The sequence below is a fragment of the Streptomyces lienomycini genome, from assembly GCF_027947595.1.
GTDB classification, from domain to species: domain Bacteria; phylum Actinomycetota; class Actinomycetes; order Streptomycetales; family Streptomycetaceae; genus Streptomyces; species Streptomyces lienomycini.
In genome coordinates this window covers 7466663-7522459 of sequence record NZ_CP116257.1, presented here as the reverse complement: position 1 = coordinate 7522459, position 55797 = coordinate 7466663, and the positions used below count along the sequence as shown (strand labels likewise).

Annotated in this window: 52 protein-coding genes, 1 tRNA gene and 5 pseudogenes (2 of these 58 only partly in view); 27 read left to right on the top strand and 31 right to left on the bottom strand. The window is 71.6% G+C overall.

Features of this window, described 5'->3' with window-relative positions; all coding sequences use genetic code 11:
• Window positions 1-789: pseudogene (locus BJ961_RS34270) on the bottom strand (tyrosine-type recombinase/integrase); its annotated part reaches 234 nt to the left of the window's first position; the annotation flags it as partial.
• Window positions 790-1042: 253 nt separating this feature from the next.
• Between BJ961_RS34270 and BJ961_RS34265 the strand changes: the two are divergent.
• Window positions 1043-1291 (top strand): hypothetical protein, encoded by a 249-nt coding sequence (locus BJ961_RS34265; protein WP_271416649.1) that lies wholly within the window; start codon window positions 1043-1045, stop codon window positions 1289-1291.
• A gap of 33 nt (window positions 1292-1324) precedes the next feature.
• Here BJ961_RS34265 and BJ961_RS36325 read toward each other — a convergent pair.
• Window positions 1325-1756 (bottom strand): annotated as a pseudogene (locus BJ961_RS36325) (phage terminase small subunit).
• Between the two features lie 129 nt (window positions 1757-1885).
• On the opposite strand from BJ961_RS36325, the pseudogene BJ961_RS34250 reads away from it, so the two are divergent.
• A pseudogene (locus BJ961_RS34250) lies at window positions 1886-2701 on the top strand (IS5 family transposase).
• A gap of 235 nt (window positions 2702-2936) precedes the next feature.
• Window positions 2937-3098, top strand: coding sequence for a GIY-YIG nuclease family protein (locus tag BJ961_RS36100; protein ID WP_333782098.1), 162 nt, complete (start codon window positions 2937-2939; stop codon window positions 3096-3098).
• A 168-nt stretch (window positions 3099-3266) separates the two neighbouring features.
• Here BJ961_RS36100 and BJ961_RS34245 read toward each other — a convergent pair.
• Window positions 3267-3710 (bottom strand): annotated as a pseudogene (locus BJ961_RS34245) (ATP-binding protein).
• Window positions 3711-4039: 329 nt separating this feature from the next.
• Here BJ961_RS34245 and BJ961_RS34240 point away from each other — a divergent pair.
• Entirely contained in the window at window positions 4040-4798 is a 759-nt protein-coding gene (locus BJ961_RS34240; protein ID WP_271416646.1) for a GntR family transcriptional regulator, read from the top strand.
• Between the two features lie 236 nt (window positions 4799-5034).
• On the opposite strand, the gene fmdA is transcribed toward BJ961_RS34240, so the two are convergent.
• From fmdA to BJ961_RS34220, 5 genes are all read right to left on the bottom strand, one after another.
• Window positions 5035-6279 (bottom strand): formamidase, encoded by a 1245-nt coding sequence (gene fmdA / locus BJ961_RS34235; RefSeq protein ID WP_271416645.1) that lies wholly within the window; start codon window positions 6277-6279, stop codon window positions 5035-5037.
• A gap of 21 nt (window positions 6280-6300) precedes the next feature.
• Window positions 6301-6600 carry an FmdB family zinc ribbon protein gene (locus BJ961_RS36265; RefSeq protein ID WP_381332777.1) on the bottom strand — a complete coding sequence of 100 codons (300 nt, stop codon included), beginning with the start codon at window positions 6598-6600 and terminating at the stop codon, window positions 6301-6303.
• Between the two features lie 329 nt (window positions 6601-6929).
• A complete protein-coding gene (locus tag BJ961_RS34230; RefSeq protein WP_271416644.1) occupies window positions 6930-7241 on the bottom strand; it encodes a transcriptional regulator in 312 nt (103 codons plus the stop codon).
• Window positions 7238-7729 carry a hypothetical protein gene (locus BJ961_RS34225; RefSeq protein WP_271416643.1) on the bottom strand — a complete coding sequence of 164 codons (492 nt, stop codon included), beginning with the start codon at window positions 7727-7729 and terminating at the stop codon, window positions 7238-7240. The genes BJ961_RS34230 and BJ961_RS34225 overlap by 4 nt, the downstream gene beginning before the upstream one ends.
• 152 nt (window positions 7730-7881) lie before the next feature.
• A complete protein-coding gene (locus BJ961_RS34220) occupies window positions 7882-8265 on the bottom strand; it encodes a cupin domain-containing protein (RefSeq protein ID WP_271416642.1) in 384 nt (127 codons plus the stop codon).
• Between the two features lie 110 nt (window positions 8266-8375).
• Here BJ961_RS34220 and BJ961_RS34215 point away from each other — a divergent pair, with 110 nt between their 5' ends.
• Window positions 8376-8756 (top strand): VOC family protein, encoded by a 381-nt coding sequence (locus BJ961_RS34215; RefSeq protein WP_271416641.1) that lies wholly within the window; start codon window positions 8376-8378, stop codon window positions 8754-8756.
• Window positions 8757-8943: 187 nt separating this feature from the next.
• Here the strand turns inward: BJ961_RS34215 and BJ961_RS34210 are convergent, their stop codons facing one another.
• The 4 genes from BJ961_RS34210 to phoU form a co-directional block, all read right to left on the bottom strand.
• Window positions 8944-10209 (bottom strand): lanthionine synthetase LanC family protein, encoded by a 1266-nt coding sequence (locus tag BJ961_RS34210; RefSeq protein ID WP_271416640.1) that lies wholly within the window; start codon window positions 10207-10209, stop codon window positions 8944-8946.
• A 74-nt stretch (window positions 10210-10283) separates the two neighbouring features.
• On the bottom strand, window positions 10284-10637 hold the full coding sequence (locus BJ961_RS34205) for an SCO4225 family membrane protein (RefSeq protein ID WP_271416639.1): 354 nt from the start codon (window positions 10635-10637) through the stop codon (window positions 10284-10286).
• Window positions 10638-10816: 179 nt separating this feature from the next.
• The gene (locus BJ961_RS34200) at window positions 10817-10972 is read right to left on the bottom strand and encodes a hypothetical protein (RefSeq protein WP_271416638.1); all 156 of its coding nucleotides are present in this window, start codon (window positions 10970-10972) and stop codon (window positions 10817-10819) included.
• Window positions 10973-11115: 143 nt separating this feature from the next.
• A complete protein-coding gene (gene phoU / locus BJ961_RS34195; protein WP_271416637.1) occupies window positions 11116-11805 on the bottom strand; it encodes a phosphate signaling complex protein PhoU in 690 nt (229 codons plus the stop codon).
• A gap of 248 nt (window positions 11806-12053) precedes the next feature.
• On the opposite strand from phoU, the gene BJ961_RS34190 reads away from it, so the two are divergent.
• On the top strand, window positions 12054-13322 hold the full coding sequence (locus tag BJ961_RS34190) for a sensor histidine kinase (protein ID WP_271416636.1): 1269 nt from the start codon (window positions 12054-12056) through the stop codon (window positions 13320-13322).
• The gene (locus tag BJ961_RS34185; protein ID WP_052842909.1) at window positions 13319-13999 is read left to right on the top strand and encodes a response regulator transcription factor; all 681 of its coding nucleotides are present in this window, start codon (window positions 13319-13321) and stop codon (window positions 13997-13999) included. Before BJ961_RS34190 ends, BJ961_RS34185 begins: the two co-directional genes overlap by 4 nt.
• A 119-nt stretch (window positions 14000-14118) precedes the next feature.
• Here BJ961_RS34185 and BJ961_RS34180 read toward each other — a convergent pair whose 3' ends face one another.
• A complete protein-coding gene (locus tag BJ961_RS34180; protein ID WP_271416635.1) occupies window positions 14119-14850 on the bottom strand; it encodes a copper chaperone PCu(A)C in 732 nt (243 codons plus the stop codon).
• A 654-nt stretch (window positions 14851-15504) separates the two neighbouring features.
• Here BJ961_RS34180 and BJ961_RS34175 point away from each other — a divergent pair.
• The 6 genes from BJ961_RS34175 to BJ961_RS34150 all read left to right on the top strand — a co-directional run bounded on the left by BJ961_RS34175 (window position 15505) and on the right by BJ961_RS34150 (window position 22042).
• Window positions 15505-15987 carry a CarD family transcriptional regulator gene (locus BJ961_RS34175; protein ID WP_003953493.1) on the top strand — a complete coding sequence of 161 codons (483 nt, stop codon included), beginning with the start codon at window positions 15505-15507 and terminating at the stop codon, window positions 15985-15987.
• A 307-nt stretch (window positions 15988-16294) separates the two neighbouring features.
• Window positions 16295-17095, top strand: coding sequence for a 2-C-methyl-D-erythritol 4-phosphate cytidylyltransferase (ispD, locus tag BJ961_RS34170; RefSeq protein ID WP_271416634.1), 801 nt, complete (start codon window positions 16295-16297; stop codon window positions 17093-17095).
• Window positions 17085-17603, top strand: a complete 519-nt coding sequence (ispF, locus tag BJ961_RS34165) for a 2-C-methyl-D-erythritol 2,4-cyclodiphosphate synthase (RefSeq protein WP_271416633.1) — start codon at window positions 17085-17087, stop codon at window positions 17601-17603. The genes ispD and ispF overlap by 11 nt, the downstream gene beginning before the upstream one ends.
• A 121-nt stretch (window positions 17604-17724) precedes the next feature.
• Window positions 17725-19125, top strand: coding sequence for a cysteine--tRNA ligase (cysS, locus tag BJ961_RS34160; RefSeq protein ID WP_271416632.1), 1401 nt, complete (start codon window positions 17725-17727; stop codon window positions 19123-19125).
• A 121-nt stretch (window positions 19126-19246) separates the two neighbouring features.
• Window positions 19247-20191: a 23S rRNA (guanosine(2251)-2'-O)-methyltransferase RlmB gene (gene rlmB / locus BJ961_RS34155; RefSeq protein WP_271416631.1), complete on the top strand. Its 945-nt coding sequence runs from the start codon at window positions 19247-19249 to the stop codon at window positions 20189-20191.
• 117 nt (window positions 20192-20308) lie between these two features.
• Window positions 20309-22042, top strand: a complete 1734-nt coding sequence (locus BJ961_RS34150; RefSeq protein ID WP_271416630.1) for a DoxX family membrane protein — start codon at window positions 20309-20311, stop codon at window positions 22040-22042.
• Window positions 22043-22104: 62 nt separating this feature from the next.
• On the opposite strand, the gene BJ961_RS34145 is transcribed toward BJ961_RS34150, so the two are convergent.
• Both BJ961_RS34145 and BJ961_RS34140 read right to left on the bottom strand, forming a co-directional pair.
• Window positions 22105-22314, bottom strand: coding sequence for a DUF397 domain-containing protein (locus tag BJ961_RS34145; protein ID WP_271416629.1), 210 nt, complete (start codon window positions 22312-22314; stop codon window positions 22105-22107).
• Window positions 22311-22459: pseudogene (locus BJ961_RS34140) on the bottom strand (transcriptional regulator); the annotation flags it as partial. The gene BJ961_RS34145 and the pseudogene BJ961_RS34140, both read right to left, overlap by 4 nt.
• A 107-nt stretch (window positions 22460-22566) precedes the next feature.
• Between BJ961_RS34140 and BJ961_RS34135 the strand changes: the two are divergent.
• The 8 genes from BJ961_RS34135 to BJ961_RS34100 all read left to right on the top strand — a co-directional run bounded on the left by BJ961_RS34135 (window position 22567) and on the right by BJ961_RS34100 (window position 28353).
• On the top strand, window positions 22567-23007 hold the full coding sequence (locus BJ961_RS34135) for a MarR family winged helix-turn-helix transcriptional regulator (RefSeq protein ID WP_271416628.1): 441 nt from the start codon (window positions 22567-22569) through the stop codon (window positions 23005-23007).
• A 101-nt stretch (window positions 23008-23108) separates the two neighbouring features.
• Window positions 23109-23999 carry an NmrA/HSCARG family protein gene (locus BJ961_RS34130; RefSeq protein WP_271416627.1) on the top strand — a complete coding sequence of 297 codons (891 nt, stop codon included), beginning with the start codon at window positions 23109-23111 and terminating at the stop codon, window positions 23997-23999.
• Between the two features lie 212 nt (window positions 24000-24211).
• The gene (locus BJ961_RS34125) at window positions 24212-24616 is read left to right on the top strand and encodes a WXG100 family type VII secretion target (protein ID WP_271416626.1); all 405 of its coding nucleotides are present in this window, start codon (window positions 24212-24214) and stop codon (window positions 24614-24616) included.
• 45 nt (window positions 24617-24661) lie between these two features.
• On the top strand, window positions 24662-24964 hold the full coding sequence (locus BJ961_RS34120; protein WP_271416625.1) for a WXG100 family type VII secretion target: 303 nt from the start codon (window positions 24662-24664) through the stop codon (window positions 24962-24964).
• Window positions 24964-26715 carry an RNase A-like domain-containing protein gene (locus tag BJ961_RS34115; RefSeq protein WP_271416624.1) on the top strand — a complete coding sequence of 584 codons (1752 nt, stop codon included), beginning with the start codon at window positions 24964-24966 and terminating at the stop codon, window positions 26713-26715. The genes BJ961_RS34120 and BJ961_RS34115 overlap by 1 nt, the downstream gene beginning before the upstream one ends.
• Window positions 26716-26725: 10 nt before the next feature.
• Window positions 26726-27334, top strand: a complete 609-nt coding sequence (locus BJ961_RS34110) for a hypothetical protein (RefSeq protein WP_271416623.1) — start codon at window positions 26726-26728, stop codon at window positions 27332-27334.
• Window positions 27335-27345: 11 nt separating this feature from the next.
• Window positions 27346-27651, top strand: a complete 306-nt coding sequence (locus BJ961_RS34105) for an RNase A-like domain-containing protein (RefSeq protein ID WP_271416622.1) — start codon at window positions 27346-27348, stop codon at window positions 27649-27651.
• Between the two features lie 12 nt (window positions 27652-27663).
• Window positions 27664-28353, top strand: a complete 690-nt coding sequence (locus BJ961_RS34100) for a contact-dependent growth inhibition system immunity protein (protein WP_271416621.1) — start codon at window positions 27664-27666, stop codon at window positions 28351-28353.
• Between the two features lie 74 nt (window positions 28354-28427).
• On the opposite strand, the gene BJ961_RS34095 is transcribed toward BJ961_RS34100, so the two are convergent.
• The 3 genes from BJ961_RS34095 to msiK all read right to left on the bottom strand — a co-directional run bounded on the left by BJ961_RS34095 (window position 28428) and on the right by msiK (window position 31053).
• Window positions 28428-29165: a nucleotidyltransferase family protein gene (locus BJ961_RS34095; protein WP_271416620.1), complete on the bottom strand. Its 738-nt coding sequence runs from the start codon at window positions 29163-29165 to the stop codon at window positions 28428-28430.
• A gap of 70 nt (window positions 29166-29235) precedes the next feature.
• A complete protein-coding gene (locus BJ961_RS34090) occupies window positions 29236-29694 on the bottom strand; it encodes a hypothetical protein (protein ID WP_271417257.1) in 459 nt (152 codons plus the stop codon).
• Between the two features lie 222 nt (window positions 29695-29916).
• On the bottom strand, window positions 29917-31053 hold the full coding sequence (msiK, locus tag BJ961_RS34085; RefSeq protein WP_271416619.1) for a diacetylchitobiose ABC transporter ATP-binding protein MsiK: 1137 nt from the start codon (window positions 31051-31053) through the stop codon (window positions 29917-29919).
• A 219-nt stretch (window positions 31054-31272) separates the two neighbouring features.
• Here msiK and BJ961_RS34080 point away from each other — a divergent pair.
• A tRNA-Thr gene (locus BJ961_RS34080) sits at window positions 31273-31349 on the top strand.
• 61 nt (window positions 31350-31410) lie between these two features.
• On the opposite strand, the gene BJ961_RS34075 is transcribed toward BJ961_RS34080, so the two are convergent.
• The 13 genes from BJ961_RS34075 to BJ961_RS34015 form a co-directional block, all read right to left on the bottom strand.
• Window positions 31411-33054 carry an alpha/beta hydrolase gene (locus BJ961_RS34075; protein ID WP_271416618.1) on the bottom strand — a complete coding sequence of 548 codons (1644 nt, stop codon included), beginning with the start codon at window positions 33052-33054 and terminating at the stop codon, window positions 31411-31413.
• A 97-nt stretch (window positions 33055-33151) separates the two neighbouring features.
• A complete protein-coding gene (locus BJ961_RS36095; RefSeq protein ID WP_333782097.1) occupies window positions 33152-34057 on the bottom strand; it encodes an NADase-type glycan-binding domain-containing protein in 906 nt (301 codons plus the stop codon).
• 516 nt (window positions 34058-34573) lie between these two features.
• Complete coding sequence (locus tag BJ961_RS34065) at window positions 34574-35083, bottom strand: phage tail protein (RefSeq protein ID WP_271417256.1); 510 nt, start codon at window positions 35081-35083, stop codon at window positions 34574-34576.
• A gap of 59 nt (window positions 35084-35142) precedes the next feature.
• Window positions 35143-37101, bottom strand: a complete 1959-nt coding sequence (locus tag BJ961_RS34060; protein ID WP_271416617.1) for a putative baseplate assembly protein — start codon at window positions 37099-37101, stop codon at window positions 35143-35145.
• Window positions 37101-37562 carry a GPW/gp25 family protein gene (locus tag BJ961_RS34055; RefSeq protein ID WP_271416616.1) on the bottom strand — a complete coding sequence of 154 codons (462 nt, stop codon included), beginning with the start codon at window positions 37560-37562 and terminating at the stop codon, window positions 37101-37103. Before BJ961_RS34055 ends, BJ961_RS34060 begins: the two co-directional genes overlap by 1 nt.
• Window positions 37563-37629: 67 nt before the next feature.
• Window positions 37630-39540, bottom strand: coding sequence for a VgrG-related protein (locus BJ961_RS34050; RefSeq protein WP_271416615.1), 1911 nt, complete (start codon window positions 39538-39540; stop codon window positions 37630-37632).
• The gene (locus BJ961_RS34045) at window positions 39540-40259 is read right to left on the bottom strand and encodes a CIS tube protein (RefSeq protein ID WP_271416614.1); all 720 of its coding nucleotides are present in this window, start codon (window positions 40257-40259) and stop codon (window positions 39540-39542) included. Before BJ961_RS34045 ends, BJ961_RS34050 begins: the two co-directional genes overlap by 1 nt.
• Window positions 40260-40289: 30 nt before the next feature.
• Window positions 40290-40712, bottom strand: a complete 423-nt coding sequence (locus tag BJ961_RS34040) for a phage tail protein (protein ID WP_271416613.1) — start codon at window positions 40710-40712, stop codon at window positions 40290-40292.
• A 54-nt stretch (window positions 40713-40766) separates the two neighbouring features.
• Window positions 40767-41540 carry a hypothetical protein gene (locus BJ961_RS34035; RefSeq protein WP_271416612.1) on the bottom strand — a complete coding sequence of 258 codons (774 nt, stop codon included), beginning with the start codon at window positions 41538-41540 and terminating at the stop codon, window positions 40767-40769.
• Between the two features lie 3495 nt (window positions 41541-45035).
• Window positions 45036-45194, bottom strand: coding sequence for a DUF6760 family protein (locus tag BJ961_RS34030; protein WP_007450918.1), 159 nt, complete (start codon window positions 45192-45194; stop codon window positions 45036-45038).
• A complete protein-coding gene (locus tag BJ961_RS34025; protein ID WP_271416611.1) occupies window positions 45191-45730 on the bottom strand; it encodes a hypothetical protein in 540 nt (179 codons plus the stop codon). The genes BJ961_RS34030 and BJ961_RS34025 overlap by 4 nt, the downstream gene beginning before the upstream one ends.
• Window positions 45730-46179, bottom strand: coding sequence for a phage tail protein (locus BJ961_RS34020; protein WP_271416610.1), 450 nt, complete (start codon window positions 46177-46179; stop codon window positions 45730-45732). The genes BJ961_RS34025 and BJ961_RS34020 overlap by 1 nt, the downstream gene beginning before the upstream one ends.
• Window positions 46180-46234: 55 nt before the next feature.
• A complete protein-coding gene (locus BJ961_RS34015) occupies window positions 46235-47839 on the bottom strand; it encodes a phage tail sheath subtilisin-like domain-containing protein (RefSeq protein WP_271416609.1) in 1605 nt (534 codons plus the stop codon).
• 401 nt (window positions 47840-48240) lie between these two features.
• On the opposite strand from BJ961_RS34015, the gene BJ961_RS34010 reads away from it, so the two are divergent.
• The 5 genes from BJ961_RS34010 to BJ961_RS33990 form a co-directional block, all read left to right on the top strand.
• The gene (locus tag BJ961_RS34010) at window positions 48241-51162 is read left to right on the top strand and encodes a hypothetical protein (RefSeq protein ID WP_271416608.1); all 2922 of its coding nucleotides are present in this window, start codon (window positions 48241-48243) and stop codon (window positions 51160-51162) included.
• 170 nt (window positions 51163-51332) lie between these two features.
• Window positions 51333-51953, top strand: a complete 621-nt coding sequence (locus BJ961_RS34005) for an eCIS core domain-containing protein (RefSeq protein WP_271416607.1) — start codon at window positions 51333-51335, stop codon at window positions 51951-51953.
• A 93-nt stretch (window positions 51954-52046) separates the two neighbouring features.
• Window positions 52047-53483: a hydrolase gene (locus BJ961_RS34000; RefSeq protein ID WP_271416606.1), complete on the top strand. Its 1437-nt coding sequence runs from the start codon at window positions 52047-52049 to the stop codon at window positions 53481-53483.
• A gap of 74 nt (window positions 53484-53557) precedes the next feature.
• On the top strand, window positions 53558-55003 hold the full coding sequence (locus tag BJ961_RS33995) for an RICIN domain-containing protein (RefSeq protein WP_271416605.1): 1446 nt from the start codon (window positions 53558-53560) through the stop codon (window positions 55001-55003).
• Window positions 55004-55101: 98 nt separating this feature from the next.
• Window positions 55102-55797: the 5' portion of an RICIN domain-containing protein gene (locus tag BJ961_RS33990; RefSeq protein WP_271416604.1), read on the top strand. It continues 765 nt past the right edge of the window; only the first 696 of its 1461 coding nucleotides appear in the window; its start codon is at window positions 55102-55104; the stop codon falls past the right edge of the window.

The window sequence follows — 55797 nt, the reverse complement described above, 5'->3', positions numbered from 1 at the left end:
GCCGTTCTCGCGGGACTCGGCGTGCGGCTGGCCTCGCTCGGGAGTCGGGATGACGCCGGCCGTGACGAGAGCTGCCTTCCACGCCTCCTCGTTGAGCGACGTACGCCAGACGTGCCCGCCGCGCGGCCCGGTGAAGATGAGTCGCTTGGTCACCGGGGGACCGTCGGCGACCTTCCACGGCAAGGTGATCTCGACTGGCGGGAAGCGCTTCATGTGGGCCCGGAGCGCATCAGCGACCGGGCCGGGAAGCGGCACGTCCCGCAGCTTGCCGCCCTTCGGGGGCGCGAACACGGCCTTGCTGCGGCTCAGCTTCAGTTGCTGGACCACGTGGAGCGTGTCCGAGTCGAAGTCGATGGCGTCGACAGCCACGCCCAGAATCTCGCCCTGGCGGAGCCCGCAGCCGCCGCCCAGATCGACCATGGCTTGGTAGCGCTCGGGCATGGCGGCCCGGACGGCGAAGACCCGCTCGGGCGTCCATGGCACGACGCGCTTGTTGTCGACGGTCGGCGGACGGACGGACCGGGCGGCACCCGGGTTCCGAGGAAGGTGACCGTCGTCCACGGCCGCGCTGAGCGCCGCGCGCACGTTGGAGTAGATCGTCCGGGCGTAAGACCCCCGGACGCCGTTCTCCTGCAACTGCCGTATCCAGTCCCGGATGTGCGCCGGCTGGAAGGAGCCGAGCGGACGCGAGCCGAGGTAGGGGAAGGCGTGCAGCCGTAGTTGCGACTCCATCGAGGCTTGGGTGTTCGGGTCGGCGCCCTGCGTGGCGACCCAGCGTTCGGCGTACAGCTCACCCCCTGATCGGCCTGAACGACCTGAACGACCAGGATAGCTACGGATATTCGGCTTGCGGCCTGGTATCGTTTCTACCGTTGGGACAAGTGGCTCGGTCGAGAGGCCCAGATCTGGCGGGGGATGCACATCGAACATGCCCGGACACGTGTTGATCCACGTGGAGGTCGAGAGGTATCGCCTCTCGACAGCGACCGCATCATGCGTCGGTCGGCTGGCTTGATGTGCAGTGCCGCTCAGTCAAGGTTCCTTGACCGACGCTCCGATCGAATCGGAGGAGTACCTCTTGTCTTCACCAGCCCATACGTGCAACCACCGCGTCTACGACGTGCTGCTCGTTGCACTCACGTCGCTAGTGGTCGCCCTCGTGACGGTCACGGCTCTGGTGGTTAACAGTCAGCCCGTGATGACGAGTATGGCACTGGGCGGTAGCATCCTGGCCTTCTCGTTTGCGGCTGGCATGACCGCCCTCTCCTACATCCGGAAGCAGGACGACTGATGAAGCATGGGCGACCCCTAGTCGCCCATGCGCTCAGCCGATGCCCGCATCGCGTTTGTAGTCGGCGATGGCGAGAACGGCGGCAGAGTCCTGCTCGTCCTCGGGCTCGTTCAGCTCGATGTGCACACGGCGCCGGTCGCCCTCGGCGACAAGAAGTCGCTCGAAGGCGGAGTAGATGGTCTGGCGCATCTGCCCACTGCGCTTGCCCGACTTCTTGTAGTGGGACAAGTCCTCGCACAGCGAGAAGGCGAACGCCCAGTCGGAGTTCTGGTAGAAGTCCGCCTGGCCTGAAGTCTTCAGCGGGTCTCACAGCCGGCGGGCGATGGGGTGCCAGTCCCGATCCGCGTTCGGGATCTTGACCGGCCGCATCTCGCCCTTGGTCACCGGCTGCTGGTCGCTGCCCTTGCGCGACCGAGGGGCGCGCGAGGTCTCCTCACCATTCGGGACGGGGCCACGTGCGCCCACCGGTCACCTCCTGTCAGCGTACGGACTTTCACGTGTACACCGACAGCCAGGCCCCCGGGCTCGGGCCATCGTTCTTCACTTAGAGGTCATCTCACGTGGTGATCGCGTGATGCAGCACGATGCGGTCTCGTGATTGATGATCTTTCGCGTCGGCTGGTGCCCGACGGGTTGTGGGAACTGGTCGCGCCGTTGCTGCCGGGGTTCAAGTCCCGTCCGCAGGGCGGGGGTACGGCGCCGGTGGACGAGCGGGCGGTGTTCACCGCAGTGGTGTATGTGCTGACCAGCGGATGTGCCTGGCAGATGCTGCCGGATTCCTTCGGGGTCTCGCTGGCCACGGCGCACCGGCGGTTCACGGTCTGGGCGGAGGTGGGGCAGTGGCGCCGTTGCACCGGGCGGTGCTGGACGAACTCGGGGCCCGGGGGAGGTCGACTGGAGCAGCGCGATCGTGGATGCGGCGAGTGTGCGCGCGAAATGGGGGCTCTCTGACCGGGCCGATCCCAGTGGACCGGGCAAGAAGGGCAGTAAGCTGCACGTTCTGTCCGACGCCCAGGGCGTCCCGCTAGCCGTCGGCATCTCCGGTGCCAACGTCCACGACACCCACGCGCTGCGGCCGCTGGTCAGGGGGATACCCGCAGTCCGCTCCTGGCGTGGCCCTCGTCGCCGCCGACCCGGCAAGCTCCGGGCCGACAAGGCGTACCACTCCGCCGAACATCGCCGCTGGCTGCGCGAGCGGAACATCGCCCCGCGGATCGCGCGGCCCGGGGTGTCGAGTCCAACGAACGCCTTGGACCCCACCGTTGGAAGAACGAGCGCACCATGGCGTGGCTCTTCGGCTACCGCCGCCTCACCGTCCGCTACGAACGCAAGGGTGAACACTTCCTCGCCTTCCGCGGCCTCGCAGCCGCCCTTACCTGCTACAAGAAGCTGGCGAAACTCGCCACATGAGATGACCTCTAAGACGTATCCGCTGCGCTACCCGAGCCGCAAGGTGCCTACAGGGCATGTGTCACTCAGTTCGCCACCGATGGGCTGGGCGACTGCATACGACAACGTGGCTCGAACCGGTGGGGTGCAGCGAGACACACGCGCACCTGGTCGGTCGACGCAACCGCCATCGTGGCTGACGTTCGTCGGCTGAGGCTCATGTGTCAACGGGTCAGCCCCCCTCTCGCGAAGTGCCTTGAGTGGCAGCGAACCGTGGGACCTGGAGTCACAACTCATCTCCCAACTCGACCTGCCGCTGAACCTTGACCAGAATAGCCACAACGCGTTCCACAGTCGCTTGAAGGAGCTACGGGTCCAAGCTCGTCAGCGAGCGCGGGAGTTGCCCATTAGCTCGTAGGCCGCGCAGGCTCTGCCAGACTCCATTTATGGGGCTTTTGCACGAGCCCACCGTCCTGACCAGCACAAACCCAGCAGTAGCCCACGCCAGTCGGCCCCCGTCCTGCGGTTACTCGGCAGGGTGGGGGCCGGCCGGTGTTGAGGACCGGCGCTCGTGTGATCGGTCGTGTCAGGACGGTGGCCAGGCGTTGGCCATCTCGAAGGAGACCACCGTCCCGCAGAAGGGGCTGGGACCGGAGTGCCAGGAGTCGGCGATTGAGTCGACCAGCAGCAGCCCGCGCCCATGCGCGTCGTTGGCGTCGGGGGACCTCAGTCGCACGCTCTCGGGGAGCCCAGGGTTGTGCACCTCGACCCGGAGGGCGGTGGTCTCCACGCGGAACTACTCGACTCGAACAAGCCAGGGTGCTTCCGCCGTGCCGTGGACGACGGCGTTGGTCACCAGCTCCGAGAGCGGCAGGACGCAGTCGTCGACCGAGCAGATCGGCTGGTAGGGGGTGAGGAACTTCCGGAACCAGCGCCTGGCCCGGGGCACGGACTCGGTGACGGGGTTCAAGGTCATCGCGCCGAGGCGCGGGGACTCCTCACACGGATAGCGGTCGATCGCGTAAGCCACCCGTCCTCACTCCTCGCCGTCGATGTCGCGACGGCGGGGATTCCGCTTGCATCTGTGGAGATCCCGTCTGTCCGTGCTGACGAACTTGTGAGTCGACGCTCTCGCCGTTGACACCGCGGCAGCCGAAGGTTCGAAGCCGTACGACGCCATATAGCACCCCTTTCAAGAAGTCATCGCGACATCTCTAGACAGGTACTGTGGTCGACATCTCTAGAGACGTCAAGTCCGTTGTGTCGAACCGCCCTTGAGGAGTCGGAGTCGCTACTCGCAGCGAGCGAACCCCCGACCTGTGGCCTAAGGTGTCTAGAGAAGAAGAGGAGGCTCACGGGATGGTCAACACGGGAGGCGACCGGCGCCCCAAGTACCAGCGGATCGCCGACACGCTGCGCGAAGGGATCCGGTCGGGCGAGTACGGTCCCGGTGATCGGCTCCCGGGGGAGAACGACCTCATGGTCACGCACGGCGTGGCCCGCATGACGGCCCGACAGGCTTTGAGCGTCCTGCGGGACGAAGGTGTCGCCGAGGCACGCAAGGGTGCCGGCGTGTTCGTCCGGGAGTTCCGTCCGCTCCGGCGTCGGGGCGTCCAGCGTCTTGCCCAGCGGCAGTGGGGCAACGGCCGGTCCATCTGGTCGGCCGACATCGAGAACCGTTCACTCGAGGTGGACCGGATCACGGTGGCCGACGAAGCCGCGCCCGACGGCGTCGCCGCGGTCCTGAGCCTGGCCGACGAGGAGACGGTGTGCGTGCGGCGTCGGCGCTTCGTCCTGGACGGCAAGCCCGTACTGCTCGCGACGAGCTACCTGCCCGCGTCCCTGGTCGCCGGTACCGCGATCACGCAGGAGGACACCGGCAAGGGCGGGACGTACGCCCGGCTCGCCGAACTCGGCTGCGAGCCGGTGCACTTCCGTGAGGAGATCCGCTCGCGCATGCCGTCGAAGGACGAGGCGAGCCAGTTGAGCATGTCGGCGGGCACCCCGGTCATCCTCGTCTGCCGCACCGCGTTCACGGACGAGGGCCGCCCCGTCGAGGTCAACGAAATGACCCTGGACGCCGCCTCGTACATCCTGGAGTACGACTTCGACGCGTGACGTCGGGCGAGTCACGCCCCCCTCGCGGATTCAGAGCCCGCGCACGGCGCGCGCGGGAGCGCGCTGCCTTCGTGGCGGGGACGGCGCGTGCAATACGTCTCGGGCCGCACCTCGGAGGCATGGGGCGTGGGGCATGCGGTGTTCGCGGAGAAGCCCCCTGCCTGCGGTGATTCCGCCGGGAAGGGGACTCTTCGCTTCTTCGCTGCTCTGCTGCTTCGAACGCTCCCCGCGAGGGGCTAGCTCGTGCGGGCGCAGCTTCCGCGGTCGGTGTGCTGGGGGCCGTCGGTGGACGGGCGGATGTCGAAGTCGAAGATGGCGGTGGGCAGGTAGAGCGTGGCGCAGGAGTTGGGGATGTCGACCACGCCGCTGAAGCGGCCTTCGATCGGGGCGGCGCCGAGCAGCAGGTAGGCCTGTTCGGGTGAGTAGCCGAACTTGGTCAGGTACTCGATCGCGTTCAGGCAGGCCCGCCGGTAGGCGACATGGGAGTCGAGGTAGCGCTGGCGGCCGTCCTCGTCGACGGAGATGCCGACGAAGGTGAGGAACTCGCTGTACCGCGGCTCGACGTTGCCGGGGTAGAAGACCGGGTTCGTCGTCACCCCGTAGGTCTGCATGCCGCCCTTGATGAGGTCGACGCCGAGATCGAGGTAGCCGCCCATCTCGATGGCGCCGCAGAAGGTGATCTCGCCGTCGCCCTGGCTGAAGTGCAGGTCCCCGACGGAGAGTTTGCCGCCCTCGACGTACACCGGCAGGAAGATCCGGGCGCCGCGGGTGAGGTTCTTGATGTCCTGGTTGCCGCCGTTCTCGCGGGGCGGCGCGGTGCGTGCAGCCTCCCCCGCGGCGCGCTCGAACGCGTCGCCTTCCAGCGTGCCGAGGAGCGCCCGCCGCGGCTCCGGCGGCAGCGCGAGCGGGGGCACTCGGTTCGGGTCGGTCGCGATGAGCTCGGCCTCCCGGGCGTTCCACCGGCCGAGCAGGTCGTGCGACGGGGCGGTGCCGATGATGCCCGGGTGGGTGATGCCGGTGAAGCGCACGCCGGGCAGGTGGCGGGAGGTCGCGATCTGCCCGTGGAAGTCCCAGACCGCCTTGTACGCGTCGGGGAAGTGCTCGGTGAGGAAGCCGCCGCCGTTGGACTTGTCGAAGATGCCCGTGTAGCCCCAGCCCTGGCCGGCGACCGGCCCGGTCTCCTGCGGGACGGGGCCGATGTCGAGGATGTCGACCACCAGCAGGTCACCGGGTTGCGCGCCCTCGACGGCGATCGGACCGCTCAGCGGATGGACCATCGAGAGGTCGAGGTCGCGGATGTCGTTGGCGGAGTCGTCGTTGTGCACCTCGCCGTCGAACCACTCACGGCATTCGAGGCGGAACTCGGCGCCGGGCCGAACGGTCGCCACCGGCGGGATGTCGGGGTGCCAGCGGTTGTGCGGCGGGACTGCCTGGTCGTAGAACGACCGGGACTGGTCGACGCTGAAGAGCACTTCGGGCATCTGTCGTTCCTTGCCTGTGGGTCACGGTTTCGGGAGGCGGGCGTGCAGTGGGTTCGGCGGACGAGCAGGACGAGCGGGACGAGCAGGACCACGGGGTGGTGCGGGCGTGCCGTGCAGCACCGTCGGCTCGTGCGCGCTGGCGTCGGCGGCGTCGCGCGCCCGTCGCAGTGCGGAGCCGGGGGAGGTGAGGGCGGGCGGGGCGTACACACGCGTCGCCGCTGCACCGCACGTGACGCACGTCGGCTCATGGGCCGGGGCGTCGATCGGGCGGACCACCTCGAACACGCCGCAGTGCCCGCACGCGTAGTCGTACCTCGCCATGGGAGAGCCTCCGCGTCGCATGGGGCGGACGGGGGATGCCATGGCGCCGGCCGGACGTCCCCACTGCCGCTGAATCAATTCGTGGTGATTTGAGCATAATGATCAGCTCGGCGGTGGGGATGAACGACTCGGGGCGGAGTAACCCTGTCGGGTACGGCGGCGCGCAGATGGGGGGTCGCGCCGCGCCGTGTTCGGCGGGCCCCACGGGGGACGGCGGCCTTGCCGGTGGCCGCCAAGCCGTGCTGGTCCCGCGCAGGTGCCGCGCAGGTGCCGCCGCCGCGGCCGAGGGCGCCGGGACGCGTCGTCCCGGGTGTTCGGGAACCGAGTGTCTAGTCCGACGGTTCCACGATCGCGCGCAGTGCCGCGAGGTGGCCCCGGTACGCGGCCCGGCCCCGCTTGGTCAGCCGGAGCCAGACCCGCTGGCGGGTGTCGCGGACGGCCTTGCGCTGTTCGACGTAGCCGGCGTCCATCAGGACGGTGACGTGTTTGCTCAACGCGGAGGCGGAGAGGTCGAGTTTCGTCTGGACCAGGCCGAACTCCGCCTCCCCCGCGGCCTCCAGGAGGGCGCAGGCGCGCAGGCGGTGCGGGGCGTGGATCGTGGTGTCGAAGCCCTCCAGGGGGTCGTGCGGGCCGGCGCTCACGCGGCCCTCCGGTGCAGGCGTACGAAGGTGAGGTGGAAGCCGACGGACGCGGCCGCGCCGATCAGGGAGGCCGCGATCAGCCACGCCGGTTGCCCCGTGGCGCGGAAGGCGAGCGGCGCCCCGACCAGCAGCAGGGGGAGGCCGATCAGGAGGGGCAGGGTCGCCCGCTTCGGCAGTACGTCCAGGCGCAGCGCCACGCCGGTCCTGTCGCGCCAGGTCTTCGTCGCGACGGCCAGGAGCGCCGCGTAGGTCGCGGTGATCGTCACCATCACGGCCATCCAGGCGGGGCGCGGCAGCAGCCAGTACCGGTCGGTCACGACGCCTGCGAGGGTGAACGGGAGGACGGCGACGTAGAGCGTCAGGGTGATGAAGAACCACGTCGGCCACGGGGTGGCCGTCAGGGCGGCTGCCGAGGCCCGGACGCGCTCGGTGTCGGCCAGGGCGGCGCGGGCCTGCTCCGGCGTCAGTCGTACCCCGTGAGTTTCCATGGCGGAAAGAGTAGCGGTCTGTTTCCGATGTGGAAAGCCACGGGTTTCCGGTGGGGCAAGTCAACGGTCCGGGGGCGGGCCGGACGGTGCCAGGGTGCGCGCGAGGCGTTCCGGATCGCGGCAGTCGACGGCCAACTCCGTGAGTCTGCTGGTCATTTCTTCCCCGCGCCGTCCTGGCCGACCGCGTACCCGGGAACGGACGGCCACCGCACCGTCAGGACCACGGACTCCTCCTCCGCGTACCAGGAGTGGTCGACGCCCCTGCCCCACACGACGTAGTCGCCCTGCTCGGCCAGGACGACGCTGCGGCCGGGCAGTTCCACGCGGAAGCGCCCGCTGACGAGGACCTGGAGGGCGGTGCGTTCCTCGCCGGTGACCCAGTGGGCGCGCTGGTCGCCCTTCGGGTGAACGCCCCACTTGATCTCCACGTCCTCGCTGTGCCGAGGGTCGGAGGCGTCCTTGAAGTGCCCCAGCAGCCAGCCCCGGTCCAGTGCGGCGTCCTTGCCCGCGTTGCCCACGTACACGCTGTCCGTCATGGCTCAGGAAGCTAGCAGCCCGAAAACCCTTCGCCCCCGCCCACCTCTCCCGGTACGGTCGCCAGCGCGTTTCGCGCCCGTGCTTCCCAAGATGAGAGCAGGTTCCTCCCATGGCATGTCGGATCAGTGAGCTGGTGCTCGGTTGCCGCGACCCCGAGGCGCTGGCGCGGTTCTGGTGCGAGGTGCTGGACTTCGTCGTGCTCGACCGGGAGGGCAACGAGTACTTCGAGATCGGGCCGCGCGAGGGGTTCGGCGGGGCGCAGCCGACGATCATCCTCAGTCGCCGGGACGAGCCGGAGCCCGGGAAGTCCCGGCTGCACATCGACGTCAACGCCACCGACCGGGATCAGGACGCCGAGCTGGAGCGCCTCCTGAGGCTCGGGGCGCGGCCGGCCGACATCGGACAGACCGGCGAGGAGCAGTGGCACGTCCTCGCCGACCCGGAGGGCAATGAGTTCTGCCTGCTCAAGGCCCGTCTCAATCCCCTCTGAGCAGCAGCCGGACCGTCAGGCCGGCTCCACCGGCAGCCACAGTTCCGTCGTCGCCGTGCCGAAGCCGTCCGCCCGGTCCACGACGGAGACGATCGACGGAGACGATCGACGGGGACGGGGGCCTCCTTCGGCATCCACCGTGGCAGGGCGCACACCGGCGGCACCCGGTCGCCGCGGTCCGGTCCGGTCAGGCGGGCGGCGACACCGGCGCCTGGTCCGGCCACGTGAACGCGTACCCGGGGTCGCCCCCGCGGGCCAGACGCACGTAGCGGAGCAGCTCGCGGACGATGCCCGCGTTGCCCATCGCCCAGCCGAGGCGCGGTTCGAGGCCGCCCGGCGTGGACCGGAAGTCGACGTTGGACCAGCGGGCGCCCTCGGCGTCCCGGGTCGCGCGGGCGGTGAGGTCCGCGACGAGGACGTCGGCGAAGTCGTACGCGTCCCGCTGCTCGGCGATCCGGTCGCAGGCCAGGGCGAGGACGCCCGCGGTGCCGCAGCAGCGGCCGTTGTTGTCCCAGAAGCCGGGGCGCAGGCGGCGGGGCACACCGGAGCGGGTGACCGTGTGCCAGCAGCGGTCGGCCAGGGCGGTCCAGGCGGGATCGGACGTGACGTCGCGCAGGGCACGGAAGAGCTGGGCGTCACCGGTCGGGCCGTGGCACCAGCCGTAGCTGACGGGGTCGATCAGGTCGGGCAGGAACTGCGGGGTCGAGTGCCGGACCAGGAAACCGTCGGGGCCCGCCTCGTCACGGGACACGACGTCCGCCACGGCGGCCAGCGCCAGTTCGACCAGGTCCCCGCGGCCGGTGGCCGCGCCGACCCGGGCGAGCCCGAGGGCGATGCCGAGCGTGCCGTGCGAGATGTGGTGCAGCCGGGAGACGACGCCCGTGCGGTGGGGCCAGTGGACGCCCGCCGGGGTCTGCTCCGCCGTACGCAGGTACGGCTCCACGGCGAGGACCGCCAGGTCGGGGTCGCCGGCCAGGAGGGCGCCCAGGCCGATGCCCGCGTTGCCGCCCATCAGCTCGAAGAGCTCGCCCCAGCGGGTGCCGTCGAAGCGGGAGCGGACCAGGCGCAGGGCGCGGTCCGCCGCCTCGCCCGAGGCCGTGTCGCCCAGTTCCGTGTGGACCGTCCGCAGGACCAGGGCCAGCCCGGTGCGGCCGAAGTACAGGGAGTCGTCCTCCGCGTCGTCGACCCGGGCGGCGAGGCCGCGGGCCGCGCGCAGGGCCGTGTCGGCGTAGGAGTCGTCGCCGAAGTGGCGCCACGCCTCCAGAAGCGCGGGGACGACACCGGCCGCGCCGTCGTACAGCATCGGCTGGAGGACGTCCTCCGAAGGCCGGGCCGGCCAGGCGAGTCCGTCCTCGGGGGTTTCCCGCGCCGCCCCGGTCAGCCACCGCAGGCCGTCCACCGCGACGTCCTCGGCCTCGTCGACCGCCACGACCGTGGCTCCTGGTGCCGTCATGGGATCACTCTCGCACCCGCCGGGCCGAACCCGGTAGCGCCCGCCTGCTCAGCCCGCCGACACCGCCCGCCTGCTCAGCCCGCCGGCGTCAGCCGCCGCCCGCGCGGCCTCCGCAGCGTCTGCCACACCGTCCCCAGGGCCAGCGACTGGACCAGCGCCGAGAGCACGATGCCGCCGACGAGGAACCACGTCGGGGTGTCGCCGCCCCAGCCCGCCTCGCCGAGCCAGACCACGAAGCCGAAGGCCGGGAAGGTGAACAGGGCGGGCCAGACCCAGATGAGCGAGGCGTCGGGGCCGGTCGCGAAGAGGGGCCCCGCGGCGGCGACCGCCATCGCGCCGCCCACCAGGGCCAGGTAGACCGCCGAGACGCGGTTGGTGACGGCCAGGCGGGCGAGGGTGCGTACGCGGCTGGTCAGGGTCATCTTCATCGGGGGTCGCGCTCCCGTCGTTCGGCGTCGTCCGGCTTCCTGTTCTCCAGGGTCGGACGGCAGCGGTTCCGGGACCTGAGTACCCGTACTCAACTCGTACGACGTGACACCCAGGGGTGACCGTCAGGCGCGGCCGTACGGCGGCCGGGGGTTCCGGCCGCCGCCGTGCCGCCGGCGTGTCAGCCGCACTGGCAGGGGCTGCCCGACTGGCAGCCGCAGCCGCAGCCCGACCCGCAGCCGCACGCGGCGACCAGCGGGAGGCTGCGGATCTCGGCGGGCTGCTCGGTGGGACGTTCCTGTGCGGGGTCGGGCCTCGTGCTGGGGGAGTCGGCCATGGATCCTCCTGGAAGCGGGTGCCTGGGCCCAGGGTCCCGGGGCCCAGGGGTCCTGAGCCCATTGCACGCCCCGAACCGCCGTCGCATCAACGGCGCACTGGGGCGCGCGCTCGCCCCGATGCGCCGTCGGCACGCCGTCGGGCTCAGGCCCCCTCCACCTTCGTCGTCGGCTGGAGGTCCGCCTGGAGGTCGTCCGCGTGCTCGCCGGTGACCAGGTAGACGACGCGCTTGGCGACCGCGACGGCGTGGTCGGCGTAGCGCTCGTAGTAGCGGCCCAGGAGGGTGACGTCCACCGCGGTCTCGATGCCGTGCTTCCAGCGGTCGTCCATCAGGTGCTGGAAGAGGGTGCGGTGCAGGAGGTCCATCGCGTCGTCGTCCTGCTCCAGCTGGAGCGCCAGGTCGACGTCCTTGGTGATGATCACCTCGGCGGCCTTCGCCATCAGGCGCTGGGCGAGCTGGCCCATCTCCAGGATGGTCGCGTGCAGGTCGTGCGGCACCGCGCGCTCCGGGTAGCGCAGCCGGGCCAGCTTGGCCACGTGCTGGGCCAGGTCGCCCGAACGCTCCAGATCGGCCGACATCCGCAGCGAGGTGACGACGATGCGCAGGTCCGTCGCCACCGGCTGCTGCCGGGCCAGCAGGGTTATCGCCCGGGCCTCCAGCTCGTGCTGGAGGTCGTCGACCCTCTGGTCGGCCTCGATGACGGTCTCGGCCAGCTTCAGGTCGGAGTCGAGGATCGCGGTCGTGGCGCGTCCGATGGCCGACCCGACCAGCCGGGCCATCTCCACCAGACCGTCACCGATCGAATCAAGTTCCTCGTGGTACGCGTCCCGCATCAGGATTCCCTCTCGTACGTCCGTTTTCGGGGGCCCGGAGGACCGGCTCGTACCGGCGCCGCAGCGGCCCCGGACCGGCCCGCGGCCCCTCGCCGTGCCCCACGCTTACACGTTCCGTCCTGTACGCGTCCGTTTCCGGCACCCCAAATGAACCGTCCCTGGCTCCAAGGTGAACTCTGGGCGACGAGTGTTCGAGGTCGCACCCCGATGGCTGGGGCAGGGCTGTTCGCCGTGCCTAACCTGGAGACATGGACGTGAACGCGGCGGTCGCCGCAGTGGCAGCGATCGCCGGAGTACTCACCGGCGTCATCGCCGTGCTGGCGTTCCGCTGGAGCGAGCGCGAGCAGAAGCGCCCCACGCGCACCTCGCTCCACACGGACCCCGTACTGCCGCCCGGGGTCGACACCGTCCTCTCCGTACTGCGCTCCTCCGCCGTCGTCCTCGACGAGGCGGACGCGGTGGTCAAGGCCAGCTCGGCGGCGTACGCCCTCGGCCTGGTCCGGGGCGGCAAGCTCGCCGTCGAGCCCATGCTGCAGATGGCCCGGGACACGCGCCGGGACGGGGAGATAAGGCAGGTCGAGCTGGACCTGCCCAGGCGGGGGACGGGCCGCGGAGAGGCGCTCGCCGTCTCCGCACGCGTCGCGCCCCTCGGGTCGCGGCTGGTGCTGCTGCTGGTCGAGGACCTCACCGAGGCCCGCCGCATCGAGGCGGTACGCCGCGACTTCGTCGCCAACGTCAGCCACGAGCTGAAGACGCCGGTCGGAGCGCTCTCGCTGCTCTCCGAGGCCGTCATGGACGCGGCCGACGACCCGGAGGCCGTGGAGCGGTTCGCCGGGCGGATGCAGATCGAGGCGACCCGGCTCACCAACCTCGTACAGGAACTCATCGACCTCTCCCGGGTCCAGAACGACGACCCCCTCGACGACGCCGAGCCCGTCCGGGTGGACGAGCTGGTCGCCGAGGCCATCGACCGCTGCCGGCACGCGGCCGGCACCAAGCAGATCACCATGGCCGCCGGAGGAACGGCGGATCTGCACGTCCGCGGCAACCGCGGCCAGCTCGCCGCGGCCCTCGGCAACCTCGTCGAGAACGCCGTCAACTACTCGCCGGCCCGCACCCGCGTCGGCATAGCCGCCCGCCACGTCGCCGCCACCGGCGGCGACCTGATCGAGATCGCCGTGACCGACCAGGGCATCGGCATCTCGGAGAAGGACAAGGAGCGCGTCTTCGAGCGCTTCTACCGCGTCGACCCGGCCCGCTCGCGGGCCACCGGCGGAACCGGTCTGGGTCTCGCGATCGTCAAGCACGTGGTCGCCTCGCACGGCGGGGAGGTCACGGTGTGGAGCGCCGAAGGCCAGGGCTCCACGTTCACCCTGCGACTGCCGGAGGCGGGCCGGGCCCGCGACCGCGCACAGCGGCGTGCCGACCGCGCCGGACTCGACGACGAGGCCGAGCGGTCCCCATCCCCCCATACATCCCCTTACGAATCGCTTCCCGCCCCGGAGGTCCTTCCGTGACCCGTGTGCTCGTCGTCGAGGACGAGGAGTCCTTCTCCGACGCCCTGTCGTACATGCTCCGCAAGGAGGGCTTCGAGGTCGCCATCGCGACCACCGGCCCCGACGGACTCGACGAGTTCGAGCGCAACGGCGCCGACCTCGTGCTCCTCGACCTGATGCTGCCCGGCCTGCCGGGCACCGAGGTCTGCCGCCAGCTGCGCGGCCGCTCCAACGTCCCCGTGATCATGGTGACCGCCAAGGACAGCGAGATCGACAAGGTCGTCGGGCTGGAGATAGGGGCCGACGACTACGTCACCAAGCCCTTCTCCTCCCGCGAGCTGGTCGCCCGCATCCGTGCCGTACTGCGCCGCCGCGGCGAGCCGGAGGAGGTCGCCCCCGCCGCGCTGGAGGCCGGGCCCGTCCGCATGGACGTCGACCGGCACGTGGTGACGGTGGGCGGCACCAAGATCGACCTGCCGCTGAAGGAGTTCGACCTGCTGGAGATGCTGCTGCGCAACGCCGGCCGCGTGCTGACCCGCATGCAGCTGATCGACCGGGTGTGGGGCGCCGACTACGTCGGTGACACCAAGACCCTCGACGTCCACGTCAAGCGGCTGCGCGCCAAGATCGAGCCCGACCCGGGCGCCCCGAGGTACCTGGTGACGGTGCGGGGGCTCGGTTACAAGTTCGAGCCGTAGACCGGCCCACGGCCCACCGGCCCCCCGGTGAGCCGCCGGACACGCACGAAGGGCGGGACCTCTCCGAGAGGTCCCGCCCTTCGTGCGTATGTGCGTACCCGCGTACGTCCCTACGGTGCTCAGTTACCGGCTTCGGTGCCCGCTTCGGTGCCGGTGCCCGTCTCCTCGGAGGTGCCGTCGGTCGGGGTCCCGGCATCGGTCCCGGGGGCGGTCTCGCCGCCCTCCGCGGTGCCGGAGGCCTCGCCGCCGTCGGCCGGCTCGCCGGAAGCCACCCCGGAGGGCTCTCCGGAGGCGTCACCGGAGGGCTCCGCCGACGCGCCCGGGGTCGACGGGACGTCGCTCGGTCCCCACTCGGCGAAGTAGCTCTCGGCGGGGACGACGAAGGCGCGCAGGCTCACCTCGCCGGTCTCGCTGAAGGTGAAGGTGACCTTCTGCGCGTTGCCGTCCTGGACCGCCTCGCGGCTGCTGGGCAGGACGGCGGCGGCGTTGCCCTCGCCGCCGAGGACCAGGGAGCCCCCGGCCGGGACGGTCAGGTCGCCCTTCTCGCCCTTGGCGGGCTTCAGCTCGGCGGTCTTGCCGGTGCCGGGGATGGTGACGGACTCGAGGGTCTGGTCCGTGCGGCCGCCGTTGAACAGGGTGGCGGAGACCACGGCCGGGCCGGTCGACTCCAGGTCGGGCTGCGTGATGACGACCGCGTTCTGGACCTTGATGTCGCCGACGCTCGTCGCGGCGTTGTCCGGCTTGATCTCCAGCGTCTGGGCGTTGTGACCGGCGCCGCACGCGGCGAGCGAGGCGATCGAGAACGCGATGGCGGCGGCGGCGAGGGCACCGCGTCGAAGGCTCCGGCTCACGGCGGCGGCAACTCCTTGGACTCGAGCGAGTGGCGGCAACGGATAAAGCCGCCCTAAGTGGCTGTCAGCGGCCTCAGGCTACCGAGCCGTTCCCGGGCCGCCGCACCCGACCCTCCCCGAAGACGCCCGGCTTCGCCCGCCAGGCGGTAGGGCGGGCGCCGGGGCGGGGCGGGGCGGGGGGCCTTCCCGGAGTCGTTTTGCGGCTCGCAGTCGTCCGCAATCACGTATGAAGTCCGCCGTAGAAGGACGCCGCCATACGGGTCGTGGATCGGTGCGCGAAATTTCCGTGAAGGAATGCGCGGACGGCCGGGGAATTGATCACCGGCGGGCCGGTCGAGACGCCCGGTGATCAATTCCGGAATCGTCCGGAACCCCGCCACGGCCACCGAACGGAGTAGCGTAAGTCGCACGCATGGAACCGGACATATCGGGATCTTCGGGCAGGTGGGGGGCGCTCCGGATGTGTGTGACGTGCGTGTTTCGCCCGCCCTGAAGAGCCGCTCCGACCTGCGAATACTTTCTTCCGCTCGCCCGTCGCAGCACGTTCCTGTTGCTGTTGTCAAGCCCCGAGATATGCCCTGACCTGCGAAAACGCCATTCAGAAGACGCCGTTTCCGTGTTACCCTGGATAGCCACGGAAGGGGTACCTGTCACATGACGTTCAAGGTTGGCGACACCGTGGTCTATCCCCATCACGGGGCCGCGCTGATCGAGGCTATCGAAACTCGCCAGATCAAAGGCGTGGACAAGACCTACTTGGTGCTGAAGGTCGCCCAGGGCGACCTGACGGTACGTGTGCCAGCGGACAATGCGGAGTTCGTCGGCGTGCGTGATGTGGTCGGTCAGGACGGACTGGACCGGGTCTTCGAGGTGCTGCGCGCGCCGTACGCCGAGGAGCCCACGAACTGGTCGCGTCGTTACAAGGCAAACCTGGAGAAGCTCGCCTCCGGCGACGTCATCAAGGTCGCGGAAGTCGTGCGCGACCTGTGGCGCCGGGAGCGCGAGCGCGGACTCTCCGCAGGTGAGAAGCGCATGCTCGCCAAGGCCCGCCAGATCCTGGTGAGCGAGCTGGCTCTCGCGGAGAACACCAACGAGGACAAGGCGGAGGCCCTGCTCGACGAGGTGCTCGCCTCCTGACCTGAGGCGAGGCGCCGACCGTCACCCGCTCGGTTCAGCGCACTGAAATGCCGCGGTGCCCGATGACAACTCTGCTGTCGCCGGGCGCTGCGGCATGTTCGTACCCAAAACTCGGTGCACCGCGTCCGGCACTCCGCACGCCGTTGATCCTCGTACGCTCATCCCGGGAGGCTTTTCCCGGGTCCTGGCGTGCCGGGCCCGGGCTGCTGGCTCGACCAGGGTCACGGAAGGGTCCGGTCAAGGCGTCGCGCCCGGCACGGTGAGGCCATACCCAACTAGGTCGAGCACACAAACCTGACAGGAACCGATGTCTGACGAATCGCGTCCCTCGCCCGCCGAGACGCCCGGTGGGACGTCCGCCGACACGTCCGCCGAGCACCGTACGCACGGCAGGACCGCCGCCGTGATCCCGGCCGCCGGGCGCGGCGTGCGACTCGGCCCCGGCGCACCCAAGGCGCTGCGCGCGCTGGGCGGCACGCCCATGCTCATCCACGCGGTGCGGGCGATGGCCGCCTCCCGCGGGGTCTCCCTCGTCCTGGTCGTCGCTCCGCCCGACGGTGCGGCCGAGGTCAGGAGCCTCCTCGACGCGCACGTGCTGCCCGAGCGCACGGACTTCCTCGTGGTGCCCGGCGGCGAGACCCGGCAGGAGTCCGTACGGCTGGGACTGGACGCGCTGCCGCCCGAGTACGACATCGTCCTCGTGCACGACGCCGCCCGGCCCCTGGTGCCGGTGGACACCGTGGACGCCGTGATCGACGCCGTACGGGAGGGGGCGCCCGCCGTCGTGCCCGCGGTGCCGCTCGCCGACACGGTCAAGCAGGTCGAGCCCGCGACGGCGCCGGGGGGGCCGGAGCGGGTGGTGGCCACGCCCGAGCGGGCGCGGCTGCGTGCGGTGCAGACGCCGCAGGGCTTCGACCGCGGGACGCTGGTGCGGGCCCACGGGACGGTGACCGGCGACGTCACCGACGACGCGAGCATGGTCGAGCAGCTCGGGCTCGCGGTGGTGGTGGTGCCGGGGCACGAGGAGGCGTTCAAGGTGACGCGCCCGCTCGATCTGGTGCTCGCGGAGGCGGTACTGGCGCGCAGGAGGCTCAACGATGGATTCTGAGACGAACGGGCAGCCGCCGCTGCCGCAGGTCGGGATCGGTACGGACATCCACGCCTTCGAGGACGGGCGTGAACTGTGGTGCGCCGGCCTGAAGTGGGAGGGCCAGGGGACCGGGCTCGCCGGGCACTCCGACGCGGACGTCGTCGCGCACGCGGCGTGCAACGCGCTGTTCTCCGCGGCCGGGCTCGGCGACCTGGGGCAGCACTTCGGTACCGGACGGCCCGAGTGGTCCGGCGCGTCCGGTGTGACGCTGCTGACGGAGGCGGCCCGGATCGTGCGGGCGGCCGGGTTCCGGATCGGGAACGTCGCGGTGCAGGTGGTGGGGGACCGGCCCAAGGTCGGCAAGCGGCGGGACGAGGCGCAGCAGGTTCTCTCCGCCGCTGTGGGGGCGCCGGTGTCCGTGTCGGGCGCGACGACGGACGGGCTGGGCTTCCCGGGGCGGGGCGAGGGACTGATGGCGGTGGCCACGGCGCTGGTCGTGCGGGTCGCCCAGGACGGCGGCCGGTAGGAGTGCGGTAGAAGCGCGGCAGGAGGGCGGGGGCGTTCCGCGTCGCCCGCCACGGTCGCGGTCCCGCAACAACGCGGGCCGTGTGCCCTGGGCACTGCCCGGGGCCTACTACCCTGGACTCGTGACTATTCGGCTGTACGACACCAGCGCCCGGCAGATCCGTGACTTCGCCCCCCTCACGCCGGGCTGCGTCTCGATCTACCTGTGTGGCGCCACCGTGCAGGCCGCCCCGCACATCGGGCACATCCGGTCCGGACTGAACTTCGACATCATGCGCCGCTGGTTCGCGTACCGCGGCTACGACGTCACCTTCATCCGCAACGTCACCGACATCGACGACAAGATCATCAGGAAGGCGGAGCAGCAGAACCGCCCCTGGTGGTCCATCGGCTACGAGAACGAACGGGCGTTCAACGACGCCTACGACGCCCTCGGCTGCCTGCCGCCCACCTACGAGCCGCGCGCCACCGGCCACATCACCGAGATGGTCGAGATGATGCGCGGCCTCATCGAGCGCGGGCACGCCTACGAGGCCGAGGGCAACGTCTACTTCGACGTACGGTCCCTGCCCGGGTACCTCTCCCTGTCCAACCAGGACCTCGACGAGCTGCGCCAGCCCGCCGGAGAAGGCGAGACCGGCAAGCGGGACCCGCGGGACTTCGCCATGTGGAAGGCGGCCAAGCCCGGGGAGCCGAGCTGGGAGACGCCGTGGGGGCGGGGACGGCCCGGCTGGCACCTGGAGTGCTCCGCGATGGCGCACAAGTACCTGGGCAGCGAGTTCGACATCCACGGGGGCGGGATCGACCTGATCTTCCCGCACCACGAGAACGAGATCGCCCAGGCCAAGGGCTTCGGCGACGCCTTCGCCCGGTACTGGGTGCACAACGCCTGGGTCACCATGAGCGGCGAGAAGATGTCGAAGTCGCTCGGCAACAGCGTGCTCGTGAGCGAGATGGTCAAGCAGTGGCGCCCGGTCGTGCTGCGGTACTACCTCGGCACCCCGCACTACCGCTCCACCATCGAGTACAGCGAGGAGTCGCTGCGCGAGGCCGAGTCGGCGTACGCGCGGATCGAGGGCTTCGTGCAGCGCGTCACCGAGCTGGCCGGCCGGACCGTCGAGCCGGCCGCCGAGGTACCGCCCGCCTTCGCCGAGGCGATGGACGACGACCTGGGCGTCCCGCAGGCGCTCGCGATCGTGCACACCACCGTCCGGCAGGGCAACAGCGCGCTGGCCGCCGACGACAAGGACGCCGCCGTGGCGCGGCTCGCCGAGGTGCGCGCCATGCTCGGCGTGCTGGGCCTGGACCCGCTGGACGCGCGGTGGGCCGGGGAGCAGGAGCAGGGCGAGGACCTGCGGCACGTCGTCGACGACCTCGTACGGCTCGTGCTCGACCAGCGCGAGTCCGCGCGGGCGCGGAAGGACTGGGCCACGGCCGACGCCATCCGCGACCGGCTCGGGCAGTCCGGACTGGTCATCGAGGACGGCCCGCAGGGGCCCCGCTGGAGCCTCGGCTCCCGCTGATCCGGCGGGGCGGCGAGATCCGAGCCCGTAGATCGATTGTGCCGCCCGGCCCTCCGGGCGGCACACTGCATAAGACGCACGTACGACGCACACTCCCGTAGAGAGCGGAGACAGGTAACTCATGGCCGCGAACAACCGCCGCATGTCCGGCAAGAAGGGCGCGCAGGTCGGCAGCGGCGGCAAGCGACGCCGGGGCCTGGAAGGCAAGGGGCCGACGCCCCCCGCCGAGATGCGCAAGGGGCACGCCAAGCAGCGCGCCGCCAACGCGAAGGCCCGCCGCACCACGGGCGGCCGTCCGCAGCAGCGGCGCGGCGGCGGCCGGTCGACGTCCGAACTGGTCGTCGGCCGCAACCCGGTCTACGAGGCACTGCGCGAGGGCGTGCCCGCCTCCACGCTCTACGTCCAGCAGTTCATCGACAACGACGAGCGGGTGCGCGAGGCCCTCCAGCTCGCCGCCGAGCGCGGCGGGATCAACCTGATGGAGGCGCCGCGTCCCGAGCTGGACCGGATGACCAACGGGCTGAACCACCAGGGTCTCGTCCTCCAGGTGCCGCCGTACGAGTACGCGCACCCCGAGGACCTGGTCGCCGCCGCCCACGACGAGGGCGCCGACCCGCTGATCGTCGCCCTCGACGGCGTGACCGACCCGCGCAACCTCGGCGCCGTCGTCCGCTCCGTCTCCGCCTTCGGCGGCCACGGCGTCGTCGTGCCCGAGCGGCGCGCGGCCGGCATGACGGCGGGCGCCTGGAAGACGTCCGCCGGCACGGCCGCCCGTACGCCGGTGGCCCGCGCCACCAACCTCACGCGGGCGCTGGAGACGTACCAGAAGGCCGGGATCACGGTCGTCGGCCTCGCCGCCGACGGCGAGGCCGAGCTGGGTGACGTGGAGGCCCTGGGCGGCCCCGTGGTCATCGTCGTCGGCAGCGAGGGCAAGGGCCTGTCGCGACTGGTCGGCGAGACGTGCGACGTCCGGGTCCGCATCCCGATGCCCGGCGGCGCCGAGTCGCTGAACGCCGGTGTCGCGGCGGGGATCGTGCTGTACGAGGCGTCGCGCCGACGCTCCTGAACGGACGTTCGCCGCATAGCTCAAACGGGGTGTTCGAGGCTGTCCCGACATGCTTGACGCGGTCCGGACAGATCGGGTCGGTCAAGGCAGTGTCCTAACGACACGTCACTCGGTTAGATGAGTGTGGACACCAGAACACCCCGCACACCCACGGGGGACCGCTCGTCGGGATACGACGACGCTCCCGCGCTGAGCATGGTGAAGGTGCCGAGCGATCCGGCCCAGGTCATCGTCAACCACGCGAGTTTCCGCGTGCAGTTCGGTGCCTCCGCGCGGCGGACCCAGTCCCCGCGGATCGCGCGGCACCTGAGCGCCACCCAGAACACCGCCCGCGTGCCCGCCGCGGGCCGCCGCCGCGCCGTCGTGTGGAGCGGGCGGTCCGACCCGGACGACACCGGAGCGCACCGACTGCTCCAGGCGGTGCGCGCCGGAGCCGGTCACCACACCGACGACCCGGCCGTCGACCTCACCGCCGACGCCGGAGCCACCCAGGTCATCCCGCGGGTCGGCGTCGACGGCGGCCCCCTCGGCTACGACGACGGCGGCCCCGCCACCCAGACGCTGGAGACCCCCCTCGTCGGCGCCCAGCGCGGCCCCCTCCCCGACGGCACCCGGCTGCTGCCCGCCATGCGCACGGTCGGCAGCGCCTACGACGAGCCCGCCTACGGCGGACCGGGCCACGGCGAACCCGGTTACGGCGAACCCGGCTACGGCGCGGAGGACTTCGAGACCGGCTACGACGGCACCGACGGCTACGGCGACGACCCCGAACGGGGTGAGCCCCGCAGCAGGCGCCGCTCCGACGACCCCGCGCGGCACGCCTACTTCCCCGGCCGCCGCATGAACCTCGGCGTCGTCCTGCTCCCCCTGCGCGTCTTCCTCGGCTTCATCTCCATCTACGCCGGCATGGGCAAGCTCTGCGACCCCGTCTACTTCGACGGCGGCGAGCGCGGCTCCATGGTCAAGTGGCTCAACACCCTGCACCCCTGGGACGTCGCCGAGCCGCTGCGCCAGTTCGCCCTCGCCCACCCGGTGGGCGCCGGGCTGGTCATCGCCTTCCTCCAGGTGCTGGTGGGCGTCCTCACCGTCCTCGGCTGCTGGCAGCGCGTCGCCGCCGTCGTCGGCGCGACGCTGTCCGCCGCGCTCCTCGTCACCGTCAGCTGGAAGAGCGTCCCCGTCTACGACGCGCCCGACATCATCTACCTCGCCGCCTGGTCGCCGCTGATCATCGCCGGGGCGCCCGTCTACTCCGTGGACGGCAGGCTCGCGGGCAGCGCCTGGCGCCGGCTCGGCCCCCGCTCCGACATCTGGGACCTGCGCCGCTACGTCCTGCGCCGCGGCGCCCTCATCACGTTCCTCGTCGCCGGAGTGACCCTCCTCGCCGGCTCCGTCCTGGGCGGCGCCGTCCGGGACGCCGACCGCGTGGTCGTCCCCGGGCCCGGCGAGGCCCCGCGCAACGAACTGCCCGGCTCCCCGCTCCCGCAGGAGCCCGGCACCCGCAAGCCGAAGACCCCGGAGGCCTCCGCCTCACCCACCCGGGGCGCCACCGGCGAGGCGGGCTCCACCCCCTCCAAGGACGCGGCGACCACTCCGGGAGCCACCCGCGACAGCGGCACGGCCACCACCGGCGGCGGCATGCCCAGCCAGACCCAGGGCACCACCGGCCAGGCCCCGCCCCGGCAGTCCACCCCGGCCGACCGGGCACCGAGCACCACGGCGGGCCCGACGTCCGGCGGCGCCTCGACGGGCGGCACCGGAGGCTCGACCGGCAGCACCGGCAACGACGACGGCGGCGGTTCCTCCTCCACCGGAGAGCCGGGCGGCCGCCTGGTCGGCGGCCTCCTGGGCTAGCCGGCCCAACCCGTGCCCCGTCCCCGGCGACGACCGGGGGCGGGGCACGCGCGGTTGTCGCGTCAGTGGTCCGACGCGTAGGTCACGAAGCTCGTCCAGGCGTCCGGCACGAGGGCGAGCCGGGGTCCTGTCACGTTCTTGGAGTCGCGGACGTGGATAAGGCCGGGGGCTATCGCGATCTCCACGCAGGAGTCGCCATCGGGGCCGTCGCTGTAGCTGCTCTTGAACCAGGCCAGTTCAGAAACGTCCTCGGTAGAAGCCTTGCAGATCATGTCTCTCCCAGAACTGCTCGATGAAGGCCAGCGACTCCCGAGGAGTGAGAGCCTGCGCCCGGATCGTCCCATACCGCAGCTCAAGGATCCGCAGCTGTTTGGGGTCAAACGTCGGCCGACCGCTGAACGCACCGGCGCGTGACCCGTCGCGCGCCGGTAGAGGCGCTACCCGAGGGCCTCCCGGTCAGTGGTGTGGCCTGCCGGTATGCGACGAGTAGGCTGATCGCTCATCATCGGACCGGGGAGGTCGGCGTGGACTATGGCGACAAGCTCTTCTGGCTCTCGGTCGTGATCCAACGCAAGTACGCGCAGGTCTGCGCCGGGTTCGACCTGACCCCCTCGCAGGCCACGCTGCTCTGCGCCGTCAGGAACGAGCCGCGGCGGATGGCTGACCTCGCCGCGTCGTTGGGTATGACCAAGAACGCCCTGAGCCAGCTGGTCGATCGCACCGCGCGGCGCGAGCTGGTCGGCCGGGCAGGCTCGGCGCAGGACCGGCGGGTCGTCATGCTCAGTGTGACGCCCGCGGGGAAGGTGCTCGCCGAGGCCGTTTACGCCGAGGTCGCCAAGCGCCTGCCCGAGATCGCGAAGAACCTCGACGCCGACGATCAGCGCGACTTCGAGCGCGTGGCCACCGCCATCGTGGACACCTCGGACCTCTCTTCGCCCGCATCGAACCAATCCATCACGCCGTAAGAGCCCGCTACACCCGCTACACCCGCTACACCCGCACCTTGACGATGTTCATGCCGTGAACTAATTTCGTTCATGCCATGAACTAGTGAAGGGTGGCAGCGATGAGCACACAGACGACCGGCACGATCGCAGTCTTCGGTGCGACGGGCCAACAGGGCGGGGCGGTGGTCGACGCGCTTCTGGACCACAAGGCGCGGGTGCGGGCCTTGGTCCGCGACCCGCAGTCCGACCGGGCTCAGGCACTGGCCGCCCGCGGCGTCGAGCTGGCGGCCGTCCGGGCCGACGACCCGGCGTCGCTGATCGCCGCGCTGGCGACGGTCGAGGGGTTCTACTTCATGACCCCGGAGGCGAACAGCCTCGAAGAGGTCGAGGCGGAGATCCGCATCGGTACCGCGCTCGTCGACGCGGCGGTCGAGGCGGGCGTTCCGCACGTCGTGTTCAACTCGGTCTTCGGAGCGGACCGTGAGTCGGGTGTGCCGCACCACGACTCGAAGCACTCGATCGAGGAGCACCTGAGGAAGTCCGGCCTCAGGGCCTCGATGGTTCGCGCGACCGCCTTCATGGAGAACTTCGCGAGCGTGATGGCACCGAGCCTGGAGCATGGGGAGATCGTGCTGAGGCTGCCGCTGCCGGAGGACGTCGCCCTGAAGATGATCTCGGTCAGGGACATCGGCCGGGTCGCCGCCGCACTCCTGCTCGACACCGCGGAGGCGCCCGGCGGAGCCGTCGAGCTCGTCGGCGACGAGCTGACGGGCCCCCAGATCGCGGCGGCGTTCGGCGCGCACGCCGGGCTCCCGGCACGGTACGAGGCGGTCCCGCTGAGCGTGCTTCCCACCGACCTCGACAAGGTGATGTTCCGCGAGTTCGCGAAGGCGGCGGAACACCCTTCGGACCCCGCGGCGGTGCGCTCGATCGAGCCGGCCACCCTGGACCTGGCCGGGTGGATCCGAGCCACCGGCTGGACCGTGCCCACAAACGTGGCGGGTTCCTGAGCCTCCGGCCGCGACGAACGCCCCGCGACCGTCCCCACGGTCTCGGGGCTCTGGGCACGGCAACGCATCCGCCAGCGGGTAAGGACGCGAACTGCCCTTGCGCACGGGCGACTTATTGCCGTCCTGCGGCGAGACGAAGTTGTTAAGGTGCCTTGGGATGTGTCAAGTGGGCCGCGAGGCAGCGGCACTTCTGATCACAAACGGGGGAAGCGATGGGCGGCGCAGGCGAACAGCCACGACTTCGGGTGCATGCCGACCGGTTGACGGACCTGGCCGATGACCTCGACGGTATGCAGGAGCACCTGGACAAGCAGGTCCGACGCATGGACGCGATCGTCGACCGGATCGAGGCGGGATGGCAGGGGCCGGCCGCCCGCGCCTACCGCGACCTGCACCGGGGCGCGGCCGAGGACGCCGTACGCATCCGCATGGTCATCCAGGCCGTCGAACAGGCCGTGCGGTTGAGCCGGGACGGGTTTTCGCAGCGCGACCTGGACGTCATGGCGGAGCTACGGAAGATCCAGGTCGCCACCGACGTGGGGCGCGAAGCGGACGCGCTGTCCACGCCGAACACCGAGGTACCCGCCACACCGCGCAGCAGCCTCTCCGACTTCTGACAGCTCGTACGCCGACCGACGACTTCAGCTTCGGAACGGAGAAGCATGACGGACGACGACCACATCACCGTCGATTTCGCGACGCTGCAGGGCCTCTCCGGGGATCTGGAGGACATTCTCAAAGGTCTCAACGAGCAGTTGGACCTGCTCTACCGGCGAGCGGAGAAGGTCGTCCTGACCTGGGAGGGCGAAGCCCGCGAGACGTTCATCGACAAGTTGGACGAGTGGGACCGGTCCGCGGCGGATCTCCAGGCGGCCCAGGCGTGGCTGCACGACGTCGTAGTCAATGGAGAGATCAACTACGCGGCCGCGCACAGGGCGGTACTACGGGGCTGGGGCGCGGCCTGATGGCGGACCTGCCTTCCGACAAGCAGCGGCAGCGGGAACGGGACCAGGCCAGGACCGCGCCGCCCAACCGGGGCGTGGGCCGCTTCGATGTGCAGCCTCAACACCTCTACTTCACCTCGCTCGTCGTGCGGGACGGTCAGTTCGACTACGACAAGCAGGCGAAAACGCTGATGGAGACCCTGGACAAGTACAGCCAGTCCGCGGGAACGGGCTGGGGCGCGGACTCCTTCGCGGATCGGTACGGCATCGTCGCCGGGAAGTTCCTGGAACTCTGGGCGAAGAGCGTGGTGTCGGTGGGCGGTGTGGCGGTGGGCCTCACCCAGACCGCGAACAACTACACGCAGGCGGACTGGGCGGCCGGCAAGGGCAAGGGCGAGCCACCGGAGGAGAAGCAGCCGCCGGCGGTCATCACCTCCGCGCCCAAGTACGGTCCGCCGAACGACCTGACCTGGCGGGGGGAGGGCGAGTACCACGACTCGTGGGCGATCTCCGGGATTCTCGGAGAAGTCCCTGACTTCCTCATGTTCATCATGAAACCCGCGGTCGACGAAGGGCTGAGACTCGGCCGCGTCCACGAGATCACGCCTGGTGTCGAGGAAGAGGAGTTCCGCGACATCGCCGGGGCCTGGCGCGAAGTCTCCAAGGGCGCGAAGAAGGCGGCGGACGACTTCACGGACGCGATCTCCTACATCACCGACCCCACGGGCAACGGTGAATGGCAGGCCGCGATGAACGCCTTCTGCCAGACGATCTGGGGGACCACGGCCTGGGGCAAGGCCCGTGACCAGCGGGCCGAGGTGACGGCCAAGAAGGGCACCCGGAACTGGAAGACCCAGGGGAAGGTGGCCCCCTCCACCAGGCGCCCCATCATCGAAGTCCTCGACAAGAGCGCGAACACCATACAGAAGCTGTTCGACGACCTCGCCGACGTCGGGCAGAAGACCACGGAGACCACCATGCGCCTCGGCAAGGAGGCCGCGGAGAAGACGGTGAAGGACCTGACCACGGGCCTCGATCCCTTCGAGGCCACCAAGCTCGCGGTCGGGCTCGTGGTCGCGGAGGTCGTCCTGACCTTCCGGTCCCACATGGACAAGGCGGGCATGGACGCGGCGGTGGGGGCCTATCACGAGGCATTCGGTGACGCCGCGGGCAAGCTGGCCATGCTCGAGTTCGAACTCGACGAGGCGCTCCTGAGCGTGCCCACGTTCCAGGCGGAACGGGCTCGGGCGCAGGGGTTCGGGGCGCGCTCCCTGAACGAGTTCAAGAAGGAACACAGCTGGCAGCTGCCGGAGAGCCGGTTCCCGTACACGTACTCGATGGACCTCGCGGCGGCGGAGGGGCTGGGCGGAGCGCACGCTCTCGACAAGCACGTGGGGAAGACCGATGAGCAGTTGTTGCAGCGGCTTCGGGATGAGCAGAAGCAGAGCGGCAAGTACGGCATTCCCGGCGCATCCACCTATGCCGACATCGAGTCCGCTCAGCGGTACACGCAGTACTGCCTCCGTGACAATACCGCTGAGATCGATGAGTGGCTGAACGGGAACCCACCGAGCGCGACGAAGGAGATCGAGACGAAGTCCGTCCCCGTCCAGGGGCCCCTCGTCGGCGATGCGGTCACCGGTAGGGGCTCGTCCGTGGGCGACGACGGCAAGCTCTCGGAGGTACGCGACACCAACGGAATTGCGATACGCCTCCTGTACAAACCAGACTTGAACCCGCCCTACATCGTCTTCAGTTCGATGCCCAAGTGAGAGGCCCCGGATGCACAGCGAATCCCACCGTGATCCGACGTGTGGACTGCCGGTGTCTCTGAATGCCGGCACATGGTCGGAGGCGGTCGAGATGTATCGCCATCGGTACTCGTTCGTCGCTGTGGGGCCGCGGACCGGGGAGGACTGGCTGCCCGACGTGGCCGCGATCATGCGCAGGGAGGTGGCGGATCCCCGGGGGTGGCGAGGCGACGACCCGGAAGTGGGAGAACCGGAGTTGCTGGAGGACCCCGCCTTCCCGTTCCGCGTTCCGCCGATGGACGAAGAGGGCGCTGCGCAGTGGCGAAAGGGACTGTACGAGGTCCCGCGCCGTTCGGTGGTTCGTCTCCTCGTCATGCTGGCCACCAATGAGATGAACGTGACTCGGCAACGTGGGTTCGCCGAGCGCAGAGCCGGCATGGAACGCCACGCGGAGGTGATCCTTTCGCGCTTTCCCGGCGGATCGGCATTCTTCACCAACACCAGTCATGGCGGTGAGGATCCGGACTTCTACGAGCGGGTCTCCGGCTGTTGGCCGATGTCCCAGTACGCCTGGGACTTCGGGCTCCTCGCGGTGTCTGATGACGAAATCGGCCTCATCTGGTCGTTCGACGCAAGCTGAAGTGGACAGACATGACCGTACGGACCCGTTCGGCCACCTACCCCGACCGAGAGACCGCCCACTGGGCCACCCAGCAGGTGGTGACGGCCAACGAGCAGAGGATTCACCGCTGGCTCGCCCAGAGCACCCGCGCCCGCCTCACCATCGAGGCCGCCTGGCCCTCTCGCGCGGAGCCCGTCGGCCGGGTACTGCTGCAGGCGATGATGCTTGCCGGGCGCGAGCCCGTTGACGTGCGTGCGGCGCGTGTCGTCCTCAGGCGGGAGCAGAGCAGCCCGCACGGCTTCGTCGTGCTCACCACCGTCCCGATCTACCTGTAGGGGTCCAGCGCCGTGTCCATGAAGCCGCTCGAGTTCGACCGTCGCTACGGCGAGTTGGACCAGGTGATCAGCGCGTACACCGGCATGCCGGCCGACGACGAGCCGGACAGGCCGAGTGACGCCCTGAGGGCCTACCTGCGCCACACCTGGCACACCCGCCCCTGGGCTCTGGCCACGGCCGAACGGCAGATCCGCGAGTACGCCCGCAACCCGCCGTGCCGACTGCGCCTGAGCCTCGGCGAGTTCTACCCCGTGCCGGACGTCGGACTGCCCCAGTCGGAGATCCAGGACTGGCTCTTCGTGATCGCGGACCACCTGAAGCGGTCGATCGAGGAGGGCGAGGTCCCGGCACCGGACCGGCCTCGCACCCACTGGGAGTGGCATGCCCGCTTCCCCGAGCTGGGCCAGTTCCTCGGCGGCTGGTTCTCGCAGGACATGCCGGACGAGTTCACGGACCACGAGGCGGCCGTACGCGACTACGGCGCCACGACCGACCCGTCTCTGGCCGCCCGCCTCACGGGCGAACTCCACGAACTGCTGGCCCTCGCTCTCGAGGAGTCCGACTACGCCCTCGCCCTGGCCGAGCTGGGCATGGAGGTCGACCCGCCATCGCCCTACTCCCCGAGCGGCTGGCTCGTCCACCTCGCGGACGGACTTGGCGGCTTCAAGGCGGATTACGGACCCGGGCCGACCGGTCCCTGACAGGGCGCGGCCGAGCTACCGGGGGAGGCGTGGGGCGGCAGTGCGGTGGCCGCTTCCGTAGCCCGCCGGGCCGCTCAGCGGCCGGACAGGGCCGCCAGTTCGCGGGCCGCCTCCGTGAGGTCCTTCGCGGTGTCGATCGCGCGCCAGTAGGAGCCCTGGGGGATCGGGAAGCCGGCCAGGCGGCGTTCCCGGGCCAGGCGGGGGAACGTGGTGCGTTCGTGGTCGCCGCGTTCCGGGAGCATCGCGGCGAACTCCGGGGAGAAGACGTACACGCCGGCGTTGATCTCGAAGGTCGACGGCGGAGCCTCGATGAAGTCGGTGATGTGACCGAAGCCGTCCGTCTGCACGGCGCCCCACGGCAGCCGCGGGCGGGCCAGGGCGAGGGTCGCGACGGCGTCCCGTTCGGCGTGGAAGTCGGCCAGGTCGCGCAGCGAGAAACGGGTCCAGATGTCGCCGTTCGTGGCGTACCAGGGCCGGTCGGGGTGGGGCAGACGCGCGGCGGCGTACCTGAGGCCGCCGCCGCGGCCCAGCGGCTCGGTCTCCACGACCGTGGTGACGGAGAGCGGCAGGTCGGCGCTCTCCAGCCACTTCTGCAGCACCTCGGCCAGATGCCCGCAGGAGACGACGACGTCCGTCACGCCCTCCTCGGCGAGCCAGGCGAGCTGGTGCCCGATGATCGGGGTCCCGGTGCCCGGGATCTCGACCATCGGCTTGGGCCGGTCGTCGGTGTAGGGGCGCAGCCGGGAACCCTGCCCGCCGGCCAGGACGACGGCTTGAACGGGGCGGCGGGACGCGGCGTTCGGATCGGTCATGCCCGAACTGTACGCGGCGCCCCACCCAACGCCCCAAGGCCATGGCGCCCTGTCGCCGCGAGGGGCGGCCTCAGCCGTGCGCGGCCAGGACGCCGGAGGCGAAGGCCGTGTCGCAGACGGGGCGGGCGTACGACTGGGCGCGCGTCGGGCCGTAGACCTTCACCGCGGCGCGGCCCAGCGCGCGGGCGATGGTCGCGCAGTGGTCGGCCAGCGAAGGACGCTCGTTCACCGCCTGCTGGAGGTGGGTGAGGGCGACGCCCGGGTCCTCCTCCTGCAACTCGGTCAGCAGCCGGTCGCGCAGCACCTCGTGCGGGGCGCGGGCGGCGGCCCGGGAGGTGGAGGCCTTGGACGAGGACGCCTCCGACGCGGCGAGCACCGAGTCGGCGGGATCCCCGGACCAGTTGACCCGGGTGACCGCGAGAGTCCCGGAGAGCACCAGGACGACGGGCAGGACGAAGGCGAGAGAGCGGCCGATCCGGCGGGCGGGGCCCCGGCCGCGTCGCGTCTGTCGGGTGGTGGAGTGCTTCACGGAGTGCTTCACGCGAGTGAGGGTAGCGCCCGGTAATGATTTGGCGACATTTAGTCACCCTTACGGGGGATGAAGAGTGGTTGCGAACGGGGTAGAGGGTTGACGAACGTGGGTCGAAACGTCCGTTGTGCCGGGGAAATTGTCGACAACGAAAAGAGCCCCGCAGCAGGCCGCGGGGCTTTTCTCGTCAACGCGGGTGAAATCACCCGGTCGCGTGGTTTCTCAGTCGGTGAGGCGCTCGCCCGTGGAGGACGAGAACACGTGCGCCTCGCCCGGACGCGGCACGACGTGGACGGTCGCGCCCTTCTCCGGCACCGCGCGGCTGCTCACGCGGACCACGAGGTCCTTCGACTCGCCGCCGACCTCGACCGTGCCGTAGATGTAGCCGTCGGCGCCGGTCTCCTCCACGACGTTCACCGAGACCGCGAGACCGGCCGGGGCGTCCGCCGAGTCCTTCGAGAGGGTCTTGGCGGCGCCGCCGTTCAGCTCCACCACGTCGAAGTGCTCCGGGCGGACACCGACGGTGACCGTGCGGTCGCCCTTGTCGGCGGCGGCCTTCAGGGCGTCGCGGTTGACCGGGACGACGCTGTTGCCGAACTTCACGCCGCCGTCGGTGATCGGGACCTCGACCAGGTTCATGGCCGGGGAGCCGATGAAGCCGGCGACGAAGAGGTTCGCGGGCTTGTCGTACATGTTCCGCGGGGAGTCGACCTGCTGGAGCAGACCGTCCTTGAGGACCGCCACGCGGTCGCCCATCGTCATGGCCTCGACCTGGTCGTGGGTGACGTAGACGGTGGTGATGCCCAGGCGGCGCTGGAGCGAGGCGATCTGCGTACGGGTGGAGACGCGGAGCTTGGCGTCCAGGTTGGACAGCGGCTCGTCCATGAGGAACACCTGCGGCTCACGCACGATCGCGCGGCCCATCGCCACACGCTGGCGCTGACCGCCGGAGAGCGCCTTCGGCTTGCGGTCCAGGTACTCGGTGAGGTCGAGGATCTTGGCGGCCTCCTCGACCTTCTTGCGGATCTCCGCCTTGTTGACGCCGGCGATCTTGAGCGCGAAGCCCATGTTGTCGGCGACCGACATGTGCGGGTACAGCGCGTAGTTCTGGAACACCATGGCGATGTCCCGGTCCTTCGGCGGCAGGTGCGTGACGTCGCGGTCGCCGATGCGGATGGCGCCGCCGTTCACGTCCTCGAGCCCCGCCAGCATGCGGAGCGAGGTGGACTTGCCACAACCGGACGGGCCGACCAGGACGAGGAACTCGCCGTCCGCGATGTCGATGTCGAGACCGTCGACGGCGGGCTTGGTGGAACCCGGGTAGACGCGGGTCGCCTTGTCGAACGTAACAGTGGCCATGGTGAATGGGCCCCCTTCTACCGGCAGGAACGTGCCGGACGATCCGTTGTAGGAAGGTGGTGGTGTAGTCCACACGAGTGAAGCTGGGCAGGACGGTACCTGGCGTTCACCTGGTCTGTCAGTACCTGGGGGCCTGTGAACTTCGCCGAAATTTTCGAATCACATCGTTCACCTGCTCTGTGTACAGTGGTGCAGCCTGCGCGCGCCCGCCGCGCGCGTGCCTCCTTAGCTCAGATGGCCAGAGCAACGCACTTGTAATGCGTAGGTCGTCGGTTCGAATCCGACAGGGGGCTCCAGTCCGGGCATGCCCAGCGCCCCCGCGGTCCCGGACCGCGGGGGCGCTGGTGTGTCCGTCGGCTACTTGCCCTCGGGCAGTGGTTCCGCCTCGCAGACCGTGCCGGGGCCGGGGAGCCTGCCGGTCAGCAGGTACGCGTCGACCGCGTCCTGGACGCACGTGTTGCCGCTGTCGTAGGCGCCGTGGCCCTCGCCCCTGTAGGTCAGCTCCACGCCCACCTTCTCGCCCAGGCGCTCCGCCATGCGGGCCGCGCCCGCGTACGGGGTGGCGGGGTCGCCGGTGTTGCCGACCAGGAGGACCGGGGCGGCGCCCGGGGCGCGGACCTCGGGGTGTTCGGCGGCTCCGGGGACCGGCCAGCCGGCGCAGGTCAGGGCGGTCCAGGCCAGGCCGGGGCCGAAGAGGGGGGAGGCCTCGACGAACTCGGGCAGACGGGCGCGCACGTCCGCGACGGTGTAGCGGTTGCTGGAGTCGTCGCAGGTGATGGCCCTGAAGGCGTCGTCCTCGTTGCTCCGGGTGCTCCGGTCTCCCGCGTCGCCGGGGCTGTCGCCGCCCGAGGGGCGCTGGCCGAGTTCCTCGGCGAGGTCCTGGAGGACCTCGGCGTTGTCGTCGGCCGCCGCTTCGAGGCCCACGCGGAGTGCGGGCCAGTAGTCCTGCCGGTAGAGGGCGCCGCTGATGGCGGCGACGAGTTCGTCGCCGTCGAGTGCGCCGCCGTCCGAGGTGGGCAGCGGGGTGTCGTCGAGGCGGGCCTCGAGGTCCACGGCGAGGTCGACGACGTCCTGGACGGCGGTGCCGAGCGCGCAGCCCTGCCGGGCGCACCAGGCGGCGAAGTGCTCGAAGGCGAGCTGGAAGCCGCCGGCCTGGGCGAGGGCCTCCTCCATCAGGGTGCGGGTGGGGTCGACGACGCCGTCCAGTACGGCGCGGCCGACGTTCTCCGGGAACAGGTGGGCGTACACGCCGCCCAGTTCGGTGCCGTACGAGATGCCGAAGTAGTGGAGTGCGTCGTCGCCGAGGACCTGTCGGATCAGGTCCATGTCCCGGGCGGTCTCGGTGGTGGTGACGTGGGGCAGGACGTCGCCGGAGTTCTTCTCGCAGGCGGCGGCCGTGCGCCGGTTGAAGGCGAGCAGCGCGTCGGTCTCGTCGGTGCCGTCGTCGGGGGTGTCGTCCACCTCGTCGTCGGCGGGGAGGCCCGCGTCGGGGCAGTGCACGCCCCGGCTGTCGCCGACGCCGCGGGGGTCGAAGCTGACGAGGTCGTAGCGGGCGCGGAGCTTCTCGTAGTCGGGGGCGAGGCCGGGCAGGGTGGCGACGCCGGAGCCGCCGGGGCCGCCGAAGTTGAAGAGGAGGGAGCCGATCCGGTCGTCCGGGGTGCCGCTGGAGCGGGCCCGGACGAGGGCGAGGTCCATGGACTCGCCGGAGGGGTTCTTCCAGTCCAACGGCGTGCGCAGGGTGGCGCATTGCCACCGGGTGCCGTCGGGGAGGGCCGCGGGGGCCTCGCCGCCGCCCTGGGCGGCGGAGGGGGCGGTGCAGGGCTTCCAGTGCGGGGACTGGTCGCGGAGCTTGGTGAGGGCCTGTGCGTCGGTGGTGGTGCCGCCGGTGCCGCGTCGCCGGTCGCGTTCCTGGTCCGCCGGCGCGCAGGCCGTCAGGGAGGAGGCGAGCAGGGTGGCCGTGGACAGCAGGACAGCGGTGGATATCGCTCGTGCTGTGGGCATGGCCTCAGCCTCCGGTGGCCCGGAGGCGGGCGCATGGTGTGGCGTCCGTTCGGGTGGGCGGCCCGGCAGGCCGCCCACCCGTGGGTCCCGGAGCGGGTCAGGAGTTGCTGTTGGCGCTGGAAGGGCCGAAGAACTCGATCTCGGCGATGGCGACCTGCTTCTCGGCGGAGGCCGCGTGGGCCGACTCGATGGTGAAGCGGACCTTGGTGACCTCGCCGACGCGGAACGCGCGCCGCTGGCCGCCGGCGCCCTGGTCCAGGACGATGTCGCGGGTCTTGGTCTTCCCGTCGGCGGTGGTGATCGTCGCCAGGATGCGGTGCGGCAGCGCCGACTCCTGCAGCTTGTTGGCGCGGGAGGAGACACCGGGGGTGATGATGACGTCCAGCAGGCGCGTCGGCTCGGTGAAGGTGGCCTCGACCCACTGGCCCTGGCCGGCCTCCGAGACGCCCGGCCCCCACCAGGTGTTGCTGAGCTTGTCGATGAGGAGCTTGGGATCGTGGCCGGGGAAGGAGCGCGAGGCCTTGATGCCGTCGGGGGAGACGGGGGCGCGCTTGGCGAAGTGGTCGCGGGTGTTCTGGACGCCGTCGGGGATGTAGACGAAGCCGAGGACGGCCAGGGTGACGACGACGACGGCGGTGATCCAGGTGCCGATGCGGTCGAAGACGCGGCGCAGACGGGGGCGGTCGCCGGCCCACGGAGTCTCCTGGCGCCGGCCGCCGAAGAGGCGGCGCCACCAGGGGGCGGGGGCGGTGGACTGCTCGCCGGTGCCGGCCAGCGGCATCGCGCAGCGGGCGCAGTAGTGGCGGTCGGGCCGGTTGGGAGTGGAACACCACGGGCACGGCGGCCCGTTGGCGATGTCCGGCTGGTGGCCGGGGGCGCGCACCTGCGGCCGGTCCGCGTCGGGGCGCCCGGGCAGCACGGGGGCGACGGTGGGGGCCTGAGCCGGGGCGTGGGCGGCCGGGTCGGCGACGGGGACGAGGAGGGAGCGGGCGCGGTCGGACATGGTGTCCGTGAGCGCGTGGGGAGCGGACGCGACCGGCACCGGCTCGGTGGGGGCGGTCTCGTCCGTGTCGGGAGTACGGGCGGGGTGCCGGCCGCCGCGGCGGCTGCTCCGGGGTGCCCGTGACCGGCCGCCGCGGCCGCAGCGGCCGCGCCGGTGGCGCCCGCGGCGGCCGGTGCGTGGCCGGTGCCGGGCGTGTCCCGGGTGCCGTCCGCGTCGGCGCTGCCCGCGCCGTCGGCGGGGTGGCGAGGGTGCGGCGGCGCGGGGCTCTCCCCGGGGCGGCGGCCGGTTCGGCGGTGCCGCCCCCGGTGGGCGACGTGCCCGGGCGGTCGGTGCGGGCGGGCGGCACGCCGGCCCCGCCGAAGGCGTCGAAGCCGGGCTTCTGGTCGGACGACGCGGCGGCCGCGGGCTGCGCGGTGCGGGCGCCGGCCTGTTCCCAGCGGAGTACGGCGCCGCACGCGTCGCAGAAGGACTGGCCCGGTTCCGCGCGGGTTCCGCACTCGGCGCAGTTCTGCGTGGTCATCTCTCCGGGGTCCTTTCGGAGGCGGTCACTTCGACCGTGTAGGGCATGTGGGCGGGACGGGCGGCGGCGACGAGGGCGTCCAGACGATGGGTGTCGGCCGGATTCGGGTCGGGCAGCCGGAGGGTGACGTGCAGGTGGGGCCGGGGCCTGCCGGGGAACGGGCCGAGGGGACGGGCGTTCCATTCGGCGCCGCCGCTCTCGGTGATCTCCGGTGCGACGCCGAACGCGAGCAGCACGGCCTCCGACAGGCCCTGCCGGGTGCCGCGTACGCGGTGCAGCCGGGAGGCGGCCGCGACGGCGGCCCGCAGCCGGGCCTCGGGTTCGGTGCCGTCGGTCTCGGCGCCGACCCAGGTGCCGAGCCACTGGGCGAAGTCGGCCGGGGTGAGGGCGGGGTCGAAGTAGGTGTCCAGGCAGTCCAGGACGCTGAGGATGGGTGCCAGGACGTCGTCGAGTCCGCCGACGAAGCGCAGGGCGAGTTCGTCGTCGGCGAAGACGGCCGGGAGCATCGAGCCGATCGGCAGCGAGGAGCCGAGCCCGTCGACGGAACCCCGGTACGTGGGGGCGGTCACGCGCCGTCCCCGATCACGCGGACCCGGTGGTCGAAGGAGAAGACCAGCGCGGGCGCCTCGAGGTCGATGCGGTCGGTGGGGTCGCCGCGCTTGCCGGTGAGCGGGTCGGCGGGGTGCAGGACGACCTCGTCGACGAGTTCGACGCCGGGGACGCGCTGGAGTACGGCGAAGAGTTCACCGGTCTGCACCGGCCGTCCGAAGGGCCAGCCCTTGCCGTCGGCGCCGCCGGTGAGCGGGTCGAGGTGGCGGTAGAGGGCGTCGTGGGTCTGGCGGCGTACGCGGTCGGCGTCGACGCCGCGGAAGGCGTGGACGGTGGCGACGACGGTGACGCCCTGGTAGTAGGGCGGCCCGACGGACAGGCGGGTGCCGATGAGGCGGCGCTCGTCGAGGTGGCGGGTGATGCGGCTCAGCAGGGCGTCGCCGGGGACGAGTTGCTCGAAGCGCAGGCGCCCGCCGGGGTCGGGGACGGCCTGCGGGACGACGAGGACGCGGACGGCGTGGGCGCCGTACTCGTTCTCCTCGCCCTCCAGGCAGGTGATGCGGGCGGTCTCGGGGGCGGCGCGGCGGGCGAGTTCCTCGTAGTCGCGCAGGGTGACGGCGCGTTCCTGGGCGCGCAGCGTGATCGGGGCGCGCAGCTTCGCCTCCTCCACGGTCTCGCCGTCCACGCCGCCGCGGGCGGCCTCGCGGTTGACGACCTCGGAGACGTACGGGATGGAGGTGCGCAGCACCTGCACGGCGCCGCGGGCCACGTTGCCGGCCCGGCCCCCGCCGGTGCGGTAGCGGCGGGCGCGGATGACGGCGCCCTTGGGGGCGACGGTGCCGTACTGGCGCAGGGTGCCGTCGGCCTCGCGGACGGCGGGGCCGAAGGCGATCTCGCCGGTGGCGGCGTCGAGGGTGATGTGGTGGTCGCCGGGGCGGGAGCCCGCGAAGTGCGGGACGACCTGCCAGTCCTGCCAGCCGTCGTCGTCGGCGGTCTGCAGGAGGACGGGCGGGTCGTCGGCGACGACGGGGGCGTGTTCGAGCCTGAGGCGCTGGCCGGGCAGGCCGGTGGACTCGCCGAGGGCCTCGTCGTGGACGGTTTCGGCGTGGACGGTGCCGGTGGTGCCGCCGATGGTGTACGCCTCGGCGGAGCGGATGGTCGGCGAGGTGGTGTAGAAGGGCTGGCCGGGCAGCGGGTCGGTGACGCGGCAGCGGATCCAGCCGGCCTCGTGGCCGCCGTTGCGGGACAGGACGTGGCCGCCGGGCACGTGGAGGACGATGTCGCCGGGGCGGTTGAGGCCGCCGGTGCCGTCCCGGTCGACCTCGCAGGGCTGCCAGCCGTCCTCGGTCCACGCCTCCCAGACCAGGGGCGGCTGACGGGGGTCGACGCCGACGCCGTCGACGCGGCTGTCGAGTTCCAGGGCGAGCGCGCAGTGCGGGGTGGCGGAGGTGAGGCCGATGAGCATGCAGTCGCCGGGGGCCGGGGCCTCGGCGAAGCACATCACGTCCTTGCTCTCGGCGAGGTCCGTGGTGCGGTCGGCGACGGCCTCGCCGCGGGTCTGCGTCACCAGGCGGCCCAGCGTGCACGGTATGACGCTCAGGTCGCGTTCGGTGGCGAAGACGACGGCCTCGTCGCGGTCGGTGCGCAGCGTGGCGACCTCGGTGCCGACCGGGACCAGGATCGTGTCCTCCTGCGGCGCGGACAGCCAGAAGGTGACGTCCGTGCGGGCGGCCGACGGGGGGAAGAGGGTGATGCCGACCAGGTCGAGGAAGGCGAGGTGGTTCTTCTCCGGGACCCGGTTGAGGCGGTAGACGATCTGGTCGGCCATGTGCGCGAGCGTCTCGACGAGGGTGATGCCGGGGTCGGAGACGTTGTGGTCGGTCCACTCCGGGGCGCGCTGCTGGATGTAGCGCTTGGCGTCGTCGACGAACTGCTGGAAGCGGCGGTCGTCGAGGTTGGGGGAGGGCAGGGACATCAGCGATCGCTTTCGGGAGAGCCCGGGAGGCCCGCGGGGCCGGCCGAACCGTCGGGGAGGTCCGGCTCGTCGTGGGAGGGGATGACGTAGAACGGGAAGACGAGGCTGCGCGGGTTGTTGGTGCCGCGGATGGAGTAGCGCACGTCGATGTAGAGGGTGCTGCGGTCGTCGCCGGCGGTGACGTCGACCTCGTGGACCTCGATGCGCGGCTCCCAGCGGTCCAGGCTGGTGTACACCTCGTGCTGGATGCGTCCGGCGGTCTGCTCGTTGACCGGGGCGAAGACCATGTCGTGGATGGCGCAGCCGAACTCGGGCCGCATCGGCCGCTCGCCGGGGGCGGTGGCGAGGACGAGCCGCATGGCCTCCTCCACCTCCTGCTCGCCGCTGACGAGGGCTATCCCGCCGGTCGGTCCGATACGCAGGGGAAACGACCAGCCGGAGCCGACGAACTGTTCGGCCATCAGGGGGCCACCTGCCTTTTCCGTTTCCTTCCGCCGGCCACCCCGGGGCGCCGGTGCGGTCGTGCGGTCATCCGAAGGGGTACTTGATCTCGTTGACGAAGAAGCCGCCGTACAGGTCGAGTTTGGCGCCGGTGATCTTCGTGTTGGCCGCGGTGATCGTCGCCAGGCCCGTGGCGGTGAGGGTCGCGGCGCCGGCCGAGGTCATGGTCAGGGCGCCGCCCAGCGCGTTCACCGCGACCACGCCGCCGAGCGACTTGAGGTTGACGATGCCCTTGCCCTGCAGGGTGAGCGGCCCGGCGCTGTCGATCAGGATCGACTTGCCGCGCAGGGTGAGCCGCTGGCCCGCCTCCACGTCCACCGACCGGCTGCCGGTGATCTTGACCGAGCCCTTGCTGTCGACGGTGATCTCGGTCTTGGTGCGGTCGAGGTTGATGGTCAGCTTGTCGTTGCCGCTGGCGATCCGGACGCCCTGCTTGCGCCCGCCGGTCCGCTGGCTGAGCAGGTCGACGCGGTTGCCCGTGCGGTCGGACAGGGTGTGCCGGGCGGCCTTCTTCTTCAGGCTGTCGTGCAGCGGCACGTCGCTCTTGGTCGGCACGTCCCGGCCGTTGTAGAGCCCGCCGATGACGAACGGGTGGTCGAGGGCGCCCCGGTCGAAGGCGACCAGCACCTCGTCGCCGACGTCCATGGGGAAGATCCCACCGCCCGCCACGCCGCCCAGCTGCACACTGCGCGCCCAGTCGCTGACGTACTTGTCGTCCAGCCACGGGAACTGCAGCTTGACCCGGCCCTGCTTGAGGGGGTCCTGCACGTCGGTGACGATGGCGTTGGCGACGCTGGGCAGCCGGGTGGCGCTGGCCGGGTCCGTGCCGCCGCTGCCGCCCGAGGCGAGCCCGTACAGGGAGCGCCACTGGCGGCCGCTGACCGTGATCCAGGACTCGTAGGGCACGCCGTCGCCGAAGTGGTGGCGGACCGAGGTCACGGTGTACTTGCCCTCGAAGGGCTCGCCGACCTTGGCGAGTGCCACGGGGACGCCGGGCCGCAGGTCGGGGTGGCCGTAGACGGCGACTTCCAGCTCGGCGAAGGACGAGGTGACGTCGGCGGCGAGGGCCTTCGCGGCGTACTGGACCTCGTCCTGCTTGTCGTACGGGTTGGCGGTCTCGACGAGCTTGCCGGGCTTGAACTTGCCCGCGGCCGTGCCGGGCGTCGAGCCGATGCTGATGCCGGGGTCGGTGGTGGCCGGAGCGATCTCGGTGATCTTCTTCTTGGTGGTGACGTTCCAGCCGCGCGACTCGACCTTGCCGATCTGGTCGGCGGCGGTCACGGCGGCCCGCAGCCGCAGGATGTCGTGGCCGGCCACGAGGACGAAGGTGCTCTTGTCGCCGTCCGTGCTGGGGGAGGGTGCGCCGGCCGACGGTTTCGGCGTGACGAACCGGAACTTCCCCTTGGCGTCCAGGTACATGACCATCTTGTTCTCGTCGGCGAGCCGGGACAGGAAGTCCCAGTCGGTGACGTTGGACTGGCTGATGAACCCGTACGTGCCCTTCGTCGGCTGGATGCGGCCGACGGGGACCCCGTCCCCGCTCACGAGCGTCTTGGCGATGTCGGAGGCCTTCTGATTGCGGTAGGCGGCCACCCGCCGCTGGCGCATCAGGCGGTGCCCGTAGTCGTAGCCGCGGATGACGGTGAAGCTGCCGGTGCCGTCGTAGTCGGCCTCCAGGCCGGTGACCTCACCGGTCAGCAGGGGGTTGCCCTTGCCCTGTCCGTCGGCGATCGGGGTGATGACGACCGGGGTGCCGAACTTCACGCCCAGTTTGCCGAGGACCAGGTGGTCGGGGTCGCGGAAGGTGAGCCGGAACGCCGCGGGCACGCCCACGCCCTGGTCGACCCAGCCGTCGGTGAGCATCGGGGCGATGTCGTCGGGCAGCTTCGCGCCACCGATCTTGACGTCGACGATGCTGGAGAATGAGGGCCGCACCATCAGTGAGGCACCTCCTCGGCGGCGGGGAGCATCAGCTCGGTGCCGGTCGGCAGGTGGGAGGGGTCGTCGATGCCGTTGGCCCGGGCGATCACACGCCACGCGTTGGCGTTGCCGTACTCGCTCCACGCCAGTGACTGGAGCGAGTCCCCCGCGACGACCCGGTGCACGCGCTGGGCGGTGAGGGCGCCGGAGGTCGGGTTCTGGCCCAGGGTGGGGCCGGGGATCTCCACCAGTGCCACCTGGCAGGTGGCACGGATGGGGACACCGGTGGTGCCGAAGAGCGTGTACTGCGTCTCGATGGACGAGACGTACGCGGTGAACCGCGCCGTGGAGAACGAACCCCACTCGAAGACCACCCAGGGCGGCGACGGCTGGTCGTCGGCCAGGCTCTTGGCGGTCACCTCGCAGCACAGCAGCAGCGACTCGACCTTCTTCATCACGGTGGTGCCGTCGGGCTTCATCGAGGAGTCCAGGAAGATCTCCAGGGTCATCTCCCGCGGCTCGGCGCCCATGAACTGCGGCTTGGCGGCCTTGCGCACCGCCGCCGTCGGCGTCGCCACCCAGTTGGTCCGCTGACTGATGGACAACTGGGCGGGGTTGAACTCGAAGTTGAACGTCCGGATCAGCGCACCCGGTGTGGTGGACGTGCCGGTGGGCGGCTGGTGGATGGCGAGGTTGGCGCGCACGAGGCTCTTGCCGGCGCCCTTGCTGGTGGCCATGGGTCTTCCTCTCTGCTTTCGGGGACGCCGTCAGTCCGTGAATCCGTGGTGGGCGATCTCCAGGACCTCGTTGGCCACGGCCGGGCTGTTGGGGTCGAGCGAGGGACCCTGCCAGCTCACGGGCAGTACGTCGATCAGCCCCCAGCGGGCCACGATCGACCCGTCGGCGCGCAGGGCCGAGATCTGCGCGGTGGGCCGCTTGATGCCGGTCTGCACGGAGGAGATCCACTTGGCGACCTTCGCCGTGTCCGGAGTCAGGGGCCGGGTCAGCCGGATGTTGGAGAAGGTGACGCGGGTGGGCAGCTGCCAGACGAAGCCGTTGTTGCCGCCCTCCTGGCGCTGTTCCACCTCCACCTGGGTCGACAGGCCTTCGCACCCGTTGAAGTAACCGAGGCTCTCGCCGTCGATGGCGAGGCTGAACCATATGGAGGAGCCCGGGTCCTTGCGGGTCATCGGGGGTCGACCTTTCTGTCGGGGGAACGGTGGCGGGCGGGCGCGGCTGTCCGGTCAGCGGGGGTCGCGCAGTCTGCCGATCCGTTCGCGGTCCATACGCAAGTCGGCCCGGACGAGACGGGTGACGCGGCCGATGATCCGGTGCACCAGTTCGTCGAGCTGGAAGTCGGTGAGCTGTCGCGGGTCGAACCCGCCGGGCGGGACCGCCGTGTAGGCGGGCGGCTCGTCGCCCCCCGCCCCCGGCTGCGCGGCGGAGGCCGCCGAGTACGGGGGCGGCGGGTCCTGCGGCGGGTCCGCGCTGTAGGCGGGCGGCGGGTCGTGGGGCGGGTGGTGCTGGGACGAGGAGGTCCGCAGGCGCGAGAAGGTCTCGGCCACGGCGGCCGCCGCCGACGCGGCCAGCGCGCCCGTGGTACGGCCGCTGAAGCCGCCGAAGCCGAGCACGCGCTGCACCGGGGGCATCTCGGAGGACGCGGAGGCCGACACCGCCGGACCGGCCTCCGGGGCCGACGGCGCCGGCGCGGCCTGCGTACCGACGGGGAGGGCGGGCCGGGACGCCGACGGCGCGGGCGGCGTGAGCGGCGCCACCGGGAGCGGGGCCCGGGCAGTGGCGCCCGGGGACGCGGGCCGACGCAGGGGCACGGCCTTGGCGGGGGCGCGCTGCACGGTGGGGCGCACCGGTCCACCGCCCGGCGCGAACCCCGTGGCCGGGGCGCGCTGGACGGCCGGGCCCGGGATCGTGGCGCCGGGGGCCGGCAGGGGCGGCGGCGTGAAGGCCGGTGCGACGGCTGCCTCGGAGGCGGCCGCGAACGGGGGCACGGCGGAGGACACGGGCAGCGGCGCCGGGGTGGCGACCGAGGGGGCGCCGTCAGGAAGGGCGGTGCGGCGAGCGGGGTCGTGAGCGGTGCCGCCGGCGGGAGCGCCGAGGAGACGGCCCGCTGGACGGCCGGAGACGTACGGCCCTCGGTCGCGGCACGGCCGGGTGCCGAGGCCGACGACGGGGCCGGTGCCGGGGACCGCTGGGCGATCGGGGTGGCCCCGGCCGGGGGCGCGGTGAGGGGGCGCCGAGCGAGGAGCGGCGCGCGGGGCGCTCGGTCGGGACGACCGGAGCGGGAGGGGTGAGTGCCCGCGGGCCGGCGGAGGGCCCCGCGGGCCCTGTCGCGGAGGGGCCGGGCGCGGCGGGCGTCGCCGCGGAGCGCTGGACGGGCGCCGGGACCGCGGGCGTCGCGGTGGGGCGTACGGCGGGTGTCGCGGTGGGGCGTACGGCGTCGACCGGCTTGGAGGACGTCGGGGCGCCCAGACCGGCGCGGCGCGGTGCGGCACTGCGCTGCACGGGCTGGGCGGGCTGCGCGGACTGCTGTCGCGCGGGGCGCGGCTGTACGGGGGCACCGCGGCCGACGGTGTGCCGGGCGCGGGCGGGGAGAGCGGTACGGCGGCGACCGGGGCGGCCGAGTCGGTCGATGCGGACGGGGTCGACGGGGCCGACGGGGCCGACTGGGCTGCCGGGGCGGTCGGTTCGGGTCCGGGGCCGGTGGCGGGCGCGGTCGGGGGCTGGGCCGAGCGCTGGACCGGAGGCCGGCCCGCGGGCTGCGGTGCGGGTGCGTCGGGGCGCGGCGCGGGCGCCGGGTCGGCGGAGGGCGTCCCGGGCACACCGGCCGCCGGGGTCGCGGCCCGCTGAACCGGGGGTCGGGGCGCGGGTGCGCCGGGGAGGGCGGGGTCTGGACCGGGGGCGCGGTGCGCGTGGCCCGCGTGGGGTGGGTCGGCTGCGTCGGGCCGGAGGGCGCCGCCTTGCGCTGGACGGGGGCTGCCCGCCGGTCGGGGCGCCGGGACGGCCGGGGGCGGTGGCCGGGCGGTTCGCCGACGCGGGAGGCGTCGAGGGGGCTGGGCCACGGAGGCGGTGTTGCCGCCGGTGGGGCGCGTCGGGCGGGCGGCGGACGCTTCCGGTCCGCCGGCTTCGGGGCCCGGCGCCGGGGTGATCCGGGCCACGGCCCGCTGGACCGGCGGGGTCGCGGTGCCGGGAGCGGCGTCCGTCCCAGGGCGGCCGGAGTCGGTGTCGCGGGCCTCGGGGGCGGCGTGACCGAACGGTCGGACCGGTCGACGGCTCGCTGGACCGGGGCCTCGGCCGCCGCGCCGGGTGCGGGTGCGGCCGAAGGACGGTCGGCGGTGGACCCGTTGGCGCTGTCGGCGCCGGGACTGTCGGGCGGGGCCACGGCGCGCTGGACCGGCGGTCCGACCTGGGCGGCTCCGGCCGAGGGCGTGGCGGAGGACGAGGGTGCGGCAGAAGATGAGGACGAGGGCGTCGCGGAGGACGAGGGCGTCCCGGAGGACGAAGAGGGGCGCGAGGGCGACGGCGCGGGCCGCGGTGTCGCCGCGCGGGCGGTGGGTCGGCTGCCCGTGCCGCTTCCGGCGTCGGAAGCGGGGGTGGCCGGGCGGGGCGTCGCCCGCTGCACCGGCAGGTCGGCCGTACCGCCCCCGTCCGTGCGGGGCGTGGACGCGGACCCGGGGGCGGGCCGGGGCACGGCTCGCTGCACGGGCGTACCGGACCCCGCGGCGCCCCCGGACACGGGCGTCGCCGTACCGCCGGACCGGGAAGAGGACGGCGCGGGGGAAGGGCCGGCCTGCGAACCGGTCGTCCTCGCGTCCCGTGCGGGCCCGTTGCCCGGCGAGGGAGTCGCGGTGCCGCCGTCGCCGTGGGCGGATCGCTGCACCGGCGCGGCGGATGACGTACCGCCGCCGGAGGCGGGCGCCGGGCCACTGCCCGGGCGGGCGGCGGCTCGCTGCGCGGGGGTGTGGGACGTGTCGCTCGGTGCGGGGGCGGGTGCGGACGGTCGTACGGCGGCGCGCTGCACCGGCGCGGCGGGGCCGTCACCTGGGGTGGCTGGCGTGGCGCCGTCGGGGCGGGTGGCGGTTGGCTGCGCGGGGGTGTGGGACGTGTCGCTCGGTGCGGGGGCGGGGGCGGACGGTCGTACGGCGGCGCGCTGCACCGGCGCGGCGGGGCCGTCGCCCGGGGTGGCTGGCGTGGCGCCGTCGGGGCGGGTGGCGGTTGGCTGCGCGGGGGTGTGGGACGTGTCGCTCGGTGCGGGGGCGGGGGCGGGGGCGGGTGCGGACGGTCGTACGGCGGCGCGCTGTACCGGCGGGGGCGCGGCGGGGCCGTCACCCTGTGCGGCGGCTCGGCGCACCGGGGCGCTGGATGCCGTGCCGCCGCCGGAAGTGCCGGGGGTGGTGGGCCGGGACGCGGTGGTCGGCGTGGTCCCGGTTCCGGGGATCACGGGCGGGGCCGGAGTGGCGGTCGGTGTCTCGGTGGCGGTCGGCGGGAGCACGGCCCGCTGCACCGCGGGGGTGTCGGGGCGCCGCCGGCCGGTGCCGAGCCGGGGTCCGCCCGGTCGCCGTCCGCCGACGGGGGCGCCGCCGCGGAGCCGGTGGTGCGGCGGCTCGCGGGCAGGGCCCGGCGCTGCACGGCCGAGGCCCCGGACGGAGCCCTGGTCAGGGCCTGCCGCGGACGCGGGTCGGTGGGCGGCACCGGGGTCACCCGGACCCCGCGGGGGCCTGGGCCGGCGGGCTCGCGGGCGCGGCGGACGAAGCCGACCCGGCGGAACGCGCCCGCTGCACCGGGGCGGCCGCGGGCGCGGAGGCCGAGGGCGCCGACGACGGACCACCCGACACGCCACTGCGCGTACCGGATGTGCCGGGCATGCCGGAAGAACCGCTCCGTGTGCCCGGCGTGGAAGACGGTGCCGAGGTCCGAGCCCCCGGTGAGGCGGCCGGACCGCCCCGCCTCCCGGGAACGGGACCCGTGGGAGCGGTCTGGACGGAGGCGTCAGCCGGGATCGCCCGCAGCGGGGCGACCGGCATCCGCTGCACCGGCGGTGTCCCGGGCGGTGACGCCAGGGGGGTGGAGGACGTCTGGCGGGCCGACGCGTCGAACGCCCCGGACAGCAGGCTGTCGCCCGCCGCCGGGTTCAGCACCGCGGGGGACGGCGCCCCCGTGAACGACGGGTTCTGCCACGTCGGGAGGCGGCCACCGAACCCGGCGTCCGCGACTCCCGTACGGGCCGCGCCCGTGGCCCGCTGGATCGGCGGCAGGCCCGTCCAGGCGGCGACGGCGACGGGCGCCGAGCCGGCCGTACCCGCCGTGCCCCCGTCCACGCCCGAGCCCGAAGCCGGACCCGAGTCCGAAGCCGGAGCAGAGCCCGAGCCCGGAGCCGGACCCGAGCCCGGGGCCGGACCGGCGGACGGGGTCCTTGCCCCGTCTCCGTCCCCGCCTTCGCTCCCGAGTCCGTCCGTGCCGTCCCGACGGCCCCGCAGCCGGTCCAGGAATCCCACCGATCAGCCCTCCGCCGTGCCACGCGTCACGAGGGACGCGATCTGGTCCGTGTACCGGCGGCGGTCCTGGTGTTCCAGGTCCAGGATCGCCTCCAGGCTCCAGTGGAAGTGGTAGGCGACGTACGCGATCTCCTCGTGCAGCCGGTCGGTCGCGTACGTCACGATTCCCCCAGGCGGCTCCCGCCCAGTTCCACCTCGAAGGCCTCCGAGCAGTGCGGGCACGCGACGGCCGCGCGGGTGTGCCCCTCCGCGTTGATCTGGCGGTAGAAGTCCTGGAGAAACGCCAGGTCGGAGGCGAACATGTTCTCCACGATGCCGTCGTGCACCATCGGCAGCGTGCCCAGCCGGGTGATGACCCGGCCGAGCAGCACCACCGACAGGTAGGCCGGGTTCTCCTGCACCCGCACGTCGCGCAGCGGGATCAGCTCGTCCCGTGCGGTCGACAGGCGCATCACACCGTCCTTGTGGACGGTGCCCGAGTCGTCGACGTACCCGCGCGGCAACTCGAAGGGGAACTCGGTCCGCAGCTCCTGCCGCGGCGCCATGTCGACGGAGGGCCCGGCGGGGGCGGCGGCCGGAGAACCGGCCACCGCCTCCGCCGCCTCCGACGGCGCGGCGGCGGGAGAAGAACGGGGGAAGTCCGCTCCCGCCGCCGCGGTCTGTGCCGCGGCAGGTGCCTTGGCAGTCGTACGGCGCATTACTCGACGACCATTTCTTCGAACACGATGGTGATGGTCTCGGTCAGGGCGTTGGTGTCACCCGCCTTCAGGGCGCCCGCCACGACCTTGCTGCACCAGGCGTTGCGCAGGTTCCAGCGCTTGACCGGGTTGTCCTCGTAGTCCATCACGATGATCGTGGCGTTCTTGCGGGCGGTGGCCATCCGGCCGGCCATGGAGTCGTTGATCCACTGGGTGAACACCGACGACTGGCTCATACCGCGTTCGACCTGGACGGAGCCGTCCTTGGCCACGCCCGGCATCAGGGTGACGTTGTTGCGTCCGGTCGTGCCCTGGTTCTGCTGGTACTTGATGACGTCCTGCTCGATCTGCAGGTTGGTCACCGAGTTGAGGTACTCGACCATCACACCGTCGATCTGGATGCCGAAGTTCGGTGCGACGAGTACGTCTTCTGGTTTGGGGAGAGACATGGGTTCGTTGTCCTTCTAGAGGGAGTGGGAGGAGGGCCGGAGGCGCGCGCCGCGCCTACTCGTCCAGCTCGCCGCCGCCGCTGGAGAACTGGGCCAGCCGGAAGATGACGAACTCGGCGGGCTTGACCGGCGCGATGCCGATCTCGCAGACGACCCGGCCGAGGTCGACGGACTCCGGCGGGTTGGTCTCCTCGTCGCACTTGACGTAGTAGGCCTGGTCGGGGCTCTGGCCGAAGAGGGCGCCGTTGCGCCACTCGTTGACCAGGAACGCCGAGACGTTGCGCCGGATGCGGGCCCAGAGGTTGTGGTCGTTCGGCTCGAACACCACCCACTGGGTGCCGATCAGGATCGACTCCTCCAGGTAGTTGAAGTACCGGCGGACGTTCAGGTAGCGCCAGGCCGGGTCCGAGGAGAGGGTGCGGGCACCCCAGACGCGGATGCCGCGGCCGGGGAAGGAGCGGATGCAGTTGACGCCGATCGGGTTGAGCAGGTCCTGCTCACCGCGGGTGATCTGCAGCTCCAGGTCCACGGCGCCGCGGACGACCTCGTTGGCGGGGGCCTTGTGCACACCGCGCTCGGAGTCGTTGCGGGCCCAGATGCCGGCGACGTGGCCGCTCGGCGGGACCAGGCGGGACTGGCCGGTCTTCGGGTCGAAGGACTTGATCCAGGGGTAGTACAGGGCCGCGTACTTGGAGTCGTAGCCGGCCGTCTCCTGGCGCCAGACGCGGATCTGACGGGCGTTCTGGCTGGGCGGCGGGTCGATGATGGCGACGCGGTCGCCCATCAGCTCGCAGTGGGCGATGAGACCGAGCTGGACGGCCTTGACGGCCTCCAGGTCGATCGCGCCGCGCTGGTAGGCGGCCATCAGGTCGGGCACCGCGACCATGGAGATCTCGTCGATCGCCTCCAGGCCGCCGAAGCCGGTGCGGTCCGAGGAGTCGCCGAGGTACTCGGCAGGTCCCGGCTGCACGCTCTCGGCCGGCGCGGCCGGAACGGCGGGGGCGGCGGTCGGCGGCGCGGGCAGCGCCACGGTCTGGTTCTCCGGCCGGACCAGCTGCGCGGACGGCGCGGCCTCGGTCACGGTGATGAGCTTGGAGCGCTCCTTGACCTGGGTGACGACGTAGGAGCGGTTGCCCTTCTTGGCGCTCACGTCGAAGGTCTCGACCGGCTTGTCGCCGTCCTTGACGATCAGCTTGAAGCGCTCGGCGGGGCCCTCGCCCTCGGGGTCGGCGACCTCGACGGTCAGCGGGCCGCTCTGGCCGGCGGCCGTGGCCGTCACGGAGAACGTGCCGAGCTGCTTGGGCTCGGCGGCGGTCAGCGCCTTGGTGGTGCTGGCCGTGACGGCGGCGGGGGCGGAGGTGCCGTTCACGGCGTCGTCCGTGGCGGCGTCCTCGGCGGAGCCGCCGACGCGCACGACGTAGGCGGCGGAGCCGCCGTTGTTGAAGAACCCGTAGACGGAGTGCGCGAGGTAGTACCCGCCGGTGAAGTCACCGAAGGCCGCGACGTACTGCGTCCAGTTGGTCACCAGCGTGGGCTCGTTCAGCGGGCCGGTCGGGGCGAGACCGACGAAGGCCGCCACCGAGGTGCCCACTCCCTCGATCGGGCGCGAGCCGCTGGCCACCTCCTCGACGTAGACGCCGGGCGACAGGTAGGACGGCATGCTCTGCTCTCCTCGGGGTACGAGACAGGACGCCCCTCAGCCTCACGCGCGCGTTGCCTCCGCCGAAACGTCCTTCGGTGCCGGTGTGGGGGCACGGTCGTTGCCCCTGGTCGTGCCCGTTGGGGCAGTCTCCCCGCGTTTCTCCTCGTTTCCCCGGTGGACCTCTGGCGGTTGCCCGGCGTTTCTGCTTCAACATCATGTATTGAGTGTCAGTTCGCCAGGATGTCATCTTGCGATCACGCCCGGTCAGGGAACGCGCCGTCCCGTCTTGCCGGTGGTCGCGGCCTTGCGGGGCGGGGGTGGTGACGGGACGTCAGAAAGGGTTGTCCGTGTCGGACCGCTTGCACGAATCGCAGACCCGTCGCACGAATGCCACCGCTCCCGCCCGACACCACCCGCGGGTGCAGCAGCCCCCCTTGGCCTCCTTGCAGGCCAAGGCGGGAAACCGGGCCGTCACCCTGGCCATTCAGCGTGCGGCGAGCACTTCGGCGGCGGCGGTGGACGACATGGCGATCACGCCGGTGCGGGAGCCCGTGCCCGAGCAGCAGACCGGGGGGAAGGCTCAAGGGGAGGACGCGAAGTCGCCCAAGGAGCTGGCCGTGAAGGCGGTGGCGGACCGGAAGAAGGAGGTCGCGGACGCGTCGCTGGGTCGGTCCAGGGCCGCGGACGTGGTGTGGCAGCAGTCCGGGAAGGCGCTGGAGGCCCGCGAGAAGGCGGCCGGTGCCCGGGCCGAGCAGCAGAAGCACACGGAGGACGCCGAGGCGGCGGAGCAGGAACAGAGAACGGCCGAGGCCTACCAGCAGGGGCACACGGAGACCGCCAACAAGGCGGACAGGGACCGGAAGCAGGCCGAGCAGGCTGGGCGGGAGCGCCGCGAGGCCGTGGAAGCGGCGCGCGGCAAGGCGGCCGAGGCTCAAGAGAGGGAGAAGGAGTTCACTCGCCAGGCCACGGCGGCTGAGCAGGAGCAGAAGAAGGCCGAAGCCGACGTGGTCAAGTACACGCAGGAGGCCGAGGAAGCGGAGAAGCGGCAGAAGAAGGCCGAAGCCGACGTGGTCAAGTACACGCAGGAGGCCGGGAAGGCGGAGGAGGAGAAGAAGGCGGCCGAGGCGGCGGAGAAGCAGAAGGCGGCGGCCGGTGAGACGGCGCTGCAGCAGGCCGCGAAGGCCGAAGCCGAGGCGGAGGAGCTGGCCGGGGCCGAAACCGAGGTGGCGAAGTGGACCAGGATCGCGACTGACGCGCTGGGCAAGGCGGAGAAGGCCGACACCGTCGCGCGGGAGCAGAAGGGGGCGGTCGGCACCGCGAAGGAGTCCGGGACGGCGGCCGGGCTTGACGCGAAGAAGTGGGAGGAGACCAAGGAAACGGCGCAGCAGGAGGCGAGGAAGGCCCGAGGCGAGGCGGAGCGACTGCTGAAGGACGCCACTGCGGCGGCGAAGGGGTATGCCCAGGCTCAGGCCGACGTAGCCAACCATGGCAGGGCCGCGGAGCAGGCGCGGACGGCCGCGAGGGAGGCCGGCGCAGAGGCGGAGGCGCACCGGACGACGGCGACACAGGCGCGGACGGCCGCGAGTGAAGCCGGCGCAGAGGCGGAGAAGCAGGAGGGGGAGGCGACCGAGGCGCAGCAGCAGGCTGCGATCGCGGCGCGACAGCAGGTGGAGGCGGGGACGACCGAGACCGCGGCGAAGACGGCTCACACCGCGGCGAAGACGGTCCAGGCCGATGCGGAAAAGGCCGAGGCCGACGCGGCGAAGGCGAAGGCCGAGGCCGACGCCGAGGCGAAGATGACGCCCGCGGCCAAGGCGAAGAGGGCGGCCAAGGCGGCCAAGGCGGAGAAGGCGGCCAAGGCGAAGAAGACCCCGGAATCCGCGGAGCAGACGGAAGAGCCGGGTCCGTCGGATGCCGGGAAAACGAGCAGGACGACCATGGAGCAGATCAAGCGCCCCTTCAGCTCCACCAAGATCAGGAAGTGGCTCGACCCGGCGGACACGGTGGTCCTGCGCGGAACCGCCCCGATCGGAGCGCCGCTTCAGTCGCATGGCGCGCAGACCTCGGACACCGGGCTGGTGAGCGCCACCGCGAAGCAGGCGCAGGTCGAGTCCGGGATCAATGTGGTGAACGACGCACTGGGGGCGTTCAACGACGGACGTGACTTGTGGGCCGGGCACAAGGGGAGCAAGGAAACGGGACCGAAGTCCCATCAGGACAGGAAAAAGGAGAAGTCGAAGGCCGTCGGCTTGACAACGAACGGTCTCATGACCCTCAATGATGGCCCGAAAATCGCCAATACTGCCATAAAGAATGCCGGTGACCTGGGAGGAATGGCTGCTCTCGGGGATGTCAGCGGCGCCCTCGTCATGACGTTCTCCGGAATATTCGTTGTTCGTGACACCTATGTCGCGCTGACGACTCATAAAAAGAAGAATGAGCTCAAAGAGCATTTCAAGGGTGTGGCCGCAGTGCGTCAGGCCGACCTTCGGGGCGTACTCAACAGCCTGGGGGAGGCGACCGGGAATCTGGCCCAGGCATGCTCCGCACTGTCGGACTCACCGGCCGGGCCGTCCGAGGAAACCCTGCAGAGCATCAAGGACGAGCGGGGCCGTATCGAAGGGCACAGGCAGGAACTGCTGGCGCACATGGCCAGTCTCAGGGATTACGCGGTGGGCAAGCAGACGGGGAAGGAGATCAAGCGAGCCCTCAACGCGGGGGGCAACGTGGCGCGCACCGCGGCTGGTGCCGTGATGGTCGCGTCCGCGGTCGGCGCGGTCGGCGGCCCGATCGGAGTCGCTGTCACAGGCGGCGCAACGGCGGGGGCCCTGGGCGGTATCGCTGCCTACAAGGGAGGGAAGAAGTTCGCCAAACGCTATGAGTCGGTGCGGCATCCCGAGAAGTGGGCACGTACAACGGATGCGCAGGAAGGGACCGAGCCCAAGACGACCGAGAAGACCGAGCCACCCAAGCAGTCCAAGGACGGCAAGGGCGGCAGGAAGCGCGATGCGACGAAGGCAGGCCTCAACGTACTGAAGCCCCTCGAGCAGGGTGAGCGGCAGCTGAACGCACAGGAAATCTATGCGCTCGCGGCCGGGCCGGCCGTCCCCGCGGGCAAGAACGTTCCCGACGACGTTCGCCAGAAGATGCGTGACTTCCTCAGGACTCTCAACTGTGGACCGGAGAAGCACAATCCGGGAAAGCATGACCCGGAGAAGCACGAGCAGTCGGCTGAAGAGTGGGAGAAATCGCGCGAAGAACAGTGGGCGAACTCACTCAACGACCCCGAGCGGCAGAAGGAGTGGGAGGACGAGATAGCGGCGCAACTCTCCTCGGCCTGAGCGTCAGGATGCTCAAGGACGGGCCGTACGAGCGGTGTTCGCCCGTACGGCCGTGCCCTCAAGGCCTGCCCCCGCGGCCGTTGCGTCCGACGGCCCGTGAGGGTAGACCTGCGAGAAGCGTCGTCATCATGTACCGACCCAAGTACCCGCGTATCCGCCGAGGGAGCGTTGTGCGCACACACGGAACACAGGCTGCCCAACAGGCCGACAAGCAGGCCCCGGTCCGCCACTCCGCCGCGCCGGGCACCACGGCGGGCCGGATGCTGGCACTGCAGAGCCAGGCCGGGAACGCGGCGGTGTCCCGTGCCGTCCAGCGGGCCCGGCACGAACACGGCCCCGGCTGCGGCCACGGCCAGGAGGCGGCCGACACCGCCGACGTGCAGCGCAGGGTTTCGGCGGACAGCGGCTTCTTCGAGGAGCCGCGGGTCTCGGTGGACGACGCGATCAAGACGCCCGGCAAGCCGCTGCCGGACCGCATCCGCGAACCGGCCGAGCGTGCGTACGGGATGAGTTTCGGGCACGTCACGATGCACGACGACGCGGTGGCCCAGCGGTCGGCCATGGACCTCAACGCGATCGCCTACACCAGCGGCTCCCACATCGTCGCCCAACGGTCCCTGGACGACGCGACGCTCTTCCACGAGACCCATCACGTCTTCCAGCAGTCCCGGGGCAAGGTGGCCGGCACCAACAACGGGCACGGGGAGTCCGTCTCCGACCCGGGCCACTCCGAAGAGATCGAGGCCGGGCAGGCAGGCGAGCGGATGGCCCGGGGCGAATCCCCGATGTGACCGGTCCCGCCACCCGCCGGGCGTGCCCCTTGGGGCAATCGACTCTGCCCCGACTCCTGAGACAGGACCCGGGGCCCTCTCTAAGGTCGGCTCGTGAGCCTGTGGACTTCGCTGGAGCCCGCGTCCGCGACTGTGGACCCCGGCAGTAGTACGCGTGTGCGCCTGAGGGTGCGCAATACCGGTGACGTGGTGGACGAGTACCGGTTCGATCCGGTCGGGGACACGGCGCCCTGGACGACGGTCGAGCCGCCGACCCTGCGGCTGTATCCGGGGACGACGGGGACGGTGGAGCTGACGTTCGCCCCGCCGAGGACGCCCGACGCGGTGGCCGGCCCCAACCCGTACGCGGTGCGGATCACGCCGACGGAGCATCCGGACGCCGTGACGGTGCCGGAGGGCAACCTCACCATCACGCCGTTCACCGAGGTGCGGGCCGAGCTGGTCCCGCCGACGGTGAAGGGGCGGTTCCGGGGGCGTCCGAAGCTGGCGGTGGACAACCTCGGCAACACGAAGGTGACGGCGTCGGTCGCGGGCAGCGACAACGGCGACCACCTGTCGTACGAGCTGCGGCCGGGGAACGTGCAGATCGAGCCGGGGCGTGCGGCGTTCGTGGAGACGACGCTGAAGCCGAAGCGGGTCATCTGGTTCGGGTCGAAGGAGGAGCGGCCGTACACGCTGGCCGTGCGGCGTTCGGGGGTCGATCCCACCGAGGTCGAGGGGACGTACGTCCAGCGGGGGTTCCTGCCCCGGTGGCTCGCCACGTTCTTCGGGATCTTCGTCGCCCTGGCGATCGCGTTCGTGATGATCTGGATCGCCTACAAGCCCCAGGTCCGCACCAGCGCCACCGAGCAGACGCAGCAGGCCGGTGCCGCGCTCGCACCCAGCCCGAGCGCCACCCCCGAAACCCTGCCCAGCACGGCCGAGTCCGCGCCCGCCGACCAGCCCCAGGCGGAGCAGCCCGCGGTCACCCAGGAGCCGAAGGACGACGGCGACGGCGGGGGAGGCGACAAGGGCGACGGGGACAAGGGCGGCGGCGAGTCCAAGAAGCCCAAGCCTCCGGTACGCACCGCGGCCACGGCGGTGAAGGAGATCGCCGCCCGCAGTGAGGGCCGGCACATCTGCTACCGCGCCTACGTGGCGGACCAGGGCTGGCAGGCCCCGGTGTGCGACGGCGCCGAGGCGGGCACGGTCGGCAAGAACCTCCCGATCAAGGCGCTGAACATCGCCGTGTCCGGGACCAAGGGCGTGTCCGGCAACGGCGCTCACGTCGTCGAGGGATGGCTGACGGGCGGCGAGTGGGAGAGCGCCCCCGACAGCACCGACATGTACCTGGGCAGCACCAAGGAGGCGGTCTCGCCGATGGAGGGGTTCACCCTCAAGACCGTCGAAGGCGCCGTCTGCCCGAACACCCACGTCAAGGACAAGGGCTGGCAGAAGCAGGGCTGCACCGAGCCCGGTGACTGGCGGTACTTCGGCAGCAACATGGAGAACGACAGGCTTCAGCTGGAGGCCGTACGGATCACGGTGTGACGGCTCGTGCGAGGGCAACGCGGTTTGCCCTTGCGACTCCTGACGGGCCCTCCGGACGCGGGTAGCGTCGACGTGTGAGCCTTTGGACTTCCCTGGAGCCCGCGTCCGCCACCGTCGACCCCGGCAGCAGCACGCATGTGCGATTGCGGGTGCGCAACACCGGTGATGTCGTCGACGAGTACCGGTTCGAGCCGTTCGGGGAGGTGGCGCCCTGGATGACGATCGAGCCGCCGACCCTGCGGCTGTATCCGGGGACGACGGGCACGGTGGAGCTGACGTTCGCTCCGCCGAGGACGCCGGACGCGGTGGCGGGTCCGAATCCGTATGCGGTGCGGATCACGCCGACGGAGCATCCGGACGCGGTGACGGTGCCGGAGGGCAACCTCACGATCACGCCGTTCACCGAGGTGCGGGCCGAGTTGGTGCCGCCGACGGTGAAGGGCAGGTTCCGGGGGCGTCCGAAGCTGGCGGTGGACAACCTCGGCAACACGAAGGTGACGGCGTCGGTCGCGGGCAGCGACAACGGCGACCACCTGTCGTACGAGCTGCGGCCCGGCAACGTGCAGATCGAGCCCGGGCGTGCGGCGTTCGTGGAGACGACGCTGAAGCCGAAGCGGGTCATCTGGTTCGGGGCGAAGGAGGAGCGGCCGTACACGCTGGCCGTGCGCCGCTCCGGCGTCGACCCGACCGACGTGGAGGGGACGTACGTCCAGCGGGGGTTCCTGCCGCGCTGGCTCGCCACGTTCTTCGGGATCTTCGTCGCCCTGGCGATCGCGTTCGTGATGATCTGGATCGCCTACAAGCCGCAGGTCCGCACCAGCGCCACCGAGCAGACGCAGGAGGCGGGCGTCGCGCTGGCACCCAGCCCGAGCGCCACTCCCGAAACCCTGCCCAGCGCGGCCGACTCGCCCCCGGCCCCACCCGAGCAGCCGGCCGCCGAGGAGTCCAAGGACGAGGGCGGCGACGGTGACGGCGGCGGGGACGGGGACGGAAACGGCGGTGGAGGAGGCGGGGGCGGCAAGTCCGACAAGGAAGCGGACGTGGTCCCCGCCAGGAACATCATGCTGCGCAACGCCACCACCCACATGTGCGCCGACATCCCCGGCCGCGGCAAGGGCCAGGTCAAGGGAGTCGTGCAGCAGGCCAACTGCCACGAAGAGGGCGACAACGAGTACTGGCACCTCGAGGTGAGGTACGAGAAGGGCGGCCCGAACGGGGCCAAGCTCTTCCAGATCCGGAACGCCACGGACGACCTCTGCATGGACCTGGGGGAGTACGGGGCCCGTCCCGTCGGAACGCCGATCGCCGAGTTCCACTGCGACGGCACCAAGGCGGACAACCAGCTCTGGTGGGCCGACAAGCAGGAGAGCGGCCACTACTGGATCCGCAACTACGCCAGCAAGAACAAGTGCCTGAACGTGAAGGGCCAGAACGGCGGCACCGAGACCCCGCTGAACATCTCCGACTGCACCCTCACCGACGACCAGGAATGGGACATCGTCCGCCCCAAGAAGGGATGACGCCAAGGTCCGAAAAGTCGTGCGATCAGGCACCTCGGGGCAGCCGGAATGCCCCGAGTACCGCTGACGCGCGCGGAGTTGGCCCGTAGCGTCGGCGTGTGAGCCTGTGGACTTCCCTGGAGCCCGCGTCCGCGACTGTGGACCCCGGCAGTAGTACGCGTGTGCGCCTGAGGGTGCGCAATACCGGTGATGTCGTCGACGAGTACCGGTTCGATCCGGTCGGGGACGTGTCACCCTGGACGACGATCGAGCCGCCGACCCTGCGCCTGTATCCGGGGACGACGGGGACGGTGGAGCTGACCTTCGCCCCGCCGAGGACCCCCGACGCGGTGGCCGGCCCCAACCCGTACGCGGTGCGGATCACGCCGACGGAGCATCCGGACGCGGTGACGGTGCCGGAGGGCAACCTCACCATCACGCCGTTCACCGAGGTGCGGGCCGAGTTGGTGCCGCCGACGGTGAAGGGCAGGTTCCGGGGGCGTCCGAAGCTGGCGGTGGACAACCTCGGCAACACGAAGGTGACGGCGTCGGTCGCGGGCAGCGACAACGGCGACCACCTGTCGTACGAACTGCGGCCCGGCAACGTGCAGATCGAGCCCGGCCGTGCCGCGTTCGTGGAGACGACGCTCAAGCCCCGGCAGATCATCTGGTTCGGGTCCAAGGAGGAGCGGCCCTACACGCTGGCCGTGCGCCGCTCCGGCGTCGACCCGACCGAGGTCGAGGGGACATACGTCCAGCGCGGGTTCCTGCCCCGTTGGCTCGCCACGTTCTTCGGGATCTTCGTCGCCCTGGCG

What these genes read in the sequence shown, in the direction of transcription:
- BJ961_RS34240 (WP_271416646.1), top strand. Translation starts at nt 4,040, where the DNA reads ATGGTCAACACGGGAGGCGACCGGCGCCCCAAGTACCAGCGGATCGCC.
- fmdA (WP_271416645.1), bottom strand. Translation starts at nt 6,279, where the DNA reads ATGCCCGAAGTGCTCTTCAGCGTCGACCAGTCCCGGTCGTTCTACGAC.
- BJ961_RS36265 (WP_381332777.1), bottom strand. Translation starts at nt 6,600, where the DNA reads ATGGCGAGGTACGACTACGCGTGCGGGCACTGCGGCGTGTTCGAGGTG.
- BJ961_RS34225 (WP_271416643.1), bottom strand. Translation starts at nt 7,729, where the DNA reads ATGGAAACTCACGGGGTACGACTGACGCCGGAGCAGGCCCGCGCCGCC.
- BJ961_RS34220 (WP_271416642.1), bottom strand. Translation starts at nt 8,265, where the DNA reads ATGACGGACAGCGTGTACGTGGGCAACGCGGGCAAGGACGCCGCACTG.
- BJ961_RS34215 (WP_271416641.1), top strand. Translation starts at nt 8,376, where the DNA reads ATGGCATGTCGGATCAGTGAGCTGGTGCTCGGTTGCCGCGACCCCGAG.
- BJ961_RS34210 (WP_271416640.1), bottom strand. Translation starts at nt 10,209, where the DNA reads ATGACGGCACCAGGAGCCACGGTCGTGGCGGTCGACGAGGCCGAGGAC.
- BJ961_RS34205 (WP_271416639.1), bottom strand. Translation starts at nt 10,637, where the DNA reads ATGAAGATGACCCTGACCAGCCGCGTACGCACCCTCGCCCGCCTGGCC.
- BJ961_RS34200 (WP_271416638.1), bottom strand. Translation starts at nt 10,972, where the DNA reads ATGGCCGACTCCCCCAGCACGAGGCCCGACCCCGCACAGGAACGTCCC.
- phoU (WP_271416637.1), bottom strand. Translation starts at nt 11,805, where the DNA reads ATGCGGGACGCGTACCACGAGGAACTTGATTCGATCGGTGACGGTCTG.
- BJ961_RS34190 (WP_271416636.1), top strand. Translation starts at nt 12,054, where the DNA reads ATGGACGTGAACGCGGCGGTCGCCGCAGTGGCAGCGATCGCCGGAGTA.
- BJ961_RS34175 (WP_003953493.1), top strand. Translation starts at nt 15,505, where the DNA reads ATGACGTTCAAGGTTGGCGACACCGTGGTCTATCCCCATCACGGGGCC.
- ispD (WP_271416634.1), top strand. Translation starts at nt 16,295, where the DNA reads ATGTCTGACGAATCGCGTCCCTCGCCCGCCGAGACGCCCGGTGGGACG.
- ispF (WP_271416633.1), top strand. Translation starts at nt 17,085, where the DNA reads ATGGATTCTGAGACGAACGGGCAGCCGCCGCTGCCGCAGGTCGGGATC.
- rlmB (WP_271416631.1), top strand. Translation starts at nt 19,247, where the DNA reads ATGGCCGCGAACAACCGCCGCATGTCCGGCAAGAAGGGCGCGCAGGTC.
- BJ961_RS34150 (WP_271416630.1), top strand. Translation starts at nt 20,309, where the DNA reads ATGAGTGTGGACACCAGAACACCCCGCACACCCACGGGGGACCGCTCG.
- BJ961_RS34145 (WP_271416629.1), bottom strand. Translation starts at nt 22,314, where the DNA reads ATGATCTGCAAGGCTTCTACCGAGGACGTTTCTGAACTGGCCTGGTTC.
- BJ961_RS34130 (WP_271416627.1), top strand. Translation starts at nt 23,109, where the DNA reads ATGAGCACACAGACGACCGGCACGATCGCAGTCTTCGGTGCGACGGGC.
- BJ961_RS34125 (WP_271416626.1), top strand. Translation starts at nt 24,212, where the DNA reads ATGGGCGGCGCAGGCGAACAGCCACGACTTCGGGTGCATGCCGACCGG.
- BJ961_RS34120 (WP_271416625.1), top strand. Translation starts at nt 24,662, where the DNA reads ATGACGGACGACGACCACATCACCGTCGATTTCGCGACGCTGCAGGGC.
- BJ961_RS34115 (WP_271416624.1), top strand. Translation starts at nt 24,964, where the DNA reads ATGGCGGACCTGCCTTCCGACAAGCAGCGGCAGCGGGAACGGGACCAG.
- BJ961_RS34110 (WP_271416623.1), top strand. Translation starts at nt 26,726, where the DNA reads ATGCACAGCGAATCCCACCGTGATCCGACGTGTGGACTGCCGGTGTCT.
- BJ961_RS34105 (WP_271416622.1), top strand. Translation starts at nt 27,346, where the DNA reads ATGACCGTACGGACCCGTTCGGCCACCTACCCCGACCGAGAGACCGCC.
- BJ961_RS34095 (WP_271416620.1), bottom strand. Translation starts at nt 29,165, where the DNA reads ATGACCGATCCGAACGCCGCGTCCCGCCGCCCCGTTCAAGCCGTCGTC.
- msiK (WP_271416619.1), bottom strand. Translation starts at nt 31,053, where the DNA reads ATGGCCACTGTTACGTTCGACAAGGCGACCCGCGTCTACCCGGGTTCC.
- BJ961_RS34075 (WP_271416618.1), bottom strand. Translation starts at nt 33,054, where the DNA reads ATGCCCACAGCACGAGCGATATCCACCGCTGTCCTGCTGTCCACGGCC.
- BJ961_RS36095 (WP_333782097.1), bottom strand. Translation starts at nt 34,057, where the DNA reads ATGTCCGACCGCGCCCGCTCCCTCCTCGTCCCCGTCGCCGACCCGGCC.
- BJ961_RS34065 (WP_271417256.1), bottom strand. Translation starts at nt 35,083, where the DNA reads ATGCTCCCGGCCGTCTTCGCCGACGACGAACTCGCCCTGCGCTTCGTC.
- BJ961_RS34060 (WP_271416617.1), bottom strand. Translation starts at nt 37,101, where the DNA reads ATGTCCCTGCCCTCCCCCAACCTCGACGACCGCCGCTTCCAGCAGTTC.
- BJ961_RS34055 (WP_271416616.1), bottom strand. Translation starts at nt 37,562, where the DNA reads ATGGCCGAACAGTTCGTCGGCTCCGGCTGGTCGTTTCCCCTGCGTATC.
- BJ961_RS34050 (WP_271416615.1), bottom strand. Translation starts at nt 39,540, where the DNA reads ATGGTGCGGCCCTCATTCTCCAGCATCGTCGACGTCAAGATCGGTGGC.
- BJ961_RS34045 (WP_271416614.1), bottom strand. Translation starts at nt 40,259, where the DNA reads ATGGCCACCAGCAAGGGCGCCGGCAAGAGCCTCGTGCGCGCCAACCTC.
- BJ961_RS34040 (WP_271416613.1), bottom strand. Translation starts at nt 40,712, where the DNA reads ATGACCCGCAAGGACCCGGGCTCCTCCATATGGTTCAGCCTCGCCATC.
- BJ961_RS34025 (WP_271416611.1), bottom strand. Translation starts at nt 45,730, where the DNA reads ATGCGCCGTACGACTGCCAAGGCACCTGCCGCGGCACAGACCGCGGCG.
- BJ961_RS34020 (WP_271416610.1), bottom strand. Translation starts at nt 46,179, where the DNA reads ATGTCTCTCCCCAAACCAGAAGACGTACTCGTCGCACCGAACTTCGGC.
- BJ961_RS34015 (WP_271416609.1), bottom strand. Translation starts at nt 47,839, where the DNA reads ATGCCGTCCTACCTGTCGCCCGGCGTCTACGTCGAGGAGGTGGCCAGC.